Annotated in this window: 46 protein-coding genes, 1 tRNA gene and 1 pseudogene (1 of these 48 running past the window's edge); 28 read left to right on the top strand and 20 right to left on the bottom strand. The window is 68.2% G+C overall.

Features of this window, described 5'->3' with window-relative positions; all coding sequences use genetic code 11:
- From EIK80_RS05040 to EIK80_RS05020, 5 genes are all read left to right on the top strand, one after another.
- On the top strand, positions 1-2,045 hold the 3' portion of the coding sequence (locus EIK80_RS05040) for a TonB-dependent receptor (RefSeq protein ID WP_125155901.1). Its footprint begins 790 nt before the window's first position; the window shows 2,045 of its 2,835 coding nt (coding positions 791-2,835); the start codon falls outside the window, past its left edge; it ends in the stop codon at positions 2,043-2,045.
- A gap of 185 nt (positions 2,046-2,230) precedes the next feature.
- Positions 2,231-3,760 carry a response regulator gene (locus EIK80_RS05035; RefSeq protein ID WP_125155900.1) on the top strand — a complete coding sequence of 510 codons (1,530 nt, stop codon included), beginning with the start codon at positions 2,231-2,233 and terminating at the stop codon, positions 3,758-3,760.
- Positions 3,761-3,890: 130 nt separating this feature from the next.
- Complete coding sequence (locus EIK80_RS05030; RefSeq protein WP_125155899.1) at positions 3,891-4,619, top strand: LuxR family transcriptional regulator; 729 nt, start codon at positions 3,891-3,893, stop codon at positions 4,617-4,619.
- Positions 4,620-4,742: 123 nt separating this feature from the next.
- Positions 4,743-5,558 (top strand): acyl-homoserine-lactone synthase, encoded by an 816-nt coding sequence (locus tag EIK80_RS05025; RefSeq protein WP_125155898.1) that lies wholly within the window; start codon positions 4,743-4,745, stop codon positions 5,556-5,558.
- Between the two features lie 208 nt (positions 5,559-5,766).
- Positions 5,767-6,198, top strand: a complete 432-nt coding sequence (locus tag EIK80_RS05020; protein WP_125155897.1) for a helix-turn-helix domain-containing protein — start codon at positions 5,767-5,769, stop codon at positions 6,196-6,198.
- Positions 6,199-6,281: 83 nt separating this feature from the next.
- On the opposite strand, the gene EIK80_RS05015 is transcribed toward EIK80_RS05020, so the two are convergent.
- Complete coding sequence (locus EIK80_RS05015; protein ID WP_125156608.1) at positions 6,282-6,635, bottom strand: PilZ domain-containing protein; 354 nt, start codon at positions 6,633-6,635, stop codon at positions 6,282-6,284.
- A 222-nt stretch (positions 6,636-6,857) separates the two neighbouring features.
- On the opposite strand from EIK80_RS05015, the gene EIK80_RS05010 reads away from it, so the two are divergent.
- Positions 6,858-7,832, top strand: coding sequence for a glucokinase (locus tag EIK80_RS05010; protein WP_125155896.1), 975 nt, complete (start codon positions 6,858-6,860; stop codon positions 7,830-7,832).
- Positions 7,833-7,846: 14 nt separating this feature from the next.
- Here the strand turns inward: EIK80_RS05010 and EIK80_RS05005 are convergent, their stop codons facing one another.
- Complete coding sequence (locus EIK80_RS05005; RefSeq protein ID WP_125155895.1) at positions 7,847-9,088, bottom strand: methionine gamma-lyase; 1,242 nt, start codon at positions 9,086-9,088, stop codon at positions 7,847-7,849.
- A gap of 106 nt (positions 9,089-9,194) precedes the next feature.
- Between EIK80_RS05005 and EIK80_RS05000 the strand changes: the two genes are divergently transcribed.
- The 4 genes from EIK80_RS05000 (at position 9,195) to EIK80_RS04985 (ending at position 13,899) form a co-directional block, all read left to right on the top strand.
- The gene (locus EIK80_RS05000) at positions 9,195-9,653 is read left to right on the top strand and encodes an Lrp/AsnC family transcriptional regulator (protein ID WP_125155894.1); all 459 of its coding nucleotides are present in this window, start codon (positions 9,195-9,197) and stop codon (positions 9,651-9,653) included.
- Positions 9,654-9,753: 100 nt separating this feature from the next.
- A complete protein-coding gene (locus EIK80_RS04995; RefSeq protein WP_125155893.1) occupies positions 9,754-11,184 on the top strand; it encodes a sensor histidine kinase in 1,431 nt (476 codons plus the stop codon).
- Positions 11,185-11,348: 164 nt separating this feature from the next.
- A complete protein-coding gene (locus tag EIK80_RS04990) occupies positions 11,349-12,752 on the top strand; it encodes a glycoside hydrolase family 47 protein (protein ID WP_125155892.1) in 1,404 nt (467 codons plus the stop codon).
- A gap of 142 nt (positions 12,753-12,894) precedes the next feature.
- Positions 12,895-13,899 carry a glycerophosphodiester phosphodiesterase family protein gene (locus EIK80_RS04985; protein ID WP_125155891.1) on the top strand — a complete coding sequence of 335 codons (1,005 nt, stop codon included), beginning with the start codon at positions 12,895-12,897 and terminating at the stop codon, positions 13,897-13,899.
- Here the strand turns inward: EIK80_RS04985 and EIK80_RS04980 are convergent.
- Positions 13,835-14,314, bottom strand: a complete 480-nt coding sequence (locus EIK80_RS04980; protein ID WP_233586439.1) for a hypothetical protein — start codon at positions 14,312-14,314, stop codon at positions 13,835-13,837. The two genes, EIK80_RS04985 and EIK80_RS04980, sit on opposite strands and share 65 nt — an antisense overlap.
- Positions 14,315-14,496: 182 nt before the next feature.
- Here EIK80_RS04980 and EIK80_RS04975 point away from each other — a divergent pair, with 182 nt between their 5' ends.
- A complete protein-coding gene (locus EIK80_RS04975) occupies positions 14,497-14,778 on the top strand; it encodes a BrnT family toxin (RefSeq protein ID WP_125155890.1) in 282 nt (93 codons plus the stop codon).
- Positions 14,729-15,010: a BrnA antitoxin family protein gene (locus EIK80_RS04970; RefSeq protein ID WP_125155889.1), complete on the top strand. Its 282-nt coding sequence runs from the start codon at positions 14,729-14,731 to the stop codon at positions 15,008-15,010. Before EIK80_RS04975 ends, EIK80_RS04970 begins: the two co-directional genes overlap by 50 nt.
- Before the next feature lie 42 nt (positions 15,011-15,052).
- Here the strand turns inward: EIK80_RS04970 and EIK80_RS04965 are convergent.
- The 7 genes from EIK80_RS04965 to EIK80_RS04935 form a co-directional block, all read right to left on the bottom strand.
- A tRNA-Met gene (locus EIK80_RS04965) sits at positions 15,053-15,129 on the bottom strand.
- Between the two features lie 44 nt (positions 15,130-15,173).
- Complete coding sequence (locus EIK80_RS04960) at positions 15,174-16,229, bottom strand: glycosyltransferase (protein WP_125155888.1); 1,056 nt, start codon at positions 16,227-16,229, stop codon at positions 15,174-15,176.
- A gap of 69 nt (positions 16,230-16,298) precedes the next feature.
- A complete protein-coding gene (locus EIK80_RS04955; RefSeq protein ID WP_125155887.1) occupies positions 16,299-17,423 on the bottom strand; it encodes an NAD(P)/FAD-dependent oxidoreductase in 1,125 nt (374 codons plus the stop codon).
- Positions 17,424-17,431: 8 nt separating this feature from the next.
- Positions 17,432-17,722 (bottom strand): hypothetical protein, encoded by a 291-nt coding sequence (locus EIK80_RS04950; RefSeq protein ID WP_125155886.1) that lies wholly within the window; start codon positions 17,720-17,722, stop codon positions 17,432-17,434.
- Positions 17,723-17,770: 48 nt separating this feature from the next.
- Complete coding sequence (locus EIK80_RS04945; RefSeq protein ID WP_233586497.1) at positions 17,771-18,049, bottom strand: type II toxin-antitoxin system RelE/ParE family toxin; 279 nt, start codon at positions 18,047-18,049, stop codon at positions 17,771-17,773.
- Positions 18,050-18,054: 5 nt separating this feature from the next.
- Complete coding sequence (locus EIK80_RS04940; RefSeq protein WP_125155884.1) at positions 18,055-18,360, bottom strand: hypothetical protein; 306 nt, start codon at positions 18,358-18,360, stop codon at positions 18,055-18,057.
- A gap of 41 nt (positions 18,361-18,401) precedes the next feature.
- The gene (locus EIK80_RS04935; RefSeq protein ID WP_125155883.1) at positions 18,402-21,833 is read right to left on the bottom strand and encodes an indolepyruvate ferredoxin oxidoreductase family protein; all 3,432 of its coding nucleotides are present in this window, start codon (positions 21,831-21,833) and stop codon (positions 18,402-18,404) included.
- Between the two features lie 142 nt (positions 21,834-21,975).
- Between EIK80_RS04935 and EIK80_RS04930 the strand changes: the two genes are divergently transcribed.
- The 5 genes from EIK80_RS04930 (at position 21,976) to corA (ending at position 26,920) form a co-directional block, all read left to right on the top strand.
- A complete protein-coding gene (locus EIK80_RS04930) occupies positions 21,976-22,473 on the top strand; it encodes an Lrp/AsnC family transcriptional regulator (RefSeq protein WP_125155882.1) in 498 nt (165 codons plus the stop codon).
- Positions 22,474-22,543: 70 nt separating this feature from the next.
- Positions 22,544-23,821, top strand: a complete 1,278-nt coding sequence (locus EIK80_RS04925; protein ID WP_125155881.1) for an MFS transporter — start codon at positions 22,544-22,546, stop codon at positions 23,819-23,821.
- Positions 23,822-23,916: 95 nt separating this feature from the next.
- A complete protein-coding gene (locus EIK80_RS04920) occupies positions 23,917-24,810 on the top strand; it encodes a pirin family protein (protein WP_125155880.1) in 894 nt (297 codons plus the stop codon).
- A 104-nt stretch (positions 24,811-24,914) separates the two neighbouring features.
- Positions 24,915-25,934 (top strand): adenosine deaminase, encoded by a 1,020-nt coding sequence (locus EIK80_RS04915; protein WP_125155879.1) that lies wholly within the window; start codon positions 24,915-24,917, stop codon positions 25,932-25,934.
- 17 nt (positions 25,935-25,951) lie between these two features.
- Positions 25,952-26,920, top strand: coding sequence for a magnesium/cobalt transporter CorA (corA, locus tag EIK80_RS04910; protein WP_125155878.1), 969 nt, complete (start codon positions 25,952-25,954; stop codon positions 26,918-26,920).
- Here corA and EIK80_RS04905 read toward each other — a convergent pair.
- The 5 genes from EIK80_RS04905 to EIK80_RS04885 form a co-directional block, all read right to left on the bottom strand.
- The gene (locus EIK80_RS04905; protein ID WP_125155877.1) at positions 26,917-27,387 is read right to left on the bottom strand and encodes a DUF2199 domain-containing protein; all 471 of its coding nucleotides are present in this window, start codon (positions 27,385-27,387) and stop codon (positions 26,917-26,919) included. The two genes, corA and EIK80_RS04905, sit on opposite strands and share 4 nt — an antisense overlap.
- Before the next feature lie 49 nt (positions 27,388-27,436).
- Positions 27,437-28,420, bottom strand: coding sequence for a DegT/DnrJ/EryC1/StrS family aminotransferase (locus EIK80_RS04900; protein WP_370450194.1), 984 nt, complete (start codon positions 28,418-28,420; stop codon positions 27,437-27,439).
- Between the two features lie 118 nt (positions 28,421-28,538).
- Complete coding sequence (locus EIK80_RS04895) at positions 28,539-30,089, bottom strand: class I adenylate-forming enzyme family protein (RefSeq protein WP_125155875.1); 1,551 nt, start codon at positions 30,087-30,089, stop codon at positions 28,539-28,541.
- Positions 30,090-30,244: 155 nt separating this feature from the next.
- Positions 30,245-32,323 carry a 3-hydroxyacyl-CoA dehydrogenase NAD-binding domain-containing protein gene (locus EIK80_RS04890; protein ID WP_125155874.1) on the bottom strand — a complete coding sequence of 693 codons (2,079 nt, stop codon included), beginning with the start codon at positions 32,321-32,323 and terminating at the stop codon, positions 30,245-30,247.
- A 446-nt stretch (positions 32,324-32,769) separates the two neighbouring features.
- Complete coding sequence (locus EIK80_RS04885) at positions 32,770-33,996, bottom strand: serine hydrolase (RefSeq protein WP_125155873.1); 1,227 nt, start codon at positions 33,994-33,996, stop codon at positions 32,770-32,772.
- Positions 33,997-34,129: 133 nt separating this feature from the next.
- Here EIK80_RS04885 and EIK80_RS04880 point away from each other — a divergent pair, with 133 nt between their 5' ends.
- The 6 genes from EIK80_RS04880 to EIK80_RS04855 all read left to right on the top strand — a co-directional run bounded on the left by EIK80_RS04880 (position 34,130) and on the right by EIK80_RS04855 (position 41,927).
- Positions 34,130-36,076, top strand: coding sequence for a PAS domain-containing hybrid sensor histidine kinase/response regulator (locus EIK80_RS04880; RefSeq protein ID WP_125155872.1), 1,947 nt, complete (start codon positions 34,130-34,132; stop codon positions 36,074-36,076).
- 61 nt (positions 36,077-36,137) lie between these two features.
- Positions 36,138-36,650 (top strand): glycine cleavage system protein R, encoded by a 513-nt coding sequence (locus EIK80_RS04875; protein ID WP_125155871.1) that lies wholly within the window; start codon positions 36,138-36,140, stop codon positions 36,648-36,650.
- Positions 36,651-36,748: 98 nt separating this feature from the next.
- Entirely contained in the window at positions 36,749-38,152 is a 1,404-nt protein-coding gene (locus tag EIK80_RS04870; RefSeq protein WP_125155870.1) for an MBOAT family protein, read from the top strand.
- 3 nt (positions 38,153-38,155) lie between these two features.
- Positions 38,156-39,334, top strand: coding sequence for a hypothetical protein (locus EIK80_RS04865; RefSeq protein WP_125155869.1), 1,179 nt, complete (start codon positions 38,156-38,158; stop codon positions 39,332-39,334).
- A 153-nt stretch (positions 39,335-39,487) separates the two neighbouring features.
- The gene (locus EIK80_RS04860) at positions 39,488-40,714 is read left to right on the top strand and encodes a TetR/AcrR family transcriptional regulator (RefSeq protein WP_125155868.1); all 1,227 of its coding nucleotides are present in this window, start codon (positions 39,488-39,490) and stop codon (positions 40,712-40,714) included.
- Positions 40,715-40,811: 97 nt separating this feature from the next.
- Positions 40,812-41,927: a hypothetical protein gene (locus EIK80_RS04855; protein WP_125155867.1), complete on the top strand. Its 1,116-nt coding sequence runs from the start codon at positions 40,812-40,814 to the stop codon at positions 41,925-41,927.
- A gap of 125 nt (positions 41,928-42,052) precedes the next feature.
- Here the strand turns inward: EIK80_RS04855 and EIK80_RS04850 are convergent, their stop codons facing one another.
- Entirely contained in the window at positions 42,053-43,564 is a 1,512-nt protein-coding gene (locus EIK80_RS04850; protein WP_125155866.1) for a nitrilase-related carbon-nitrogen hydrolase, read from the bottom strand.
- Between the two features lie 75 nt (positions 43,565-43,639).
- Between EIK80_RS04850 and EIK80_RS04845 the strand changes: the two genes are divergently transcribed.
- Positions 43,640-43,996, top strand: coding sequence for a MerR family transcriptional regulator (locus EIK80_RS04845; RefSeq protein WP_125155865.1), 357 nt, complete (start codon positions 43,640-43,642; stop codon positions 43,994-43,996).
- Between the two features lie 138 nt (positions 43,997-44,134).
- Here EIK80_RS04845 and EIK80_RS04840 read toward each other — a convergent pair whose 3' ends face one another.
- Together EIK80_RS04840 and EIK80_RS04835 are read right to left on the bottom strand one after the other, a co-directional pair.
- Positions 44,135-45,805: a M20/M25/M40 family metallo-hydrolase gene (locus tag EIK80_RS04840; protein WP_125155864.1), complete on the bottom strand. Its 1,671-nt coding sequence runs from the start codon at positions 45,803-45,805 to the stop codon at positions 44,135-44,137.
- Between the two features lie 125 nt (positions 45,806-45,930).
- Positions 45,931-48,997, bottom strand: a pseudogene (locus EIK80_RS04835) (TonB-dependent receptor).
- A 476-nt stretch (positions 48,998-49,473) separates the two neighbouring features.
- Between EIK80_RS04835 and EIK80_RS04830 the strand changes: the two are divergent.
- From EIK80_RS04830 to EIK80_RS04815, 4 genes are read left to right on the top strand one after another with little or no spacing between them, the layout of a single operon-like run.
- Positions 49,474-50,964, top strand: coding sequence for an efflux transporter outer membrane subunit (locus EIK80_RS04830; protein ID WP_125155863.1), 1,491 nt, complete (start codon positions 49,474-49,476; stop codon positions 50,962-50,964).
- Positions 50,922-52,031, top strand: a complete 1,110-nt coding sequence (locus EIK80_RS04825; protein WP_125155862.1) for an efflux RND transporter periplasmic adaptor subunit — start codon at positions 50,922-50,924, stop codon at positions 52,029-52,031. Before EIK80_RS04830 ends, EIK80_RS04825 begins: the two co-directional genes overlap by 43 nt.
- Positions 52,031-55,171, top strand: a complete 3,141-nt coding sequence (locus tag EIK80_RS04820; RefSeq protein WP_125155861.1) for an efflux RND transporter permease subunit — start codon at positions 52,031-52,033, stop codon at positions 55,169-55,171. The genes EIK80_RS04825 and EIK80_RS04820 overlap by 1 nt, the downstream gene beginning before the upstream one ends.
- Positions 55,172-55,186: 15 nt before the next feature.
- On the top strand, positions 55,187-55,666 hold the full coding sequence (locus tag EIK80_RS04815) for a GNAT family N-acetyltransferase (RefSeq protein WP_125155860.1): 480 nt from the start codon (positions 55,187-55,189) through the stop codon (positions 55,664-55,666).
- A gap of 31 nt (positions 55,667-55,697) precedes the next feature.
- On the opposite strand, the gene EIK80_RS04810 is transcribed toward EIK80_RS04815, so the two are convergent.
- Both EIK80_RS04810 and EIK80_RS04805 read right to left on the bottom strand, forming a co-directional pair.
- Positions 55,698-56,675, bottom strand: coding sequence for a sensor histidine kinase (locus EIK80_RS04810; protein WP_370450192.1), 978 nt, complete (start codon positions 56,673-56,675; stop codon positions 55,698-55,700).
- 165 nt (positions 56,676-56,840) lie between these two features.
- A partial coding sequence (locus tag EIK80_RS04805) for an elongation factor Tu (protein ID WP_125155858.1) occupies positions 56,841-57,671 on the bottom strand: 831 nt, incomplete at its 5' end.

The raw sequence follows: 57,671 nt of genomic DNA, 5'->3' as shown, positions 1-57,671 counted from the left end.
ACCGCGCGCGGACCGGCAAGCAGCTCTGCACCAAGGACAACGGCCCGGCCACGGTGGGCGGCGTGCCGACGGGCGCGGCGCGCGGCTTCCTGACCCAGGGCTGTCTGCCGGCCTCGCTGTACGGCTCCAGCGCCTACGGCACGGTCAACACCTCGGGCACGCTGACCGGCCTTCTGGGCAACATCTTCGGCTTCACCTCGGGCGACACGAACCTGGGCGACACCACCTCGACGAACCTGCGCGAGATCGAGACGGCGCTGGATCCGCTCTACCGGTCGGGCTCGAACGTCTATCAGCTCACCCTGGCCTACGACCTGACCGACGCCCTGACGGCCACCTCGATGACCGCCTACAGCAAGGGCAGCGTCTATACGAAGCAGGACTACAACCGGAACGTCTCGCCGGTCCCCTTCAACAACACGCCCTTCACGCCGGGCGGGTTCTTCAACGACCCGCAGGTGGGCAATACGAACAAGTTCACGACCATCGACGTCTCGTCCGGCCGTTCGGAACAGTTCAGCCAGGAACTTCGCTTGCAGTCGGCCTTCGACGGCCCGCTGAACTTCACCGTCGGCGCCATTCACTTCACCTACCGGACGCTGACCGACTACTACGTGATCGGCAACTCGCTGACCCTGTCGTCGCTGGCCCTGAACTTCTCCAAGACCGGCAATCCGAACTGCAACCCGGCGACCACCGCCAACTGCATCGGGATCGACACGGCGGCCGACCCGACCGGCGACGGCCACAACTACTATGACAACCGCACGCCCTATACCCTGGTGTCGGACGCGGTGATGGGCGAGCTCTACTATCAGGCCAGCGAGGACCTGAAGTTCACCCTGGGCCTGCGCCAGACCCGCGACAAGAAGGCGGTCAAGAACTACTCGACCGTCCTGCTGGCCCCCGGCTACGGCCTGACCTTGAACCCGAGCAACCCGGACCAGCGCGCCCGCTTCAACGAGACCACGGGCCGCGTCGGCGTGGACTACAAGGCCCATCTGGGCTTCACCGACGACACCCTGCTCTATGCCTTCTATTCCAAGGGCTACAAGGGCGGCGGCATCAATCCTGGCGTTCCGGCCGGCGCCGTCGGCATCCGCCAGACCTTCGACCCCGAGTTCGTCAACGCCATCGAGATCGGCGCCAAGAACACCCTGGCCGGCGGCAGCGTGCTGATCAACGCCACGGGCTTCTCGTACGACTACAAGGGCTACCAGATCTCCAAGATCGTGAACCGCACCTCGGTGAACGAGAACGTCGACGCCAAGGTCTACGGCTTCGAACTGGAGAGCATCTGGTCGCCGGTGCGGAACCTGAAGCTGAACGCCAATATCGGCTATCTGCACACCAAGATCGGCGACGGGGTCACCTCGATCGACACGATGAACCGCACCCAGTCCAACCCGGCCTATACGGTCGTGAAGGTGGGTCCGAACTCGTCGGCCGTCGGCGCCAACTGCGTGCTGGCCACCGCCGGCGTCGCCACCATCCTGGGCGCCGGCGCCGGGGCCACCCTGCCCTGGGCCTGCTCGGGGGCGGCGGCCTATCAGGCGTTCCTGTCGGCCCCGGCCGCGGCCGGCGGCGCGGGCCTCCCCGCGCCCACCGCGGCGTTCCTGGCCAACGCCACGGGCCTCTACACCTACGGGGCCGGCTACTCGATCGAAGGCACGGCGGCCAACCTGTCGGGCAATGAGCTGCCGAACTCGCCGCACTGGACCACCTCGCTCGGCGCCCAGTACACCTTCGACCTGCCCTCCGGCTGGTCCGCCACCCTGCGCGGCGACTACTACCGCCAGAGCAAGCAGTTCGCTCGCGTGTACAACACCGAGTACGACCGCCTGAAGTCGTGGGACAACGGCAACATCACCCTGAAGGTCGAAAAGCCGGAATGGGGGGTCTCGATCGACGCCTATGTGAAGAACATCGGCAACAAGACGCCGATCGTCGACGCCTACACCACCGACGACAGCTCGGGCCTGTTCACCAATGTGATCACCGCCGAGCCGCGCCTCTATGGCGTGTCGATCACCAAGTCCTGGTAAGTCCAGCTACGCAAGAAACGGACGGGGCGGCGGGTCCTCCGCCGCCCTTTTCTGGCCGGGCGCCGGGGGCTCGACGGAAAGATGAGCGATTTCCCACGATTACCGCGTCGTGACCGCGTCCAACTTAACGACTCCGCAAGGCCGGCCGGGGCAAGTTGTCCTTCCAAGTCCCAGCGAAGCGCCGCATGGAAACGCTTTACCGTCTGATCGATCTGAGCGACCCGATCGCCCCCGGCACGTCCTGCGCCGAGGCCGCCGCGATGTTCGACGCCGATCCGGCCAAGCCGGCGCTGGCGATCGTCGACGCCGACCGCGCGCCGATCGGCCTGGTTTATCGCGACGTGCTGCAGGGCATGATGCGGGTCGCCGAGGACACCCTCGCCGGCAAACCGATCTCCGAGGTCATGGACACCGCGCCGCGCATCGTCGCGGCCCAGACCGACGCCAGCAGCTTCGTCAACGCCCTGGCCGACAGTCCCACGCCCGTCTTCCGCACCGCCTATATCGCCGTGGACGCCGCTGGCCGCTATATGGGCGTCGGCGGCCTGGGTTCGCTGCTGGCCTCTCACCGTCGCCGCCAACGCGACGCCCGCGACGCCATGGGCATGGCCGAGCGCATGGCCGTCGACATCGGCGCACACCTGGACGGCGTGCTGGCCATCACCGAACGCCTCGAGCAGCAGCGCCTGACGCCGGACGCCTCGGCGTTCGTGCGCGCCATCGGCGACACCAGCCGCGACATGGGCGCGACGGTGAACCGCGCCATCGACCTGCACCGCTCGTCCCGCGGCCAGCTGACCTTCGCCCCCACGCCCACCCGCCTGCGCGATCTGGCCGACGCGGTCGAGGCCCGCTGGGCGGAACGCGCCCATGAGGGCGGCTCCACCCTGTTGGTCTCCTACAACGGCGATCCGGAATGCGGGGTCGAGGTCGACGGCGAGCGCCTGCTGCAGGTGTTCGACATCCTGATCGAGAACGCCCTGGCCGCCGGCCGCGGCATGATCGAGACCCGCCTGACCGCCCGCGCCGAAGGCGACCACATCCGCCTCGAAGGCCTGGTGCGCGACAACACCGAGGGCCACGCCGACGAGCGCCTGGCCCGGATCAACGACCCTCTGGGCCCCTCCAGCCTGCAAGACCGTAACGAGATGGCCTTGGGCGTCGGCATGGCCCTGGCTCACCGCGTCCTGCGCGCCATGGGCGGTCCCTTGCACGCCGAGGCCAATCGCGGCGCCGGCCTGACCGTCGGCTTCGGCCTGACGCTCGCGGCGGCTGCGGCCGAGGCCGAGATCCACGAGGAGCAGGCCGTCGCCTCCCGCGCCGCCCACATCCTGATCGTCGACGACAACGCCACCAACCGCATGGTCGCCGAGGCGCTGTGCGACATGTTCGAGTGCACCTCCGAGCAGGCCGTCGACGGCGTCGAGGCCGTCGAGATGGCCAAGGGCGGCCGCTACGATCTGATCCTGATGGACATCAAGATGCCGCGCATGGACGGCATCGCCGCGACCCGCGCCATCCGCGAGATGGGCGGCCGCGCCGGCGGCGTGCCGATCGTGGCCCTGACCGCCAACGCCGACCCGGCCGACGTCCAGACCTACATCGCCGCCGGCATGCAGGACGTCGTCGAAAAGCCGATCAAGCCCGAGCGTCTGGCCACCGTGCTGAGCGCCCTGCTGGGCGAGGACGAAGACGGCGAGGAAGAGGCCGCCTAAAAAGGCCGCGCCCCGCGCATTCCGCTACAATCCGACGCCCGTTTCCGACGCTACCCTGGATAGCGCGCGCTTGTCGCCGAGGCGTATCCCGGCCTAGCTTCGCCCTCAGCGTGAGTGCGGAGCGTCTCGAGTGCTGAATACGGCGGAACAACAGGCCTGGGCGTTTCTCAGCCAGGCGCCGCACCTGGGCTCGGCCCATGAGGTGGAAACCCATTTCGCCCGAGCGATCGGGGCCTTCGGCTACGACAAGTTCTGCGCCACCCTGGTCAATGCCGAGCACTACGGCAAGGAGCCGCCGACGCTGAGCCGCCGCGACTTCGAGGCCTGGGACCAGCGCTATTGGAGCGAGCGCTACGTCGTCCACGATCCGTGCGTGAAGCTCCTCCTGAAATCGCCGCGGTCGTTCGCCTGGACGGACGCCAAGCCGCTGGGCGACGGCCGCGCCCAGTCCATGTGGGGCGAGGCTTCCGAGCTGGGCATGAACGACGGCTATGTCGTGCGCGTCTTCGGCCCGGCCGGCCAGGAAGTGCTGATCCGCATGTCGACCGAGGCCCCCGCCACCGACCCGACCGCGCGCGCGGTCATCGACAGCCTGGCCACGGTGTTCGGCACGATCATGCTCAAGCACTGGGAAATGCAGGACGGCAGCCCGGATTACGGGATCATCTCCGAACGCCAGGCCCAGTGCCTGTACTGGGCCAGCCGCGGCAAGACGGACTGGGAGATCGGCGCGATCCTGGAGCTGTCGCCGCGCACGGTCCATCACCACATCGAGGCCGCCAAGAAGCGGCTGGGCGTGGTCAAGCGCCAGGAAGCCGTGCTCAAGGCCGGCGAGTTGGGGCTGCTCTCCAAACTCTAACCCAGACCCTCGCGGCCCTGGCAAGCACCCTCCGCGCGTAGGGCTTAGGCCGTTTGGCCTATCGCGCGTTCGCCGGATCATGTCCCCTAATGCAGGCCGTCCACGCCAGTAAGGGGGCCGGCCATGATCCACATCGTCACTTCCGAGAACCGCCATCTCTATGGCCCTCAGCTCTGGGCCATGCACGAGGAACGCCGGCGCCAGTGCGTCGAGAAGAACGGCTGGGTCGATCTGGTCGTCCTCGATGGCGGCGAGGTCGACGACTATGACGACCACCGCGCCGTCTATCTGCTGGGCTTCAACGACGCCCTGGAGCTGGAAGTCGGCCTGCGCCTGCGGCCCACCGACGACCGCTGCATGCTGGCCGACAAGTTCGCTCACCTGATCGCGCCCGGCGAAACGCCCAAGAAGGGACCCGACGTCTGGGAGGCCTCGCGCCTGTTCACCACCGAGGCCTATCGCCGGCGCAAGGGCCCCGGTCGTGGCGAGCGCGTGTTCGAGTGCTGGGCCGCCGCCTTCGAGCTGGCTCTTCGCCACGGCGTGACCCGCTTCGTGGGCATGATCGACATGCGGCTCTATCCCGGCATCCTCAACTCGCCGATCGACACTCGCCTGGTCGGCATTCCGCGCCCCTACGCGTACGGCGTGGTGGCGGGCTCCGAGATCGCCGTCTCGCGGGATCTGCTGGATCGCGTGCTGGAGGCGATCGGCCGCGAGTCGCCGATCGGCTACGAAATCGACGCCCTGGACCTGATGGCGTTCGGCGATCTGGCCTCGGTGCAACGCCAGGTGACCCGGGCCATGACGCCCCAGCTGAGCGCCGGCGCCCCGCGCGACGAGACCCTGGCCGCCGAGACCCTGTTCCGCCTGCATGACAATACCGGCCAGGCGCGACGCATCTGGGACCACCGCTCCGGCGCCTCGCCCCTCAACGCCTAGGGGTTCGCGGCGTACGACCCACTCGCGCAGGACGGCAGCGGATCACCCTTCGGTTGGCGGCGAATCGTTGTCCGGACGGCTAACTTCCGCGGATCGGGGAGGCCAGCTAAACCGTCGCGACGTAACGCCGCGCTATGAACGCCCCAGCTTCCGCCGACGTCACGGTCGTGTCATTTTCCCTGAACAACCGTTGGAGGCGGAAAAACAGATGAGCGAAGAAACCGAAGGCCGACGCCCCAACCCTGTCGACCTGCACGTGGGCGGCCGCGTCCGCATGCGTCGCAAGCTGCTGGGCGTGAGCCAGGAGCAGTTGGCCGACAGCCTGGGCCTGACCTTCCAACAGGTGCAGAAGTACGAGCGCGGCGCCAATCGCGTCAGCGCCAGCAAGCTTTATGAGATCGCCAAGACCCTGCAGGTCCCCGTGTCGTTCTTCTTCGACGGCCTGGCCGATCCCATGAGCGGCGCGGAAGTCGACGACGCCGCTCAGCACGCCGAAAAGGTGGTTCAGGAGTTCCTGACCACGCCGGAAGGCCTGGAACTGGCCGAGGTGTTCCCGCGCATCGGTCGCGGCCGCGTCCGTCGTCAGGTCCTCGACCTGGTGCGCGCCATGGCTGACGAGGCGGCCCGCGAAACCGCCTGACGCCAAGCCCCGCCAGCCCTAAGCGCTGATGCGGACAAGAAGACCTCGGCGGGCGGGCCGAGGTCTTTTTCGTTTTCAGGACGTCAGCCCGTGGAGGCGTCTGATCGCGAGGCGAGCCAGATCCGTTTGGCGGCGCCGGCGACGGAAGGGGTGAGACCGCGCAGGTCGTAGGTGCGGACGATCCGCATGCCCACCTCGCGGTCGCGCTGCCAGGCCACGGTCACGTCGTGGGCCAGGCCCGCGACGAGATCAATCAGCTGCGCCTTTCCCGGCGGGGCGGCGCCCGACAGCATCTGGATCCGCGCGCCGCCGCTCGACAGATCGCGGATCACGCAATCCCACGCGAAGGCGCCGCACAGGATCTTGCCGGACCTCTGAGTTTGAATACGGACGGCTGTCCGTCGATCTTGATCGCCTTCTGACGCGTACTTCGCCATGCGGGGATAAACGCACGCCGCGGTTAATCGGCCGTCTAAATTTAGGATTTTAGTCGTAAAGGTTAACGCGCCCAAAACTCGAAGCGGGTTTTGACTGTCGGCGGTGACAGCCTTGTCATAACGTCGGTATTCGGGGATATCTTCCTCTTGCCGGTCCATGTTACCGGTACAACAGTATTCATTCGAAGCCGGACGGAAGATCCGGCCATGCGAGGAAGCGACATGGCTAAGGGATCGGTCTTGCTGGCCGACGTGAACGGGCGCGACCTGGCGTTGGCGGTCGTGCGGCCTGGCGATCCACCGCGCGCGCACCAGGAGCTGGCGTGCGGCTCCCTGCGCGAGTTGGAGCGGCACCTGGTCAACGCCTTCTCCAAGAACGGCCATGGCGAATTGGTCGGGGCGGCGATCTGCGGCGCGGGTCCGGAGATCGATGGCGCGATCGCCCTGACGGCTGGCGATTTCACGGTGACCCAGTCGTGGCTGAGAGCGGTGCTCAAGACCCCGCGCGTGGCCCTGCTCAACGATTTCGCCGCCTGCGCGCTGGGCGCGCCGCGCCTGGCGAACACCGCCATGACCCTGATCCACGACGGCAAGCCGGCCAAGAACGCGCCGATCGCGGTGATCGGCCCCAATCTGGGCCTCGGCGTCGCGGGCCTTTCGCCACATCGCAACGACGGCTGGGTCCCGGTGGTCAGCGAAGGCGGCCATATCGACTTCACGCCCGGCGAGGCGCGCGAGATCCCGGTCTTCTCGGCCCTGCAGATCAAGTACGGCCGGGTCTCGGCCGAACATTTCCTGTCGCAGCAGGGACTGGCCGACATCCATATGGCGCTGGGCGGCGATACCGAGAGCGAGGACGTGATCCTGGCCCGCGCCCGTGACGGCGACGCGCGGGCCCGCGAGGCGGTGTCGATCTTCAGCGCCCTGCTCGGCGCCTTCTCCGGCGACGCGGCCCTGATGTTCGCCGCCCGCGGCGGTGTCTATATCAACAGCCCCCTGATGGAGCGCATCGGCGACCTGCTGGACCGCGCGGCGTTCGGCAGACGGTTCTCCGACAAGGGCCGCATGGGCGCGTATGTGCGTACCATTCCGGTGTACCTGACCATCGGCCGCTGCACCCTGCTCGGCTTGTCGGGCCTCTTCAGCGCCAGCGACATGAAGTACGCGGCCGACGAGGTGAAGTTCCTGGACTGCTGAGATCACCCTCCGCGCTAGGCGGAGATGGCGCCCTCGGTCGGCTTCGCGGATGGTTCCCCCAGCGGGGGAGCCGCGGTCGCCAGCGCCGCTTCCAGATCCTCCAGAATATCCGCCACGTCCTCCAGCCCGACCGACAGCCGCACCAACCCCTCGCCGATGCCCGCCGCCGCCCGCTCCTCGGGCGAATAGGGCGAGTGGGTCATGCTGGCCGGATGCTGGATCAGGGTCTCGGCGTCGCCCAGCGACACGGCCCGACGGATCATCAACAGACGGTTCATCATCGCCACGCCCGCCGCGTGGCCGCCCTTCAGCTCGAAGGCGACCATGCCGCCGCCGGCGCTCATCTGGCGTTCGGCCAGGGCGCGCTGCGGAAAGCTTCGCAGGCCCGGATAGAACACCCGCGCGACGGCCGGGTGCGCCTCCAGCCAGCGGGCGACGGCCTCCCCGCTCTGGCTGTGGCGGGCCATGCGCAGCGCCAAGGTCTTCAGGCCCCGCATGACCAGGAAGGCCGTGAATGGCGACATCACCGCGCCGGTCATGTCCTTCACCCCGACGAGGCGCACGCGACCCATGTCCTCGACGCCGCCGACCACGACGCCGCCGATGAGGTCGCCGTGACCGCCCAGATACTTGGTCGCGGAGTGGACGACGATGTCCGCGCCCAGGCTCAGCGGCCGGGTCAGGACCGGCGTGGCGTAGGTGTTGTCGACCACAACCTTGGCGCCGGCGTCGCGGGCGATCCGGCTGATCGCGGCGATGTCCACCAGGCGCATGTTCGGATTGGCCGGGGTCTCGAAATAGACGATCCGGGTCTTGTTCGAGATCGCCTCCGCCAGGACCTCGGGCCGGGTCATGTCGACGGTCCGCACCGTCACGCCGAACCGGGTCAGGCCGTCGCGCAGAAAGGCGAAGGTGCAGCCATAGAGCGTCTGGTCGGTGATGACCTCGTCGCCGGCCCGCAGGAAGCTCCACAGCGTAGCGGTGATCGCCCCCATGCCCGAGGCCGTGGCGACGGCCGCCTCGCCGCCCTCCAGGCTGGCCAGGCGCCGCTCCAGCAGGTCGGTCGTCGGGTTGGAGATCCGCGAGTAGAAATGCCCTTCCCGCGTCCCGGCGAACATCTCGCCGCCGGCCTCGGCGCTTTCGAAGGCGAAGGTCGAGGTCAGGTGCACCGGCGGCGTCAGCGCCCCGTGCTCATCGGCGGGATCATAGCCCGCATGGATCGCCCGCGTGGAGAAACCGGCCTGGTCGTTACGCATGTCTCGCTCCCTGTCACCGAGAGAGTGGTGCGAAGCGGGGGAAGATGGATTGCGAATTCTGCTACGATGGGCTCCTGTTTTGGCAGATTCTGCTCAAGGGACGTCAATGGACACCAAGGACCGCCAGATCATACGCGAGCTGCAGAAGGACGGGCGGCTGACCAATCAGGAGCTGGCCGAGCGGGTGAACCTGTCGCCCTCGCCCTGCCTGCGCCGGGTGCGCAATCTGGAGGCCGAGGGAGTCATCACCGGCTATACCGCCCTGGTCGACCAGAAGGCCTACGGCCTGCCGATCACGGTCTTCGTCCGTGTGCGCCTGAACAGTCCCAGCCAGGATCTGATCACCGGCTTCGAGGCGCAGGTGCAGCGCATCGACCAGATCCTGGACTGCTTTCTGCTGGCCGGCAGCGACGACTATCTGCTGCGCGTGATCGTCGACAGCCTGGAGACCTATGAGGCCTTCATGCGCCGCAAGCTGCACGCCATCCCGGGCATCGCCTCGATCGACACCAGCTTCGCCTATGGCGTGGTCAAACAGACGCGGGTGTTTCCGGTGGCCAGCTGAGCACCGCTCGCTTCGCCCTGGCAGGTGCGGCAATTCGTCCAACAACCTGTCACGGGAAATTCAGCGCCGGTGGCGACCGAGACCGCTACCATAAGGCGCGATGAGCAAAGAAGCGCCGCCCCAGTCCAGGCCTCAAATGGCCGGGTCGCCCAGCGTCACCACGGCGCTGAAGCACGCGCCTTTGGGCATCGCGATCTTCGACAACCAGATGCGCTACCTGGCCGCCTCTCGGCAGTACCTGACCGACCAGCGCCTGCCGCCCGACATGCCGCTGATCGGCCGCCAGCATTACGACGTCTTCCCAGAGATCCCGCAAAAGTGGCGCGACCTGCACGCCCGCGTCCTCGCCGAAGGCGTCGAACTGCGCCACGAAGGCGATCCCTATGTCGACCGCGACGGCCGCACCGAGTGGATCCGCTGGTCGATGGCGCCCTGGCGCACGGATCCCACCGACGACGGGGCCGGCGAAATCGGGGGGCTGGTCCTCTATACCGAGGTGGTCACCGCCAATATCGAGGCCCGCCTGAAGCTGGAGGCCGCCGAGGCCCGCTACCGCGCCGTCTTCGATCAGGCCGCCATGGGCGTGGCGCGGCTGACACCCACCGGTGAGATCCTGGAAGCCAATGACAGCTTCTGCGCCCTGCTGCGGCGCGATCGTGAGGCCCTGCTGGGTGTGTCGCTGCAGAGCCTCGTGCATCCGGGCGTGCTGGATGAAACGCTCCTGTCGAGCGCGGCCCTGCTGTCGGGCGAGATCGAGACCTGCGCGGCCGAACGGCGGTTTCTGGTGGGCGATAGCGACCTCTGGATCCACCTGACCGCCTCGATGGTGCGCGTCGACGGCCAACCCGCCTACATCCTGGCGATCATCTCCGACATCAGCGTCCGCAAGGAGGCCGAGGACGCCCAGGCGCGCCACCAGAGCCAGCTTCGCCTGCTGATCAACGAACTGAACCATCGGGTGAAGAACACCCTGGCCACCGTCCAGTCGATGGCCGCCCAGACCCTGCGCAACGAGCCCGATCCGGTCGTGGCCTTCGAGAAGTTCGAGGCGCGCCTGCTGGGTCTGTCGGGCGTGCACGACATCCTGACCCGCGAGAGCTGGCACGGCGCGGAGCTGCGCGAAGTGGTCGAGCGCGCCCTGCGCCCCTTCGACCAGACCGGCGCGCGCTTCGCGATCGACGGCCCCGCCGTGCGCCTGCAGCCGGGCGGCGCGCTGACCATGGCGCTGATCCTTCATGAAATGGCCACCAACGCCCTGAAATACGGGTCGCTGTCCAATGCCGCCGGCCGCGTGAGTCTGTCTTGGACCTACGCTCCCGACGACCGTGCGCTGGAGGTCGTCTGGACCGAGACCGGCGGCCCTCCGGTGGCGGCGCCCACGCGAAAGGGCTTCGGCTCGCGCCTGATCGAACGCAGCCTGGGCGGCGAACTGAAGGGCGCGGCCACCATGGACTATCGCCCCGAAGGCCTGAGCTGCACCCTGCGCGCCCGCCTGCCGGAGACCCCGGCGAACGAGACCTCGAAACTTTAGGCCAAGCTTATGGCGGGTCGTCGCCGGCCGCGGCGTCCTAGGTTTCAAGGGGCCCCTGGCGCGCCCAACCGCCAGTCTCCTCGCCGGCCGGGAAGTCGTGATCCCGGCCGGCGTCCCACCGTCTTCCCCTCGCTCAAGCCTTCGGTCGCCGCTAGGTTGGGGCCATGACGCCCGCTCGACTCACCCGCCGCTCCGCCTTCGCCGCCCTCGCCGCCGCCGGCCTCGCGCCTGGCTTGGCCGCCGCCGCGCCCAAGAAGGGTGCGCCCAAGGAAGACTGGAAGGCGCTGGCCGCCGACGTCCGCAAGGAATTCCAATGGGCCTGGCAGGGCTATGTCGCCAAGGCCTGGGGCAAGGACGAGATCAATCCCGTCAGCGGCACGTCGCAGTCGTTCTTCGTCGAGGGTCATGATCTGGGCCTCTCCCTGGTCGAGGCGCTGGACACCCTGTGGATCATGGGCCTGGACGCCGAGTTCCAGGCCGGCGTCGACTGGGTGAAGTCGTCGCTGGACTTCGACGTCAATGGCGAGGCCCAGGTCTTCGAGACCAATATCCGTCTGGTCGGCGGCCTGATCTCGGCCCACCTGGCCTGCGGCGATCCCGTACTGCTGGCCAAGGCCAAGGACCTGGCCGACCGTCTGCTGAAGGCGTTCGACGCCTCGCCCCACGGCCTGCCCTGGCGTTATGTGAACCTGAAGACCGGCGCGGTCCGCGATCCCGAAACCAACCTGGCCGAGATCGGCACCTACATCACCGAGTTCGGCGTGCTCAGCCAGCTGACCGGCGACAAGCGCTATTTCGACGTCGCCAAGAAGGCCATGAAGCACGCGCTCGACAAGCGCTCGAAGATCGGCCTGATGGCCGCCAACATCGATGCGCGTACGGGCGAGTGGATCAGCCGCACGGCCAGCATCGATATCTACGCTGACAGCTTCTACGAATATCTGTGGGACGCCTGGGAGCTGTTCGGCGACGAGGACTGCAAGCGCTGGGCGCAGGAGGTCACGGCCGCCCAGCTGGCCCACCAGGCCAAGCGCTATGACGGCCGCCTGTGGTTCCCGATGGTCGACTACGAGACCGGCGCGGTGCTGAACACCTCCCAGAGCGAGCTGGCCGCCTACTATGCCGGCCTGCTGGCCCAGGTCGGCTTCAAGACGGAGGGCGACGACTACCTGGCCTCGTTCACCGAGATGCAGGCCCTGTACGGCGTCATTCCGGAATCGATCGACATCGCCACCCGCCAGGCGCGCCGCAAGGCCACCGGCCTGCGCCCCGAATATGCCGACGCCTGCCTGAACCTGTGGCTGCTGGACCGCGACGACCGCTATCGCCAGCTGACGGCGATCCACTATCGCGAGATGAAGGCGACCAGCCGCGCCGCCTATGGCTACACCGCTCTGAAGGACATCACGACCAAGCCGATGACCCAGGGCGACAACTGCCCAGGATACTGGTGGTCCGAGCAGATGAAGTACTATTACCTGATCTTCTCGGACACGCCGCGCATCGACTACGCCAAGCTGCAGCTCAGCACCGAGGCCAACGTCCTGCGGGGTTTCCGAAAGGTCTAGGGCCGGCCCGCGCGGGACAACTTGGCGCATCGGAAAGCCTGAGGCGCGGCCTCTCCGGTGACGTCATCCCAATGAGTCCGAACCGCCGCACGCCTGTCGCGTGAATCGGCGATCTAGCGGTAAGGGCTGGGGAACTTGGACCATGCGACTTGGCGCGCTTTCGATCGCTCTCGCCATCGGAACCATGGCCGGTTCGGCGCATGCCGCCGACCCGCGCGAACGCCTCTATGACCCGACCGACGGCGTCATGGTCGTAGCCCACCGCGCCTGCCACGCGCCCGCCCCGTCGCGCGGCCTGACCAGCGCCGTCCCGGAGAACTCCCTCGCCGCCCTGGAGCGCTGCATCGCCCTGGGCGTCGACGTGGTCGAGGTCGACGTGCGCCGCACCCAGGACGGCGCCCTGGTGCTCATGCATGACGCCAAGGTCGACCGGACCACCACGGGCAAGGGAAGGGTGGCGGATCTGACCTTGGGCGAGCTGCAGGCCCTGCGCCTGAAGGCCGGCGACCAGGCCACCGACTCCGCGCCGCCCACCTTGAGCGCCTTCCTCAAGGCGGCCCGCGGCCGCATCCTGGTCAATCTCGACCTGAAGCAAGGCTCGCCCGCACAGGTCGCCCGCCTGGTGCATGATGTCGACGCCGCCGACTGGGTGCTGTTCAAGGCCCGGGCCGGCCTGGGCGCACCGCCGATCGCGGACCTGCCGCTCTACAAGAACCTGGCCTTCATGCCGATCATTGGCGGCAAGGGCGCCCCGCGCGCCGGCCAGTTGGCGGCGATCACCACCGCCCAGGCGTCCGGCGCGCGGGCGATCCCGGCCATCGAGCTGGATGGCGTGAAAAAGAATGGCTTCGTGGCCGTGCGCGACGCCGCCCGCGCCGCCGGCGTCCGCCTCTGGACCAACGCCCTGGCCGGCAAGGGTCTGAAGGGACTAGCCAACGCGGCCGGTGATCGGCGCGCCCTGATCGATCCCGCCAAGGCCTGGGGCGGCCTGATCGCGCAGGGCGTCAGCGTCGTCCAGACTGACTATCCGGCGGCTCTGCTCGACTATCTCGACGGGCAGGGCCTGCGCGGCGGCGCAACGATCACCGTCGCTGACGCGCGATGGTCTTTTCCAGGGCAGCGCGCCGCTTCGCCCAGGAGCCGCTGATCGCGGCGGCCTCGGCGTCGAGCGCGCGCCGACGGCGCTCAAGGTCGGCCTCGGCGTCGCGTTGTTCGGCTTCGGCGGCGTCGAGCGCGGCTTCGGCCTCCGCGAGCGCCTTCTTCCGCGCGGTCTCGGCCTGACTGTCGACCTTCGGTTTCGGCCTGGCCTTCGGAAGCCTGTCGACCGCCGACTTCAAACCGCCCTCGGCCCGCCGGATCACCGCGCCCGCCGCGGCCAGGGCCGCCTTGGCGTCGGGCGCATCGGGCGCTTCCTCGGCGACGCCTTCCTTGAACAGATCCCGATCCGTCTCCCAGGCGGCCAGAGCCTTGGCGCGCGAGGTCGCCGCCACCGTGTAGCGATGGAAGCCGTCCGACCACGTAAAGACCTTGGGAGCGCGCGCCATGGGGCGAGAACGGATCATGGGCGGCGGCGTTGCGGTGCGCTCTGCACACATGAGCGCGCCTTACAATTTTTGAACTACGGAAAATCATTGACTCAATGAGTTTATGTAGCTACAAAAATCATTCCATTCTCAACGGGGGCTGCCATGCGAGCGAATGACCGAGAGGCTATTCGAAGACGTGGAAAAGGTATTTTCCGAAAATGGAAATTGAATTTGACGATGAGAAACGTCAACGGACACTAGAGTATCGAGATTTAGACTTCGCCGATGCGGCATCCCTTTTCGAAGGGATCACGTTTACAATTCTCGATGATCGCAGAGATTATGGAGAAGAACGATTTCAAACGATCGGTCTGCTTGGCGGGGGCCTAGTTATGGTTGTTTGGACGCCGCGCGGGGGAGCACGTCGCATCATCTCGATGAGGAAGTGCAATGCCCGAGAACAAAGCAAATTCGGAGAACTCTTGGATCGATCCGGATGATGCTCCTGAATGGACCGACGAACAGTTTGAGCGCGCAGAGCTCCGTATCGGCGGGAAAGTCATCAGGCCGGCCAACGGTACGCTAACACGGCCGGGGCGTCCGAAGTCCGATCGCCCTAAACAGCAGGTCACCCTGAGGCTCGACCAAGACGTGCTCGAAAAGCTTCGTGAAGGGGGCCCAGGCTGGCAGAGCCGCGCGAACGAAATCCTTAAAAAGGCGGTCGGGGCTTAGGCCTCGGTCGCCTTTGAATTCTAAGGAGAAAGTACTCCGTCCTGGTGGCGGGGGGCGGGATCGAACCGCCGACCTGTGGGTTATGAATCCACCGCTCTAACCATCTGAGCTACCCAGCCATAGCCAGGACGGACGGGGGTCATACTCCCGAGCGCGGTTGGCATCAAGCCTTAGAATTGACGAGCATTCCGTCCAGCGCGGCCTCCAGCCGCCGCGCCAGTTCGTCGGGTCCGTATTCGGTCAGCACCAGTTCGCGCGCCGCCGCGCCCAGCCGTTGGGCCGTATCGCGGTCGCTGATCAGCTCGCCCAGGGCCTCGGCCAGACGGTCGGGGTCGTCGTCCGGCACGAGCCGGCCGGTGACGCCCTCGTCGAGGATCTCGACCGGCCCGTCGATCTCGGTGGCCACCACCGGCAGGCCGACCGCCATGGCCTCCAGCAGGGTCAGCGGAAAGCCTTCCTGGTGCGAGGGAAAGGCGAACAGGTCGCCCGTGGCCAGGAAGCCGGCGATGTCGTCGGTCCAACCGACCAGCTTCACGCACGGATCGAGATCCAGCGTCTTGATCAGCGCCTCCAGGTCGGCGCGCTCGGCGCCCTCGCCCGCGATCTCGCAGGTGACGTCGACGTCCCAGGCGCGCAGCTTGCCGACCGCGCGGATCAGGACGTCGAAACCCTTCTTGGCGTGCAGCCGACCGGCGGCGACGATCTTCACCGGCCCGTCCTCGCGGGCGAAGGGCTGGGCCTGGACTGGCGGCGGCCGCACTGCGTTCTGAACGACGTGGACGTGATCGGCCGCCGCGCCGCGCTCCAGGGCCAGGTTCGCCAGGTGCTGGCCGACGCACAGATAGTGGGTCCCCGGCGTCACGTCGAAGCTGGGCTTGTGCACGCAGACGGCCTGGATGACGCCGGCCGGGGCGGCCTTGGCGAACACCCGCGCCGGACGCTGGCCGTGGCTGAGGATGATCGCCGGCCTGTTCGCCCGGACCACGGCGCGCGCCGCGCCGAGGGTGATCGGGTCCCAGTCGGTGAAGGCCGGCATCGGGATGAGGGGCGGGGTCCGTCCGGCTTGCGCGGCGGCCACCTTGCCGCCGTTGCGCACCACGCCGACGCACCGTCCGCCGCGCTTGGCGGCCCAGGCCTCGAGGATCGGCTGATAGTCGAGAAACACCTGCTCCAGACCGCCCAGACCCTTGCCCAGCATGGCGTGCAGCAGGTTGGTCAAGGCGAACTCCGGGGGCGGCGTATAAGGCGGCGGACCATCGGCGGGCGCCGATCCAGTGTCAACGCGAAGCTAGACGGCCGGCTCCCCCAGCAGCCTCGCGGCCACGGTTTCGCCGATCGCCAAAGAACTGGTCAGGCCCGGGCTCTCGATGCCGAACAACGCCATCAGGCCTTCGAAGCCGTGGTCCTCGGCGCCGCGCAGCTGGAAGTCGGGCTGCGGCTCATCGGGGCCATGCAGCTTGGGCCTCACGCCGGCGTAGTCGGGTTGCAGGGCGCCGTCGGGCAGGCCTGGCCAGAACTTGCGGATATAGGCGGCGAAGGCCTCGGCCTTGGCTGGATCGACCGAATAGTCGGGCGCGGGCACATACTCCAGGTCGGGCCCGAACACCGCCTGGCCGCCCAGGTCGTTGCGGTAGTGGGTCCCCAGCGCCCCGTGGATAGGCGGCGGATAGATCAGCCGCTGGAACGGCGCCTTGCCGGTCAGGCGGAAATAGACGCCCTTGCCGTAGTAGGGCTTGGGAATGTGGTCGGCCGGATAACCTTCGATGCGGCCGGCGACCGCTTGCGACGACAGGCCCGGCGCGGTGACCAGCAGGCGGCAGGTCAGGGCGGTCGGATCCGCGCCGCCCGCGCGCACGGTGAAGCCGCCCCCCGGCAGCGCTTCGGCCCCTTCGAACGGCGTCGACAGCACCACCGCCCCGCCGGCGGCCTCGATCTCGCCTTGCAGGGCCAGCATGTAGTCGTGGCTGGCGAAGACGCCGCTCTCCGGCGACAGCAGCGCCGCGTGGGCGTTGAGGCCGGGCTCCAGGGCGCGGGCCTGCTCGCCGGTCAGCCGCGCCATGCCCTCGACATCGTTGGCCAGGGCCTGATCCCAGATGGCGTCGAGGCGCGGGATCTCGTCGTCGGACGTCGCCACCACCAGCTTGCCGCAGCGCTTGTAGGCGACGCCGTGGGTGTCGAGGAACGCGTACAGCAGCCGCCGTCCCTGGACGCACAGCCGCGCCTTCAGCGACCCGGTCGGATAGTAGAGCCCGCCGTGGATCACCTCGGAATTGCGTGACGACACGCCCTGGCCGATGTGGCTCTCGGCCTCCAGCACGGCGACGATCAGGCCGCGCCTGGCGAGCGCGTAACCGCAGGCCAGCCCGACCGCGCCCGCGCCGACCACGACGGCGTCGAAATCGAAATCCGCCATGGGAACGCCTACGATCCGGCCTGGGCCTTCAGGTCCGCCAGCATGTCGGACAGCGAACGCTTGCCGCCGATCCAGTCGGCGGGATCCTGCGTCTCGACCACTTCCAGCTTGTCCAGCAGAGCCTCGAGCTTTTCCGGTCCGCCGACGATCTCCGCCGCCCGCCGATAGTTCAGCTCGGCCAGCTCGGCCGCGACGCCCTCCTCGAGGGAAGCGAACTCGCCCCGCTCGACCCGCGCCTGCAGATCGGCGGCGTCCTCGGCGCTGAGGGTGACAGTCACAGGTTTGGCGGTCTTGGTCATGGCGGGAAGCCTAGCACGAACCCCGGAGCGCGCCACGCAGGTCCCTGATCATTTCAGCGCCACCGGCCTGCGCGCGCCATGCCGGACACTGAGGATAAGGATGTCCGTTGCTCGTATCCGATACAGGATCACATAGGGCGAAACTGTTACACCGCGTACGGCGGAGCCGTATTGCGGATTCAGTCCGTAGCCTTCAGGCGCGTTGGCCACACTCTCGCAGCGCTTAAGCAGCTGAGCCACGAAAGCCACTGCGGCCTGGGGCTTATCGCGCTTTATGTCCTCGCCTATCCGGCGGATTTCCTTAGCGGCCAGCGCGCTGAGACGCACTGGCTTCAAGCGCGGTCGCCCTGGGCGGCAAAGCGCTCATATTCGTCTTTCAGCGCATGCAGGAACTCGAAAGCGTCGACCTCGCCGACATGCGCTTCGGAATCGGCTTCGATCCGCCCCGCCAGAGCCTGAAACGCCGCCTCGCCCCCAACCAATTCGACGGCGCGAAAGTGCTCAAGCTCCAGGAGCGCGGCCGTGACGGCCTCATCCAGGCTGCCGAACTCTCCCGAGGCGACGCGCGCGCTAAGTTCCTCCACCGCGCTGCTGGGAAGGGTCACTGAAACCGAAGCGTCGCGAACCGGCTTGTTCATGATGGAAAGTCTATCACAGACTTCCCGCCACGATACGGTGGTCAGCTACCGCCCCACTGCGCCCACAGCTTGGCCTCCGCCGCCTTGGCCGTGACCACCGAGGCGTCCTTGACGTGGCCGTAGCCGCGGATCTGCTGCGGGATCTCGGCGATCTTCACCGCCAGCGGCAGGCTCTCCTGGGAGAGGCCGGCGGCCAGGCGGTCGAGGGTCGTCTCGTAGGACGTCATCAGGCCGCGCTCCATCCTGCGCTCCTCGGTGTGGCCGAAGATGTCGAGCGGGCCGCCTCGCAGGCCCTTCATCTTCGCCATCATCGGGAAGGCGGCGTCGAGCATCCAGCCGCCGAAGGCGATCTTCTTGGGCTTGCCGTCCGGCCCCTTGGGCGCCAGCAGCGGCGGCGAGAGCCAGACCTTGGCCTTGCCGCCCTTGAAGGTCCCGGCCAACTCGGCCTTGAAACGACCGTCCGTGTACAGACGAGCGACCTCGTACTCGTCCTTGTAGGCCATCAGCTTGTAGAGGTTGACCGCCGCCGCGCGGGTCAGGGCCTCACCGCCGATGGCGGCTTCGGCGCTGCGAACCTTGGCCACCTTGTCCGCGTAGCGCTGGGCGTAGGCGGCGTTCTGGTAGGCGGTCAGTTCCTTGACGCGGTGGGCGATCAGCTCGTCCAGCGGCAGGGTCTCAGGCGTGGCGACCTTGTCTTCCTTGACGGTGATCGAGGCCGGGTCGTGGGCCACGCGGCGGCCCAGTTCGAAGGCCTGCAAATTGGCCTCGGCGTCGACGCCGTTCAGCTTGATGGCGCGATAGAGGGCGCGGCTGGAAACCGGGATCACCCCGCGCTGCCAGGCGAATCCGACCATGATCATGTTGGCGTAGATGGCGTCGCCGAACTCGGTCTCGGCCAGGCGCTGGGCCGGGCAGGCGTCGAAGGTGTTGGTCGCGCCCTTGACCCGGCGCGCCATGGCGCCGCTGTCGAACTTGACGTCGCGGCTGGTGACGAAGTCGGCCGTGGGGGCGAAGTCGCTGTTGCCGAAGGCGCGGGTGCGGTCCTTGGCGTAGAGCGACAGGCCCTCGGGCGAGGCCGCCACCAGCAGGTCGCAGGCGATCAGCACGTCGGCGCTGGCGGCAGGGACGCGGCCGCCGACGATGGTCTCCTCGGTCTCGCCGATCTTGACGTGGCTGAACACCGAGCCGCCCTTCTGGGCCAGACCCGTCATGTCCACCACGCTGCCGGCGCGGCCGTCGATATGGGCGGCCATGGCCAGGATCGAGGCCACGGTCGTCACGCCCGTGCCGCCCACGCCCGTGAACAGGATCTTGCGCACGCCCGTCAGCGGCTCGAACTCGGGCAGCGGCGTCGACTCGGCGGTCAGGGCCGCCGGCGTCTTCTTGGCCTGGGCGCTCTCGGCGCCTTCCAACGTGACGAACGAGGGGCAGAAGCCCTCGACGCAGCTGTAGTCCTGGTTACAGGACGACTGGTTGATCTTGCGCTTGCGGCCAAACTCGGTGGCCAGCGGTTCGACGGAGACGCAGTTGGACTTCACCGAGCAGTCGCCGCAGCCTTCGCAGACCAGCGGATTGATGAAGACGCGCTTCGTCGCCTTGGGCATGGAGCCGCGCTTGCGACGGCGGCGCTTTTCGGTGGCGCAGGTCTGGTCGTAGAGCAGCACCGTCACGCCAGCCGTGTCGCGCAGCATCTCCTGCACGCGCATCAGGTCCGAACGCGGGAAGACCTCGACGCCGGGCGCCAGGTCGTTGACCCCCTCGTAGCGGTTCAGCTCGTCGACGACGATGACGGTCTTGGTCACGCCCTCGGCCGCCAGCTGGCGGGTGATCTGGGCGGGGGTGAATCCGCTCTCGGCGCGCTGGCCGCCGGTCATGGCGACGGCGTCGTTATAGAGCAGCTTGTAGGTGATGTTGGCCTTGGCCGCGATCGCGCCGCGAATGGCCAGCGAGCCGGAGTGGTTGTAGGTGCCGTCGCCCAGGTTCTGGAAGACGTGCTTCTCGCTGGTGAACGGCGCGGCGCCCACCCAGGTCAGGCCTTCGCCGCCCATGTGGGTGTTGAGGTCGGTCATCGGGTCGTTGAACCCGGCCATGTAGTGGCAGCCGATGCCCGCCAGGGCGCGCGAGCCCTCCGGCAGCTTGGTCGAGCTGTTGTGCGGGCAGCCCGAGCAGAAGAACGGCTTGCGGGCCTGGTCGGCGGCCAGACTGACAGCGGCGACGCCGGCGGCCGAAACGCGGTTCAGATAGGCGCGGGCCCGCTCCATGTGCGGGCCGTCCGGCAGGCGGTCGTAGATGGCGAGCGCGATTTCGGCCACCGACAACGAGCCGAGCTCCGAGAGCAGCGGCGCGCCGCGTTCGTCGACCTTGCCGATGATGCGCGGACGCGCCTGGGCGGGGAGATCATAAAGCGCCGCGCGCGCCTGAGGCTCGATCAGGCCGCGCTTGTGCTCGATGACCATCAGGGTCTCGAGGCCGGCGGCGAAGGCGCGCAGGCCCAGCGGCTCCAGCGGCCAGGGCATGCCGACCTTGTAGATCGAGACACCCAGGTCGGCGGCTTCCTGCAGGGTCATGCCCATGGCCGTGAAGGCCTCCAACACGTCCTTGTAGGCCTGGCCCTGGCAGACGATGCCCAGGCGCGCCTTGCCGACGCGCACGTGCGAGGCGCCCAACACCACGCGGTCGATGTGGTTGGCGCGGGCGAAGGCCAGGGCGGCGGGCAGCTTGTGCAGCCGCATCCGCCGTTCCTTCTCCATCGGCTGGTCCTTCAGCCGGATGCCGAGACCGCCGGGCGGGAACGGGAAGTCTGGAATGACAGCCTGGTGGCGGCCCAGCGAAACATCGATGGTCACGCCCGAGTCCATGGTGTCGGCCAGGGCGATCATGCCCGTCCACAGACCCGAGAACCGCGACAGGGCGATGCCGAGGACGCCATAGTCCAGCACTTCCTGAACGTCGGCCGGCGACAGCACCGGCATCTCGAAGTCCTGGAAGGCGAATTCCGATTGCGACGGCAGGGTCGAGCTCTTGCAGCCGTGGTCGTCGCCGGCCACCGCCAGCACGCCGCCGGTCGGGAAGGTCCCCGCGAAATTGGCGTGCTTGAAGACGTCGCCGGTGCGGTCGACGCCGGGCGCCTTGCCGTACCACATGCCGAACACGCCATCATAAAGCGCGCCGGGGAAGAGATTGGCCTGCTGGCTGCCCCACACGGCGGTGGCGGCGAGGTCCTCGTTCAGGCCTTCCTGGAAGACCACGTCGTGCGCGGTCAGCAGCTTCTTGATGCGCGCGGCCTGCTGGTCGAGGCCGCCCAGGGGCGAGCCGCGATAGCCGGAAAGATAGCCCCCCGTGTTCAGCCCCGCGAGGCGATCGAGACGCTTGCGATCCAGCAGGACCCGCAGCAGCGCCTGCACGCCAGTGATGAAGGCTCGACCATCTTCGAGCACATATTTGTCGTCGAGAGTGACTTCAGAGTGCCGCATGGCAAAAATTTTCCTCCGGGGTCTTCTCGCCCGTAACGCAATATCTTATAGAAGCGCGGAAATTGTTTGCCCAAGGCGTGCCCGACTCAGGGCCCCTTTGCGCAAAATTGGAGCGTCAACGCCCGCTTGGGGGAGGAATTTCTTGTCCGAACAACTCGACGCCGTGGATGCCAAGATCCTGGATCTCATCCAACACGACGCCGGACTGTCCGTCGCGGAGATCGCCGAACGAGTCGGCCTCTCGTCCAGCCCGTGCTGGCGCCGGATCAAGCGCCTGGAAGACGCCGGCGTCATCCAGCGTCGCGTCACGATCCTGGACCGCGAAAAGCTGGGTCTGGGCTTCGAAGTCTATTGCACCGTCAAGCTGTCCCTTCCGACCAAGGAAAATCTGGACACGTTCGAGCAGGCCGTCGCCAAGTGGGCCGAGGTCGTGCAGTGCGCCACCGTCACCGGCGCGGCTGACTACGAGATGCGCATCGTCACCCGCGACATGCGCGCCTTCGACGAGTTCCTGCGCGAGAAGCTGCTGTCGCTGGGCCTGGTCAGCAACATCGAGAGCCGCATCGTCATCCGCGGCGTCAAGAACTCGACGGCCGTGCCGCTGGGTCTGGTGAGCCCGTACGTCAGCCCGCTGGGCTGATCCTCACGACGGCGCGTGGCGGCCCTGGAGTCGTCCGCGTCGATCTTCCGACACCTTGGGGAGAGGCCAGATGGCCCCATCGAGCGCCGCCGGCGCGTCGACGCGACGCGTGCTGGCCGCCAGCCTGATCGGCACGGCGGTCGAGTTCTACGACTTCTATATCTACGCGACCGCCGCCTCCCTGGTGTTCGGGCCGCTGTTCTTTCCCGCCAGTTCGCCGGCCATGCAGCTCCTGGCCTCCTACGCCAGCCTGAGCGTGGCCTTCATCGCCCGCCCGCTGGGCTCGATCGTGTTCGGCCATTTCGGGGACCGCATCGGGCGCAAGTCGACCCTGGTGGCCTCGCTGTTGATCATGGGCGGCTCGACCCTGCTGGTGGCCTTCCTGCCGACCTACGCCACGGCCGGCTGGGTCGCGCCGTTCCTGCTGTGCCTGCTGCGCTTCGGCCAGGGCTTTGGCCTGGGCGGCGAGTGGGGCGGCGCGGCCCTGCTGGCGGTGGAGAACGCCCCGCCCGGCTTCCGCGCGCGCTTCGGCATGTTCCCGCAGCTGGGCGCGCCGGTGGGCTTCATCGCCGCCAATGGCCTGTTCCTGGCTCTGGGCGCCGTCCTGACGCCGGAGCAGTTCCAGAGCTGGGGCTGGCGACTGCCGTTCCTGGGCAGCATCCTGCTGGTCGGGGTCGGCCTGTGGATCCGCCTCAAGCTGACCGAGACGCCCGCCTTCCAGGCCGCCGCCCACGCCGCCCCGCCGCCGCACGTGCCGGTGGCTGAGCTGCTGAAGACCCACGCCCGCGAGACGATCGGCGGCACGTTCGCCGTCGTCGCCTGCTTCGCGCTCTTCTACCTGACCACCGCCTTCTCGCTGGGCTACGGCGTCACGGCCCTCGGCTATGACCGCCAGGTGTTCCTGGGCGTGCTGCTGGTCGCCATCCTGTTCATGGCCGGCGGCATCGTCTGGGCCGGCTACTGGGCCGACAAGACCAGCCCGCGCCGCGTGCTGATGGCCGGCTCGCTGCTGACCATCGCCGCCGGCGCGGCCCTGGCGCCGATGATGGGCTCGGGCTCGCTCTGGACGATCGGCGCCTTTCTGTCCCTGGCCCTGGTGGTCATGGGCCTGGTCTATGGCCCGCTGGGGGCCTGGCTGCCCAGCCTGTTTCCGGCGCGGGTGCGCTATACCGGCTCGTCGATCGCCTTCAATGTCGGCGGGGTGATCGGCGGCGGCATGACCCCGGCCATCGCCCAGGCCCTGGCGACGCACGGCGGCCTGAAGCTGGTCGGCCTGTATCTCGCCGGCGCGGGCGCGATCAGCCTGCTGGCGCTGCTGCCGCTGAAGAAGGCCGCCGACACGCTGTAGGGTTCAAAAACGCGAACCTTGCATTGCCGGCTTTGCACAAGACGCGGCGGTCTTGTCCCAGCTAAGTTCCGCTTATTCCTTCCCGGAGCCGCCCCATGATCGACCTCGTCATCGAAGCCCGCCGTCACGACATCGGAAACTTCGAGGTTGGCCGCGTGCTGCCCTTCCACGCCAAGCGCATGGTCGGCCCGTTCACCTTCCTGGACCACATGGGGCCGGCCGACTTCGCGCCGGGCTTCTCCAAGAGCGCCGACGTCCGCCCGCATCCGCACATCGGCCTCTCCACCCTGTCCTACCTGTTCCAGGGAGAGATCACCCACCGCGACAGCGTCGGCTCCGAGACCGTGATCAAGCCGGGCGAGGTCAACTGGATGACCGCCGGCTCGGGCATCACCCACTCCGAACGCTTCGAGACCCTGCGCCGCCAGGGCGGCCGCATGGATGGCATGCAGGCCTGGATCGCCCTGCCCAAGGAATATGAAGAGATCGCCCCCAGCTTCAGCCACCACGAAGGCCAGGCCGAGCTGCCGTCCTACGAGAGCGGCGGGCTGAAGGCGCGGCTGATCGCCGGCGAGGCGTTCGGCGCCAAGGCCAATGTGCCGGTGTTCTCGCCGCTGTTCTACGTCCACTGGGAGCTCGAGCCGGGCGCGACCGCGGCCCTGCCAGCCGAATATTCCGAGCGCGCGGCCTATGTCGCCGACGGCCGGGTCGAGGTCGACGGCCGCGAGCTCTCGGCCCTGCAGATGGCCGTCTTCGCGCCGGGCGAGACCGTGGTGTTCAAGGCGCTGGAGCGCTCGACCGTCATGCTGCTGGGCGGCGAGCCGATCGGCCCGCGTTTCATGGAGTGGAACTTCGTCTCCTCGTCAAAGGACCGCATCGAGCAGGCCAAGGCCGACTGGAAGGCTGGCCGCATGAAGCTGCCCGACCTCGACCACGACGAGTTCATTCCGTTGCCGGAAGGCCCGCCGAAGACGCCGCAACCGCTCTAGGCAGGCGCCTGTCCTCTCCGCACTGGCGGCGGACGGACGGGTCCCGCGCACAAAGCATGGGATGACAGTTGAAAGGCGTCGCTAGGGAGGCTCATAACGTCCGCATGATCGACACCGCCTTTACCGACTTCGTCCGCGGCCTCCCGAAAGCCGAATTGCACATGCACATCGAGGGCAGCCTCGAGCCCGAGCTGATGTTCGAGCTGGCCCAGCGCAACGGGATCACCCTGCCCTTCAAGTCGGTGGACGAGATCCGGGCCGCCTACGCCTTCTCGAACCTGCAGGACTTCCTGGACATCTACTACCAGGGCGCGGGGGTGCTGATCACCGAGGCCGACTTCAAGGACCTGGCCCTGGCCTATTTCAAGCGCCTGGCCGCCGACGGCGGGACCCACGCCGAGATCTTCTTCGACCCCCAGACCCACACCGATCGCGGCATCGCCTTCGACACGGTGATGAAGGGCCTGCTGGCCGGCATGGACGAGGCCGAGAAGACGCTGGGCGTCACCTCCAAGCTGATCCTCTGCTTCCTGCGCCACCTGTCGGAAGAGGCCGCCTTCGAGACCCTGGAGCAGGCCAAGCCCTGGCTGGACAAGATCGCCGGCGTCGGCCTGGACAGCTCCGAGGTCGGCCACCCGCCGGCCAAGTTCGCCCGCGTCATGCAAGCCGCCCGGGACCTCGGCCTCAAGGTCGTGGCCCATGCCGGCGAGGAAGGCCCGCCGGCCTATGTCTGGGAAGCCATCGACCTGGTGAAGGTCGACCGCATCGACCACGGCAACCGCGCCCTCGAGGACGAGGCCCTGACCGCGCGCCTGGTCAAGGACGGGACGACCCTGACCGTCTGCCCGCTGTCGAACCTGAAGCTGTGCGGCGTGCCCAGCCTGGACGTCCATCCGCTGAAAAAGATGCTCTCCCTGGGCCTGAAGGCGACCGTGAACTCCGACGATCCGGCCTATTTCGGCGGCTACCTGCTGGAGAACTACATGGCCACCGCCGGCGCCGTGGGCCTGACCCGCGAAGAGATCGTCACCCTGGCCAAGAACAGCTTCACCGGCTCGTTCCTGACCGAAGCCGAGAAGGCCGAGCGGGTGGCCAAGGTCGAGGCCTACGCGGCCAGCCACTAGCCCCAAGAGCCCCACCCGTGAGCGTCGTCGCCGCCAACGCCTATGTCGCCGGCCAGGCCGTCCGCCCGATCAGCCTGGACGATCCGGACGGCCTGCGGCCGCGCGACGGCGAGTTCGTCTGGATCGGCCTGGTGGAACCCGACGAAGGCGAGCTGCGCGTGCTGCAGCAGGCCTTCGATCTGCACCCGCTGGCGATCGAGGACGCGCTGAACGCCCGCCAGACGCCGAAGGTCGACGTCTATGGCGACCAGCTGTTCGTCGTCGCCAAGACCGCGCGCCTGGACAATGACCACATCGAATATGGCGAGACCGACTTCTTCGTCGGTCGCCGCCACCTGATCACCGTCCGCCACGGCTCGGCGCGGGCTCACACCGAACTGCGGGCCCAGCTGGAGGCCGCCCCGGCCCTGCTGGCGCACGGCGTCGACTACGTGCTGCACGCGGTGCTGGACTTCATCGTCGACGGCTACATGCCCGTCGTCGACGCCATCGAGGAAGAGCTGGTCGCCTTCGAGCGGCGGGCGTTGGACGCCTTTCTCAGCCGCGCGGAGATCGCCCGCATCTTCAATCTTCGCCGGGCGCTGATGAAGTTCAAGAAGCTGCTCGGCCCCATGACCCAGGTGGTCAGCGCGCTGGAGCATCACGATCTGCCCTGCATCGACAGCGAGGTGCGGCCCTATTTCCGCGACGTCCGCGATCACATCCAGCGCACCGAGATCCTGGTCGACGGCCTGCGCGAGGTGCTGACCTTCGTGTTCGAAATCAGCAGCCTGCTGGAACAGCAGCGCCAGGGCGTGATCACCCGCCAGCTGGCCGCCTGGGCCGCCATCCTGGCCGTGCCGACGGCGGTGGCCGGGATCTACGGCATGAACTTCGAGCACATGCCCGAGCTGAAGTGGGAATACGGCTACTACGGCGTGCTGGTCGTGATCGTGGCGGTCTGCGGGCTGCTGTACCGGCGGTTCCGCAAGACGGGCTGGCTCTAGGCTTCGCTGATCTCCAGAATCTCGCGGTGCCGCGCGGCGTCGATGCCCTCGCGCTGTTCCTGGGCCAGCCGGCTCTTGTCGCCCTCCAGCAGGTTCAGGGTGGGCCGCTCGTCCGGGGTCTGGAACTGGATCATCACACGGGTGCCCAGGGTGGTGCCGGGATAGGGCGGCAGGCGGTTGGCCAGCTTGCCAGGGACCGGCGGCTCCTCGCGGCCGTCCTCTTCGTAGAGCTCAAGATAGCGCTCGAAGACCTCGGGCTCGACCTCGCTCCAGGCGCCCCAGCCGAAATAGTCGTCGGCGCCCTTCAGCGGGACCGGCAGGATGCAGCGGATGAAGACGCGGTCGCCCCACTGGCACAGGTCGTCATTGTAACGGACCTGCTCGCCCAGCTCGGCTTCGGTGAGCGCCCAGACCTCGTCGGGCAGCTCGAAACCCCAGTCGCGGGTCAGGGAGAACTCTTCGGCCATCGGAACCTTCGGCGTGTACGACGCCGAATGACTAGGCCATTGCGGGGCCTTAGGCCACCGCGTCGCGCAGGGCGTCGCACAGGCGATCCAGGCCTTCGATATCGAGGTTCGGATCCAGGGTGATGACCACGGTCGAGGCCGCCAGGTGATCGGCGGTCGGGGTGTCGTCGGTGGCGAGAGACCGATCGCGCACGGAGCAGCTGGCGGGCACGCCGGCCGCCTGCAGCTTCCAGGCCACCGCGCCGGCGTCGTCGGTCGGCAGAGACAGCGCGCAGGTCTGCGAGATCCAGCTCATGCCCCAGCCGGGCTGGAAGCCGACGCCGCTGTCCAACAGCAGGACACGCAGTTGCTGGGCCGTGCCGCACAGGCGCTGGCGCAGACCCGGCCAGGCGGCGAGGCCGTCGTCGCCGGAGAAGGGCGCGGCGTCGATGGCGTTGATCGGGGTGGCGTCCTCGCAGGCGACGAACACGCCCGACCCAGCGGGCAGGCCCACGAGAACGGGGACCGGCGCTGCGATCACCACGTCGAAGGCGCCGGCGGCGTCGACCAGGATCGGCAGTCCGGTCTCGGCGCGGAAGGCGGCCCAGGCGCGCATGTCGGGCGCGCGGCCGTGGGCGGCGGCGGGAACGATGGCCTCCAGCGGCCCCGGCGCGTCGGGCAGGCGCTCGCGCAGGTGGCCGGTGTCGAACATGGCGCTGAACGGGTCGACATCGACCAGCCAGGCCTTGAGCCCCGCGGCGGCGACGCCGGCCAGGGTCTCCGGATCGGCCAGGGCGGAGACGACACAGACGCCGCCTTCGCGCACGCCCAGGGCCTTCAGGGCCGCGGCGGTGGCCTCGACGCGGTCGGCGAAGGCGCGCACCGCGACGGGACGGGCGAAACGGGCGGCCAGGCGCTGGTGCAGGTCCGCGCCATGTCCGGCGACGCCCAGGGCGGCGGCCACGGCGTCGAAGTCGATCGGCGCTCCGGTCGCGCGGACGAAGGTCTTCCCTTGCGGGACGAGGGTCGGAACGGCGGCGGGCTTCGGGAGCATGGCTTTAGAACGCATTCCACGACGAACCGGGCGACCACCATGGCCGCACCATATGGTTAAGCAACCGTATTCATCGATTCCGCCCGGCCTAATGTGGCGCGCCGTCGCGGCAAAAAGTTCAGCGACTAGGCTGATTTTGCCAGGAGTCCCGCAGTTCGCGCTTCAGCACCTTGCCGATATGGCTGCGCGGCAGGCTGTCGACGATCTTCACGTCGGCCAGGCGCTGGGTCTTGCCGACCTGGCCGTTGACGAAGGTCTTGATCGCCTCGGCGTCGGCCTCGCCCTTCACCGCCACGAAGGCCACAGGCGTCTCGCCCCAGGCGTCCGAGGGCACGCCGACCACCGCCGCCTCGACCACGGCCGGATGCTGGACCAGCACCGCCTCCAGGTCGGACGGATAGATGTTGAAGCCGCCGCTGATGATCATGTCTTTCTTGCGATCCATCAGGGTCAGGAACCCCTCTTCGTCGAAGCGGCCGACATCGCCGGTGCGGATGAAGGTCCAGCCCTCGGGCGAGGTCCAGATGGCCTCGGCGGTCTTGTCCGGGCGGCCGTGATAGCCGCTCATGGTCGCGGCCGAACGGCCGACGATCTCGCCGACCACGCCGGGGCCGACCTGGACGCCGTCCTCGTCGATCAGCCGGATGTCGTGGCCCGGCGCGGGCTGGCCGACCGTGTGCAGCTTGTCCGGATGCTCGTGGCACATCAGGATGCAGGTTCCGCCGCCCTCGGTCATGCCGAAATACTCGACCAGGCCGCCGGGCCAGCGCTTCAGCACCTCCCCCTTCAGCTCGGCGCCGAACGGGGCGCTGGTGCAGAACTTCAGGTGCGTCGAGGACAGGTCGTAGCGGTCGAAGTCCGGCCGCTCCATCAGGCGGCGATACTGCACCGGCACCAGCATGGTGTGGGTCATGCGGTGCTTCTGGGCCAGTTCCAGATACCGGCCGGCGTCGAACTTCTTCATCAGCACGACGGTCCCGCCGCCCGCCAGGGTCGGGAAGAAGCAGACCAGGGTGGTGTTCGAATAGAGCGGCGTCGACAGGACCGTGACCGCCGCGGGGCCATAGCCGACCGCGTCGCCGCGGAAGACGTGCTTCCAGCGCATGCCGTGCGACTGGACGATGCCCTTGGGCGTGCCGGTCGTGCCGCTGGAATAGATGATGTTGAACGGCTGGTCGGGCGCGATCGCGACAGGCCGCGGCGTCGCGCCTTCGGGGGCCAGCCAGGCGTCGAAGGACTCGCCGGCGGCCGAGCCATCAAGGGCGATCTGGCGGACGGGGATCGGCGCGGGCGCTTGGGCCTCGGCCACGCCGGCGTCGAGGAAGAACAGCCTGGCCCCGCAGTCGGCGACCATGCCGGCGATGGCCTCGGGCGTAGAGGACGGCGCGATCGGCGCCACGGCGACGCCGGCCCGCAGGCCGCCCAGGAACACCGCCGCATAGGGGATCGACGACAGGGCGCAGACGGCGATCGCCTCGCCCGGCGCGATCCCGTCACGCTGCAGGGCGGCGGCGACGCGGTCGACCAGGGCGTCGAACTGCGCGTAGGTCACCGCCTCGCCGGTCTCCATGATCACGGCCGGATGGTTGGGCCCCTCCTGGGCGCGCTGGCGCAGGATGTCGCCCATCACGCCGTAGTCGGCGGACATCATGGCGGCGATGGTGGTCATGGATTTACTTCCCCAAACGCAACAACGCTTGTCATCCCGGCCGCGGCGAAGCGGAGAGCCGGGACCCAGGAGCCGGCGCAATGCGGTGCCCCCCGGGTCCCGGACAAGCGCTACGCGCTTACCGGGATGACAAGATTAGTGAGATCGATAGAGCCTCAAGCGTCCTTGAACCCCTTGCCCTCGGCCACGAGCCGCTCCAGCAGGGCCGACGGCTTGAAGTCGTCGCCGTGGGCGGCCTGGAATTCCTTCATCTTGGCCAGAATCTTGTCGAGGCCCACCAGCTCGCCCCAGAACATCGGACCGCCCCGATAGACCGGCCAGCCATAGCCGTTGATCCAGACGATATCGATGTCGGACGCCCGGATAGCCTTGCCTTCCTCGAGGATCTTCGCGCCCTCGTTGACCATCGGATACAGGCAGCGCTCCAGAATCTCTTGATCGCTGATCTCGCGGCGCTGAATCTGGCGCTTCTCGGCGAAGTCGCGGATCACCTCTTCCACGACCGGCGACGGCTTGGCGTTGCGGTTCTCGTCGTAGTCGTAGAAGCCCTTGCCGTTCTTCTGGCCGCGACGGTCCATCTCGCATAGCACCTCGCGCACGGTGGACGAGCTGGTCTTGGCCGGGTCCCAGCCGATGTCGAGGCCGGCCAGGTCGCTCATGGCGAACGGCCCCATGGGCAGGCCAAAGTCATAGAGCACGCGGTCCACGTCCCAGGGCATGGCGCCTTCCAGGATCAGTTTCTGGGCCTCGCGCTGGCGCTGGGCCAGCATGCGGTTGCCGACGAAGCCGTGACAGTTGCCGACCAGCACCGCGACCTTGCCGATCTTCTTGCCGATCTGCATCGAGGTGGCGATCACCGACTTGTCGGTCTTGGCGCCGCGCACGATCTCCAGCAGGCGCATGACATTGGCCGGCGAGAAGAAGTGCAGGCCGATCACGCTCTCGGGCCGGCTGGTGCTGGCGGCGATCACGTCGATGTCCAGGTACGAGGTGTTCGAGGCCAGGATCGCGCCGGGCTTGGCGATCTTGTCCAGCTTGCCGAAGACCTCCTTCTTGATCTCCATCAGCTCGAACACGGCCTCGATGATCAGGTCGCAGTCGCCCAGGTCCTCGAGGTTCATCGAGGGGGTCAGCAGGCCCATGCGCTTTTCGACGTCGTCCTGGGTCAGGCGGCCCTTCTTGGCGGTGTTCTCGTAGTTCTTGCGGATGACGCCGACGCCGCGCTCCAGGTTCTCCTGCTTGGCCTCGATGATCGTCACCGGAATGCCGGCGTTGAGGAAGTTCATCGAGATGCCGCCGCCCATGGTGCCGGCGCCGATGACGCCGACCTTCTTGACGGGGATCGTGGGCGTGTCGTCCGGCACGTCCGGGATCTTGGCGGCCTGACGCTCGGCGAAGAACACGTAGCGCTGGGCGGCAGACTGGCTGCCCGTCATCAGCTCCATGAACAGCCGGCGCTCTTCCTTCAGCCCCTCCTCGAACGGCAGGTTCACCGCCGCCTCGATGCACTTGATGTTGTTCTCCGGGGCCATGAAGCCGCGGAACTTCTTGGCGTTGGCCTTGCGGAAGTCGGCGAAGATCTCGGGCCTGCCGCGCGCGGCCTCGACCTTGTCGTTCAGCTCGCGAACCTTCTTCAGCGGACGGCCCTCGGCCAGAACGGTCTTGGCGAAGGCGATCGCGCCGGCGCGGAGGTTTCCTTCCTCGACCAGCTCATCGAACAGGCCCATGGCCAGGGCCGCCTTGGCCGGTACGTGCTGGCCGCTGGTGACCATCTCCAGCGCCTTCTCGACGCCGACGATGCGCGGTAGGCGCTGGGTGCCGCCGGCGCCCGGCAGCAGGCCGATGTTCACTTCCGGCAGGCCGGCCTTGGCCGAGGGGACCGCGACGCGGTAGTGGGCCACCAGGGCCACCTCCAGGCCGCCGCCCAGGGCCGTGCCGTGGATCGCCGCCACCACGGGCTTGGGCGCGTTCTCGATGACGCCTTGCACGTCCTGCAGGCTGGGGCCGGTCATGGCCTTGCCGAACTCGGTGATGTCGGCCCCGGCGATGAAGGTCTTGCCCTCGCAGATCAGCACGATCGCCCGCACGGCCGGATCGGCGATGGCCGCGTCGAACGCGCCCTTCAAGCCTTCGCGGACGGCGGCCGACAGCGCGTTGACCGGCGGGGAGTTCAGCGTGACGACGCCGATGTCGCCTTCGACGGAAAGATCGGTGACGGCGTTGATCGCGGCCATGACGTTTCGACCCCTGCTCTTAAGAATGCCGTTTTGGCGTTTGAACGGTTGTTTGAAGCCAGCGTGCACGCTCGCGCGAAGATGTCCAGACCTCCGCGACGACACGCGCTTTCGGAGCGCTTCGATACGGGGCGGCGTTGACGAATTTATTCGCATACTACAAATTCGAAATTACAGTTTCAGCCGAGATCATCCGTGGGGGTGGATGCGGCGTCGAGGGGCTGCTCGGCGCCGCATTTACCTGAAATCCAGAGAGAATGATCCGCGCTGGGGAGGGCGTTCGCGGGAAGCCATGGACTTTGGATGCGCCTTGCACGCGTCCTCACACTTCGAAGTCGGTGAATTCCGCGAGCGTGGCGCGTTGCTCGCGACGCGTCGGACTTTGGTAAAGCGCAACTCGGCGCGGGAGCAGCCTCCCGCGCCGCTTTCTTTGGCCGGGAGACTCCCTACCCCGCCGCCTCCGTGAAGCTCGAATAGACCAGCGTCCGCAGCTCGCGCCGGATCGGATAGGAGGTCGACGGCATCAGCTGGGTCATGAACACCACCGCCAGATCCTCGACCGGGTCGATCCAGAACGCCGTCGAGGCCATGCCGCCCCAGAAATATTCGCCCAGCGAGCCCAGGTTCTTGGTACGGGCCTGGTCGATGGTCATGGCGAAGCCGAGGCCGAAGCCCAGGCCTTCGAACACCGCCTCGCTGAACAGCGACTTCGAGACCTGGACCAGCTCCTTGCCGCCCGGCAGGTGGTTCATGGTCATCAGCTTGATGGTCTTGGGACTGAGCAGGCGCGCGCCGTCCAGCTCGCCACCGTTCAGCAGCATCCGGCAGAAGCGCATGTAGTCGTCGGCCGTCGAGACCAGACCGCCGCCGCCGGACTTCACCGACGGGTCCTTGAAGAACCGGCTCTTCTCCGGATCGTCCTGCAGCACCACCCGGCCCGAAGGCGTGAGGGCGTAGCAGGCGGTGAAGCGCTCGCGCTGGCTCTCGGGTACGAAGAAGCCGGTGTCGACCATCTTCAGCGGATCGAAGATGCGGGTCTTGAGGAAGACGTCGAACGGCATCCCCGAGATCGTCTCGACCAGATAGCCCAGCACGTCGGTCGAGACCGAGTAGTTCCAGGCCTCGCCCGGCGAGAACTCCAGCGGCACGGTCCCCAGCGCGTCGACGAAGCCCTGCAGGCCGCCCTCGCTGTCGATCCCGTCCAGCTTCAGCTTGCGATAGGCCGCGTCGACATTGGTCCGCTGCTGGAAGCCGTAGGTAAGACCCGAGGTATGCCGCAGCAGGTCGATCGTCCGCATCGGCTCGCCGGCGCGCTTGGTCTGGAACGCGCCCTCGACCCCGGCGGTGAACACGCCCAGGTCTCGCCAGGCCGGGATGAAGCGATGCACCGGATCGTCCAGCGACACCAGGCCGTCCTCGACCAGCATCATGAAGGCCACGCTCGTGACCGGCTTGGTCATCGAGTAGATGCGAAACAGGCTGTCGGCCTTGAGCGGCTTTCCTCGCTCGACATCGGCGCTGCCCAGCACCGATGTATAGGCCAGCTGCCCCCGCCGCCAGACTTGGGTAAGCGCGCAGGGCAGTTTTCCCGTGTCGATATACTTGGACTGGATGAAGCTATCGATGCGCTTCAATCGCTCGCTCGACAGTCCGACCGCTTCTGGCGTGCTCAAGTTTCTGGTCTCCCCTGCGACCTGCTCTGGTCGTGTTTGCGTACCGTTGGATCGAAATCGAAGACGGGGCTTTTTGCCGCAACGTAAACTTTACCCGATCCTGCGAGTATCGATTGAAAACGAGGAAATGGGGATGGGCAAGGTCTTGGACGCCGATGCGGCCTCCAGAATTGAAGCCGCGGCCGCCGACTGGTTCTTCCAGAGCAGTCTCGACATGTTCGTCGTCCTGGACGACCGGGCGATCGCGCGCGTCAACCCCGCCTGGGTGCAGCTGACGGGCTGGTCGCCCGGCGAATCGGTCGGCCGGCACATGCACGACTTCTTCCACCTGCATGACAGACCAGTCATAGAGGATATCGGGCGGGCGCTGGAGGCGCGCGGCCAGGCGTCGGGCGAGCATCGCCTGGCCCGCAAGGGCGGCGGCTGGCTCTGGGTGCGCTCGAAGTCCAAGGTGCTGGAAGGCGGCGGCCTGATGATCGTCTTCCAGGACTTCAGCGAGGACCGCGCCCGCGAGATCGCCCGCCAACAGGCCGAGCGCTCCAACGAGCTGCTGCGCACCGCCGCCGGCGTCTATGTCTGGCGCTTCAACCCCCGCAAGGGCGTCTATGCCTTCGATCAGGACATCCCCACGCCCAACTCGCCGCAGGGCGGGGTGCGGACCATGACGGTGGACGAGATGACGCTGTCGATCCACGCCGATGATCGCATGAGGGTCTGGGACGCGTTCTCGCGCACCCTGCGCGGCGGCGAACATGTCGAGATCGACTACCGCTACCTGGATCCTGCGACCAACAGCTGGACGCACATGCACTGCGCCTGGCGCGGGGTGCGCGGGTCCAGCCCCGACGCGTTCGACGTGATCGGCATCAGCCAGAACGTCACCGAGCTGGTCGAGGCCCGCGACGCGGCCCTGGGCGCGGCCGAGGCCAAGAGCCAGTTCCTGGCCAATATGAGCCACGAGATCCGCACGCCGATGAACGGCGTGCTGGGCGTGCTGCACCTTCTGAAGAACGAGGCGCTGACCGACGACGGCCGCCGCCTGCTGAACGAGGCGCTGGATTGCGGCGAGATGCTGTCGGAGCTCCTGAACGACATCATCGATTTCTCGAAGATCGAGGCCGGGAAGCTCGAACTGAGTTCCGAGCCGGTCGATCCGGCCGAGCTGCTGGCCGGCGTCGCCGACATGCTGCGGCCGCAGGCGGAGGCGAAGGGCCTCTATCTTCGTGTCGAGGCCCCCGCCAAGGGAGGCGAGAGCGACCTGGGCTGGGCGGCCACCGACCCGCTGCGCCTGCGTCAGGCCCTGTTCAACCTGCTGGGCAACGCCGTGAAGTTCACCCTGGAGGGCGGCGTCGTGGCCCGCCTCTCCGGCAAGCGTACGGATGGAAAGCTCCGCCTGCGCTTCGAGATCGCCGACACCGGCGTCGGCATCGACGAGGAGGCCGGCAAAAGCCTGTTCGAGCGCTTCCGTCAGGGCGACGGCTCGACCACCCGCCGCTTCGGCGGATCGGGCCTGGGCCTGTCGATCTGTCGGCGCCTGGCCGAGATGATGGGCGGCGAGGTCGGGTTCACCAGCGAACACGGCAAGGGTTCGATCTTCTGGCTGGAGGTCGAGGCCGACGCCTGCGCCGCGCCGCATCTCGGACATGGGGCGGCCCGCCTCAACGAACCCGACACGCCGCTGTTCGACGGCCTGCGCGTGTTGCTGGTCGAAGACAACGCCACCAACCGCCTGATCGCCGGCCGCATGCTGGAGGCGCTGGGCGCCCAGGTCAGCTCCGCCGAGGACGGCGTCCAGGGCGTCGCCGCGGCCCGCGCGGGTTTCGACCTGATCCTGATGGACATCCAGATGCCGGTCATGGACGGGATCGAGGCCACCCAGCGCATCCGCGCGCTGCCCGCTCCCGCGGGCTCCGCGCCGATCCTGGCCATGACCGCCAACGCCCTGGCTCACCAGCAGGCCAGCTATCTGGCGGCTGGCATGGACGGGGCGATCGCCAAGCCGCTGTCGCCGCGCGCCTTGACCCAGGCCATCGTCCAGGCCCTGACCGTCCAGCCGTCGACCGCGCGGAAGGCCTCCTGATCGGGATTGCCGTCGCGGGCGCGATGCGCTTGGTTGCGGGCCAACTTTCCCGGAGGCGCCGATGGCCCTTTTGATCCTGAGCGTCGTCGGCAGCGACCGGCCCGGCCTGACGCAAGCCATCGCCAGCGCGGTGCTGTCGGCCGGCGGCAACTGGCTGGAAAGCCACCTCAGCCAGTTGGGCGGCCTCTATGTCGGCTCCGTGCTGGTGGAGGCCGACGACGCCGACGCCTTGCGCGCCGCCGTCAGCGCGGTCGACGCCCAGGGGCTGGACGTGCGGATCGCGCCGGCGGTCGAGACATCCGGTCCGGAAGGCCTGGCCGTCGCCTTCAGCCTGGTCGGCCAGGACCAACCCGGCATCGTCCATCAGGTGACGGCCGCGCTCGCTGACCTCAACGCCAATATCGAGGCCTTCGACACCCATATGAGCGTCGAGCCCCACTCGGGCGCGCCGCTGTTCCATCTGGACGCCCGCCTGCGCCTGCCGCCCGCCCTGAACGCCGAAGCGGTGAAGACGGCGCTGGAGAACATCTCGGCCGAGATCATGGTCGACATCTCGCTGACCCCGGCCGAGTGAACGCCCGACGGGCCAGCCCTACCGGGCCTCTGTTCAAAGCGCCGCCGCGCCGCTAACCCTCGGCCGGAGGTCGAGCAAGCGCGACACCCTGGGGGACCATGCTCTTTTCGTCGCCGCTGTTCCTGTTCTTCGCCCTGCCACCGGCGCTGCTGCTGTATTTCATCGCGCCCAAGGCCCTGAAGAACGCCGTCCTGCTGATCGCCAGCCTGCTGTTCTACGCCTGGGGCGAGCCGGTCGCGGTGTTCGTGGTGCTGGCCTCGGCGCTGCTGGACTATGGCCTCGGCCCCCTCCTCACCCGGCCCGGGCCGGAAGGGAGCCGCTGGCTGGCGCTGGGCGTGTCGGCCAACATCCTGCTGCTGTTCGTCTACAAGTACGCCGACTTCCTGATCGACACGCTGCAGCCGCCGCTCTCGTCCCTCGGCGCGCCGCCTCTCCCCCATCTGAACCTGGCCCTGCCGCTGGGCGTGTCCTTCATCGTCTTCGAGAAGATCACCTACCTCGTGGACCTGCGCCGGGGCGAGAGCCAGCGGGCGAAGACCCTGCGCGACTACCTGCTGTTCGTGTTCTTCTTCCCCAAGGTCCTGGCCGGGCCGATCATCAAGTATCACGAGATCGACGGCCCCTTACGCGATCGCAAGGCCGACTGGGACGACCGGATCTGGGGCTTTCTGCGCTTTCTGTGGGGTCTGGCGCGGAAGGTGCTGATCGCCGATGTCTGCGGCCAGGTCGCCGACCGCGCCTTCGATCCGGCCAACGGCCCCATCGGCTTCGCCGGGGCCTGGATCGGCGTGCTGGCCTTCACCGTCCAGATCTATTTCGACTTCGCCGGCTATTCGGACATGGCGCTGGGCCTGGCGCGGATGTTCGGCTTCCGCCTGCGCGAGAACTTCGCCCACCCCTATGGCGCGACCAGCGTCACCGAGTTCTGGAAGCGCTGGCACATCTCGCTGACCACCTGGATCCGCAGCTATCTCTACATCCCGCTGGGCGGCAACCGGCTGGGTCCGGCGCGGACCTATCTGAACCTGTGGCTCTGCTTCCTGCTGTCGGGCCTGTGGCACGGCGCGGCCTGGACCTTCGTGCTGTGGGGCGCCTGGCACGGGGCGTTCATGGTGCTGGACCGCCAGACCTGGTGGAAGTGGACCGAGCGCCTGCCCTCGCCGCTGCGCGTCGCCGGCGCCCTGGTGCTGGTCATGATCGGCTGGGCGATCTTCCGCAGCCACGGCCTTCCCCAGCTCTCGGAAGTGCTGGGCGCGATGGTCCGGCCGGGTCTCGACGGCCAGTTCCTGGCGGTGCGCAGCCACGAGGCGACGGCCATGGCGATTGGCCTGCTCGGCGCCCTGGTCGCCGCGGCGCCCCAAGTCCGGATCCTGACCGAGCGCGCCGCCGCGCTTCCCGCCGCCCGCGCCGCCGCCTCGCTGGCCATCGTCGCGCTGGGCCTGCTGGCCATCGCCAAGGCGGTGACGACGACCTTCAACCCGTTCCTCTATTTCCGGTTCTAGGCCATGCGCGCGCTGCTCACCTGGACGCCCCGGATTCTGGCCCTGGCCGTGCTGCTGGGCCTGGGCGCGATCGGCGCCTCGGCGCTGAAAGAGCATCCCGCAGACACCACGCTGCTGGGTATGCGGATTCCGCCGGAAAAGGTCGCCCTGTCGCCCGCCGCCCTGTGGCGTGGCGAGTACCAGAAGGCCGCCGAGGCGCGCGCCGCCGCGGCGCTGCCGGCCCGCCCGGCCATCGTTCGCGCCTACAACCAGGCGCAATGGGACGCCTTCGGGACCTCGTCCATGGCCTCGGGCTCGATCATCCGGGGCCGCAAGGGCGCTCTGTTCGAGGAGAGCTATATCGAGGCCCATTGCGGCCTCAAGCTGAAGGTCGACATCGCGGCCATGCCCGATTACGCCCGCCGCCTGCGGCGCGCGCAGGACTGGTTCGAGGCGCGCGGCCAGAAGTTCGTCTACGTCCTGGCCCCGATCAAGACGACCTGGTTCCCGGACCTCGTGCCGTCCAGCTACCCCTGCGCGGCCAGGCGCGACAGCGTCTATCCCGCCGCCCGCGGCGCCCTGACCGCCGCCGGGATCCACTGGGTCGACGGCCGTGCGACGCTGGAGGCCCAACGCGGCAAGCTCGGCTACGAGATGTTCCCCCGCAACGGCATTCACTGGAACCAGCTGGGCGTCGCCCTGGCCGCCCGCGCCTTCGTCAGCGAGTTGAACCGCCAGGGGCTCGAAACGCCGGCGCTGGACTGGGACCTTGCCCAGGCGCCGGACGAGACCGGCCTGGACCGCGACCTTTCCAGCCTGCTGAACCTTCGAAAGCCGCCCACGGGCTGGAAGGCTCCGGCCGTCACCGCCCACCCCGTCGGACCGCCCGGCTCGGGCGTGTTCACCCTCGCCGCCGTCAACGACAGCTTCTTCGATCCGTTGGCCCTGTTCCTGACCCAGGCGCGCCTGGCCGGCCGCGCCCGCAACTACGGCTATCTGACGCTCGCCCCCATCGAGTACCGCGACGGCGGCGCCTATCCCCTGACCGCCACGCCGAAAAGCGCGCTCAAGGACCTGATGGCCGCCGACGTGGTGGTGCTGGAGCAGGTCGAGAGCCAGACCGGCGGCGCGGTCGGCCGCCAATTCCTCGACCTGGTCGAAACCCAGATGGCGGCGGAGGCGCGTCAAAAGCGGGCGTCCTGAAACATTCCTGACAAACCCTGACGCTAGGTGAGCGCCAAATTGTCCCTCGACGGACGGAGCGCCCTTTAAGCCGGCCCTCCACACGCCTAGATTGGACCGGATAGTCCAGCGCCAGGCGCGGCCGCCGAAGGTAGCGGACTTGGGGATTTTGTTATGGACGACGGTCGGGTCGCTGGGGCGGCCACAGCGCGCTACGCCCGCAAGAAGGAGACCATCCTGGCGGCGGCCACGGCGATCCTGAACCGCCAGGGCGTGCGCGGCATGACCCTGGCCGATGTCGCCAACCAGGTCGGCCTCAACACCACCAGCGTCACCTACTACTACCGCAAGAAGGACGACCTGGCCGCCGCCTGCTTCATGCGCGGCCTGGAGCGGTTCGAGGCCATGGTCGAGGAGGCCGCCGCCGAGGCCACGCCCGCCGCCCGCATCCTGAAGTTCCTCGACCTCTATCTCGACCTCAACCGCCGGGTTCGCCTGGGCGAGGCCACGCCCCTGACCAGCTTCGCCGAGATCAAGGCGCTGAAGGAGCCCCTGCGCGGCTCGGTGGTCGGCGCGTTCAACGATCTGTTCCGCCGGGTGCGGAACTTCTTCGACGACCCATCCCTGGCCCATCTGGACAAGCGCCAGCGCACGGCCCGCACGCACCTCTTGATGGAGCAGGTGTTCTGGTCGGGCCGCTGGCTGCGCCGCTACGACGTCGACGACTATGGCCGCGTGCGCGACCGCATGGGCGACATCCTGCTGAACGGCCTGCCCGCCGCCGGCCACCACTGGGCCCCGCGCGCCCTGCCCGACCCCACGCCGGTGTCGCCCGAAGGCCTGGAGTGGCGCGAGACCTTCCTGGTGGCCGCCACCCGCCTGATCAACCAGCGCGGCTATCGCGGCGCCTCGGTCGAGGACATCTCCGCGGCGCTGAACGTGACCAAGGGCTCGTTTTACCACCACCACGACGACAAGGACGCCCTGGTCGCCGAGTGCTTCGAGCGCACCTTCACTGTCACCCGCCGCTCGCAGCTCGACGCCCGCGACCTGCCGACGGACAACTGGACGCGGCTGGTCTCGACCGCCGCCGGCCTGACCAGCTACCAGCTGTCGGAGCACGGGCCGCTGCTGCGCGCCTCGTCGCTGGGCGCCCTGCCCGACACCCTGCGCCACGACATGGCCGACGGCTATATGCGCGGCTGGCAGCGCTTCGCCTCGATCATCTCCGACGGCATCGCCGACGGCTCGATCCGCCCGATCGACCCCAGCATCGCCGCCCACATGATCAACTCGATGCTGAACGCCGCCGCCAGTCTGGGCGCCTGGACGCCAGGCCTGGAGAAGGAAGAGGCGGCCGACCTGTTCGCCAAACCGCTGCTGACCGGGGTGTTGAACTAGCCGCCACCCAAAGGTTGCGACCTATTAACCATAGTCTCGCCTCCCCCCGCTGACGGCTGTACCCTGACGCGACTGAGTCGCTTCGAGTCCCGCCGCCATGACGACGATCAATCCGTATTCGTCGACCTACGCGCCCGGCCTGACCGCCGGCCAGACCGCCGCGCAACGCGCGAGCCAGGCCGCCGCCAACGGCGCGACCCGCGACCAGAGCCCGACGATCAACACGCCGGCGGTGAACGTCACGCTCTCGGCCGCCGCCCAGGCCGCGCTGAAGGCCCAGACCGACTCCCGCGCCATCGAGACGGTGGTCTCCGACGCCCGAAGCCAGATCGCGGGCTTGCTGAAGGCGGCCGGAACCAAGAACGCCCTGAACAACGGCGACGCGACCATCGACCTCTCCGGCATGGACCGCCGAAGCCTTTACGCCGTGGCCAGCAACCAGGGCGGCCAGTTCCCGATGGACCAGCAGGTGGTCGCAGCCCTGGCCCTGAAGGACCAGCACGACATCGCCCTGGCAAGCCCCGCCGCCCAGGCGCGACTGACCGGCGACTATGCCAGTCTCTACCAGGCCGCCCTCGACCAGATGGACGCCGCCGGGCCCGAGGAAAAGGCCTCCACCGCCTGGACCACCGAACGCGCCGCCCTGGTCGAAGGCCGCAAGCAGGCCATCGCCCGTCCCGGCCTGGCCCCCGCCGGCATCCAGAACGACAGCGTCGCCGCCTACATGAAGGAAACCGGCAGCGTCGTCGCCGGCGCCAAGACCCGCGACTTCGGCAAGGTGGCCGGCGATGTCCGCACCGCGCTGGACAAGCAGTACGAACTGGCCGTCGCTCCTGACGCCGCCAAGGACGGCGGCAGCGGCGCGATCGACTTCCGCCGCTTCGACGACCGCTCGCTGTCGGCCGTGGCCCTGAACAAGGACGACCAGTTCTCGACCCACGAGGTCGCCCAGGCCAAGGCCGAGATCCGCCAGCGTGACAGCGACGCCATCAAGGCCAGCTACCAGTCGACCTCGGACGCGGACGGCGGCTTCGGCAAGGCGATGATCACCCGCTACGCCGGCATGAGCGCCGAGGAACGCGACGCCGCCGGCTGGACCCCGGCGGTCTACAGCAAGATGGTTGAGTTGCAGGCCGCCAGCGACAAGCTGGCGGAGATGTTCAACGCCGACGGCGAGACAGCTGGGGCGCCGAGCATGCTGGATTATCTGTAGGCGCGGCGAGAGGGGACCGCGCTTCTGGCTGCACACGCCCCATCCCCGCCGAGAAAGCCGCCGTCGCCGACTGCTGAAGAGGACGGTTAGGGGACGCACATTGGTCGAGAAGAGTGCTCCCAAACCTACGCGCGCCTGCGATGTAGAACCCCCAGGACGGTCAGCGCGAGAAGGCCGGCGACGCACATCCAGGCGAACAGGTCGCCAGCTCGACCGTAAACCGTTGGGACACTGCGGGCCGGAAGGTCGACGATCATGACGTGCCGACCACCGGACAGGGTCTCCTTCATCGCGAGCGTCCTGCCGAACGGGTCGAACGCCGCCGCTGTGCCGTTGAACACGGGGCGAATGAGCGAATAGCCGTTCTCGATTCCGCGCAGCCGCACCATCCGCATGGTGTGGGCGTAACTCACCTCGGGCCAGTCCCAGCTGGGCGTCAGCAGGATGTCGGCCTCGACGCGGGCGAGATCGGGAAAATCGCCATCGAAGCAGATCAGGCTCGCGAGCCGCCCATATGGGGTCGAGACCACGGGCACGGGGTTGTTGAACGGCGCCACCGGCTCCATGCCTGGCACGGGATGGTTCTTGCGATAGCGCCAGAGCTGGCGCCCGTCGGGGCCGAACAGGAAAACCTCGTTGCGCTCGAAGGGCACGCCGATGGCGGCATTGACGTACACGCCCTCTGATCGGGCGACCTGAGCGACGCGCGCCAGCAGCGCCCCCTTGTCGGCCTGGGTGCTGGGCGCGGCGGTTTCGGACCACGCGACAATCTTGGCGCCCGCCCGCGCCGCGCGGCGCGTATCGTCGAGCAGTTGGTCAGCGATCAGAACGTAACGGGCGCGCATCTCCGGCGTGCTCACGCGTGCGACGGCCTCAGCTGACGCAGGCAGGCTCTCGCCCGAGAGCAGGTCGCTGGCCGCGATGCGCAGGTCCCGGTCCGGGGTGATGGCCGCGATCTTCACGGTCGATGTATTTGTCGAGGGAGGGTTGAAGGCCAGACGGGCTTGGCCGGCGGCCACGATGACGGCCAGCGTCGTCAGGAACGCCACGCCCCAACGTCGCGCCGACCTCGAGTCCGGCTCCTCGAGCAAGCGGTTGGCGATGGTCGCCGCGCAGCCGATCAGGAACGCCACGGCATAGGGACCGGCGACCGAGATGACTTGCAAAAGCGCCAGCTCTTCGCCCTGGGTGATCGCGCGCATGCCGACCGCTGTACCCAGCGGGAGGACGGCGCCAATCGCGAACTCTCCGGCGACGGCGGCGACCGGGAAAAGAAGGATGCGGGCGGCTCCCGACAGTCGCACCCCAAGCGTGCGGTCGAGCGCGAAAGGCGCCGCATAGACGGTTCCCACCGTCAGGCCCAGGGCGATCGTCATGGCGTTGAAGGGCACTGCGCTGGCGACCAAATAGATGCCGATCTGCACAAGACAGACCGCGAGAACACCCAGCAACGCTAGAGCCGGCGAACTGGCGCGGCTGAAACGCAGCAAGCAGATCGGCAGGAGCCAGGCCGCTAACGGAATGTCCCAGCGGCTGCCCGCGGCGAAAACCGCGGCGGCGCATCCCGCCAGGAGCCACGCCCAGGGGGAAGTGCGAGACGACCTCAGTCGCGTGGGCTCGGCCGTGGTCCTGTTCATGGGCTTTGTTCCTGCGTTGGCGCTGCCGGAACACAGTGATAAACCTTCGACCTAGGTTTAAGGTCAAGGCCGCGAATGCGCATCGGTGAACTGGCGAAGGCGACGGGCCTTTCTGCCTCGAGAGTCCGCTTCTACGAGAAGCACGGCATCCTGCCGCCGCCGGAGCGTCGCGCTAACGGCTACCGGGACTATCCGGCCTCGGCGATCGCGATCCTGCAGTTCATCGACCAAGGGCAGGCGCTGGGCTTCACCCTGGCCGAACTCCGGGCCGCCCTCTCGACGGGCGACGAGCAGATGCCCGCGCGCGCCGACATGATCGACGGCCTAAGACGAAAACAAGCCGAACTTGAGAGCCACATCGAGACGGCGATCGCCCGACGCGCCCAGATCATCGAACTGATCGCCGAGTTGACGAGCTGCGAGCCCTCTTAAAGGGCGGTGTCCGACCCCGTATAGACGATGGGAGGGTCCGCTTTAGGGCACCCGCGACCGGGTTTGCCTGCATCGGTTTATTCCCCAAGGTCAGGGCGGGAATGACGAAAAGTCGGGTTGCCGCAAGAAGGCCGCCCCCTATCTCCGCTCCGCCGCCGTCTCGGCGCGGATGGCCTTGAACTCCGAGCCCGCCTTCCAGTCCGGCCAGTCGCGGGAATTGGCCAGGGCCTTGCCGGCTTCATAGGTCAGGGCGACGTCCTGGGCCGCGCCGCGCAGGTCCCAGTCGGGGCTCCAGGCGTCGCAGGGCTGGTGGTAGCAGCGGCTGGTGTAGTCGGCGACCCAGGCGTCGCCGGCGGCGCGGCCGCCCTTGATCAGGTCCGCCCCGCCGCCCAGCCCCATCAGCAGCAGCACCGGCACGCCCCGGCGGGCCAGAGAGAAGTGATCGGCGCGATAGAACAGCGCCCGCTCGGGCTTGGCGTCCGGGGTGATGGTCCGACCCTGCCGGGCGGCCTGGGCGGCGAGGCCGTCCTCCAGCGCGTTCTGGCCGGCCCCGACCAGCACCACGTCGCGCGCCGGCCCCACGGTCTGCAGCACGTCGAAGGTGTAGTTGGCCACCGTCTTGCCCAGCGGCGCGGTCGGGTGGTTGGCGTAGTATTCCGAGCCCAGCAGGCCGCGCTCCTCGGCGGTCCAGGCAGCGAACAGGATCGAGCGCTCAGGGCGCGGGCCCTGGGTGAAGGCGCGGGCCGCCTCGATCACCGCGGCCACGCCGATGGCGTCGTCGGCCGCGCCTCGGCGGATCGTATTTCCCTGCGCATCCGGCGCACCGACGCCATAGGCGTCCCAGTGGGCGGCGTAGACCACGGTCTCGTCCGGATGCCTGGCGCCCGGCAGACGGGCCAGGACGTTGGCGCTGTCCATCGCCTGGTGGCTGACGGCGTAGTCGGCCGAGAGGCTGGCGCCGGTCAGGGCCACCGGCTTGAAGGCGGCGGTGCGGGCCGAACGTTTCAGGGTTTCGAAATCCAGGCCCGAGCGCCTGAACAGATCGACCGCCACGTCGCGCTGGATCCAGCCCTGCATCAGCAGCTTATCCTTGGCGGGATCGGGGCGGACGATGTCGTAGCCTTCGCCGTTCGAGGCCTTGACGGTCGTCCAGCCATAGCCGGCCCCGAGGCTCTCGTGGACGATCAGCGCGCCGATCGCCCCGCGCCGCACGGCCTCCTCGTACTTGTAGGTCCAGCGGGCGTAGTAGGTGGCCGCCGAGCCGCCGAACTTCCCCGCGACGGGTTCGCCCGGCGCGGCCTCCAGGTCCGGATCGCCGATCAGGAAGACGGCGATCTTGCCCTTCAGGTCGACACCCTTGAAGTCGTCCCACGCCCGCTCGGGCGCGGCGACGCCATAGCCGACGAAGACCAGCGGGGCCTTGTCGATCTTGACCTTGTCGACCGGGCGCAGGGTCATGACCTGCGACTGCTCGCCCTGGTTCAGGGTCAGGGGTCCGGCCTTGGTCGCCACCGTCAGGGTCGCCGGACCATCGATCCGCGTACGGACCAGCGCCACCTTCTGCGTCCAGCCGCCATTGTCGCCGGCGGGCTCCAGCCCCAGCGCCTTGAACTGGCGGGAGATGTACTCGATCGTCGGCGTCTCGCCCTCACCGCCGGGCGCGCGGCCCGCGAAGCGGTCGGAGGCCAGCTCCCGCGTGATGTCCGACAGCCGCGCCGGATCGATCGGCCCACTATCCTGGGCGGCCGCCGCGCTGGCGGACGCGAGGATCAGGCCCGAGGCCAGGGCGAGGAGAGCGGCTTTGGACATGGACGGACCTTCGATCGACGGGAGACGATTGGTAGCCCGATCGCGGCCCCTCCCACAAGAAATCGGCGCGCCTCCTCCTCCGGAAGCGCGCCGCAGTCACCCACATGCTCGAGGGCGTTCGGGACCTAGAACTTCTTGCGGACGCCCACCTTGTAGGTGCGGCCCAGCGGGTCGCCGGTGAACGGGTCGTAGCCCAGGTCGAGACGGGCGTAGGACGGGTCCTTGTCGAACAGGTTGGTGATCGCCAGGGTCGCCGTCGTGTCCCAGGGCAGGAAGACTCGGTAGGCCAGATCCGTCAGGACCTGCTTCTTGATCGTCTTGCCGGCGCTGACCGTGACGCCCGCGCCCGTGGTGTCCTTGTAGGCGTTGGTCGCGAACGGCGCGGTGCGCTGGTCGGTGTAGGAACCGATGTAGTGCACCGACAGGCGCAGGTTATGCGGGCCCCGGTTCCATTCGGCGAACACATCGCCCTTCCACTTCGGGATGGGCACGACCGTGGTCTGGTAGTTCAGCAGGCCCACCGCGTCGAAGGCCTTTTCGACCGTGATGCCCTCCACCACCGTCGCGCCGACCTTGTACTTCTGGATGTAGGTGGCGTTGCCGCCGAGGGTGACGTCACCGCCGACGACTTCCCTGAACCGGTACTCGGCCGAGAAGTCGAAGCCGGCGTTCTTCACCGGCGCGCCGTTGATATAAGCGGTGCGCAGACGGGCGATGCTGGTGGTCGGGGTCCCGCAGGCGCCGTTGAAGGTGAAGCGCGAGACCAGGCCCGCATAGGCCGGGTTGGCGCAGTTGTTCGCGCCGGCCGCGCCGTTCGGATAGAGCGAGGCGACCATGCCCGCCACCGGCTCGGCGACGATCGGGTTTTTGAAGTCGAAGTAGAAGTAGTCGATGCTGGCCTTGAAATCGCCGGCGTTGAACAGCGTGCCGAAGTTGTAGGTCTTGGCCTTCTCCGGCTTCAGGTTCGGGTTGCCGAAGATGTCGACGGCGCGGAACACGCCCAGGATGCCCTGCAGCGAGGTCACCGAGGTGGTGGTGGTCAGGGGATCCGGCGGACCGCGGAAAGTCGAGCCGGCCGAGGCGCGGAACGCCAGCCAAGACATGGCCTGCCAGCGCAGCGAGGCCTTGGGGTTGAAGGTCGAGCCGATGCCGTTGCCGTACTTCTCGTAGCGGGCCGCGAACTGGGCCTGGAAGTCGTCGGTGATCGGCACGGAAAGCTCGCCGAACCCGGCCATCACGTCGCTCTGGTTATCGGCCTCGTTGCCAACGCCCAGGAACATGAAGGGGCCGTTGCGGGCCGAGCCGGTGCAGGTGGTCACCCCGAAATCGGGGGTGTTCACGCACGGATTGATCGCGGCGTTGCTGATGTCGTTGTAGTCGGCCTTGAAGTAGCTGCGGCGGTACTGGACGCCGGCGGCCCAGGCGACGTCGCCGCCCGCCAGGGTGATGCTGGTCTTTCCGTTCAGCACCGCCTCGCCGACGAACAGGCGCGAGGACTGCTTGGTCGACAGCTTCTTGAAGAACCAGTCGACCAGATCCTTGTTGTTCTGAAGCGTCGCATTGTAGCCGGGATTGGCTGCGCCGGTGATCACGTTGGACGGGATCGCGCTGGCGAAGGGGTTGTAATACATGCAGCCGCCGACGCCCGGCGTGCCCTGGATGCCCGGGGTGGTGGGGTTGCTGTCGCAGAGCGGGCCGCCCAGCCCCTGCAAGGCCAGCGCGAAGCGGTTGACCAGGGTGTCATAGCCGGTGCGGATGCCGACTTCCTGCGAGTAGGTCAGGGCGATGTCCCAGCCGATGCCGTTCTCGAACTCGCCCGACAGATCGCCCGAGACTCGGAAGGCGTCGAAGGAGCGCGAGCCGATCGAGGGGCCGTAGCCGAACTTCGGATTGCCGCCGATGCCGAACGGCCGGTTGGCCACGTTCAACGCTCCGCCGGCGAAGATCGCCCCCGGCGCTGTGGTGACCGCGCCCGTCGCCAGGCTGGTCAGTTGCACCGTCGGATTGGCGGCGATGAAGGCCGCGAGCCCCGGATTGCTCGCCGGCACGAAGTAGCGGCCGGTCAGGGCCGCGATCGGCGCCACTTCCGCCGTCGGCACGGCGAGCGCCGCATAGGACGGCGAGGTGTTCCATTCGGGCACGTCGGTGTGGGCGTACAGCACCTCGGCGTGGAACTTGGTCTTGGCCGACAGGTCGGTATTGACCTCGGCATAGGCCTGAACCGCGTTGGACTTTTCCACGACGTTGTCGAACGGCGTGTAGTGCCAGTAGCAGACCGGCGTCAGGCCGCTGAAGCCGGCGAAGCCGCCCAGGCTCGAGCAGCCCGGATCGCGCATGCCGCTGGAGGTGCTGGCCAGGGGAATGAAGGTCGAGGGATTGCCCGCCGCCGACCAGCCCGCCTCGGGATTGCTGAGGTAGGACCTGTTGGCCCAGTCGCGGTCGGCGACCGACAGCTTCGAGCGGTGCTGCCAGCCCACGCTGGCCAGGACGTTGCCATTGTCCCAGGTCTTGCCCCAGGTCAGGCTGCCGCCGTAGTCGCCCTTCGAGCCGCTGATGTGGCGGTAGTCGGCGGCCGCTTCCAGGCCGTTGAAGTTCTTCTTGGTGATGAAGTTGACCACGCCGGCGATGGCGTCGGAACCGTAGGTCGCAGCCGCGCCGTCCTTCAGCACTTCCAGGCGGCCGATCGCGGCGGCGGGAATGATGTTGGTGTCGACGATACCCGCCCCGGCCTGGCCGAACGGGTTGATCGCCAGGCGGCGGCCGTTCAGCAGCACCAGGGTGCGCTGCGAGCCCAGGCCGCGCAGGTTGACCGAGCCCGAGCCCTCCGAGCCCTGGGCTCGGCTATCGAACTGGTTGGTGTCGCCCAGCACCCCGTTGGAGATCGACAGGGCCTTCAGCAGCTCGACCGTCGAGGGCGAGCCGCGCTTCTGAAGTTCTTCGGCGCTAACCACGTCGACCGGCAGGGCGGCGTCCTCGGGCGTCCCGCGGATGAACGAGCCGGTGACGACGACCTCCTCGACCTCGGTAGGCGCGTCGTTGGGTTTCTGCTGGGCCGCCGCCGCGCCCGCCATGCCGCCGGATACGGCGATGGCCAGGGCGAGGCAGGAACCTCCGCGCAGGAAGCTGGTTCGTCTCATGGTTTCCCTCCCTCGATTGTTCTTTGACGGGCCGATCGTCTGCGCGAGGCCCTATTGGGGTAGTTGGGGGTCGTTCAGCTTGGCGGCGGCCTCCCGCATTCGGCGTAGGCGCCCACACGCGCGCCGAAACCGGCGCACCGTGAAGAGCGTTCCTTTTCGAAACTTGGCGATGCGCCTTCTGGAGTCGACAAGCCTTGGTTCCCCCGGGGCCGGACGCTTGAAAAGCCACGCGTACTGCGACGATTCAGTAACCGTCGCGGATGCCGAAAATGAGATCGAACATCTGTTTCGATGATGCGGTATGTTTTCTCCCCGCGTCAACCGCCCGCGACACGGGACCGCCCCGGCGCGTCGACACGCCGCACCAGCCCTGGGTATGGGCGCGTGAGGGGCGAGGGATGCGTGCGCCGCAACATAAGCTTCGCTAAAGCGTTGGGCTGGGGCTTTCCCATTGGCGTTGGGGCGCCTAAGTGGAAAACCATTGGTCGCCAAGTCCCGCCCGCCAGGCGAGAACAACCGGATTCGAACTCTATGCGTTTCGCCAAGACCGGCGCTTCCAGGCGTCCAGGCCGGCCTTTCATCCTGTTCGTCTCGACAGCCGTGCTCGTCGGCGCGGGTCTGTCGGCCTGCACCACGCCCGCGCGCCAAGTCGACGTGAAACTGCCGACCGTCTTCGAAGCGCCTGCGGGCTCGCCGCTGGCGTCTCAAACGCTGGATCAATGGTGGACCGCCTTCAACGATCCGGTCTTGAACGATCTGATCACGACGGCCCTGGCTCAGGCCCCCGACGCGCGTCTGGCCGCCGCCCGGCTGGAAGAGGCTCGCGCCGTGCGCGAAGGCCAGATCCGCCAGATCTACATCCCGCAGACGCCGCTGACCGGCTCGGCCAAGCGCACCGACACCCACATCATCGACCAGAGCGGCGCCGGCGGCTTCACCCAGGGCGGGGTCAGCAAGACCTATTCGGCCAATTTCGACGTCTCCTGGGAGCTGGACCTGATCGGCCGTCGCAGCGCCGCGCGCCGCGTGGTCGACAACGATCTGGCCGCCGCCCGCTTCGCCTACGAAGGCGCCCGCGCCGCCTTGGCGGCCAATGTCGCCCAATCCTATTTCGAGGCGCGCGGCTACGCCGTGCAACTGGAGGACGCCCGCGCCAACGCCGCCATCGCCGAGAACCTATTCAAGGTCGCCGACGAGAAGGGCCGCCGGGGCCTTTCAGCCACCTCCGAAGGCGACCGCACGGCCGCCGACCTCGCCCAGGCCCAGGCCCAGGTCGCCCAACTGGAAGCCCAGCTGCAGGCCTCGCGCCGCAGCCTGCTGATCCTGGTCGGCAAGGGCGTCGACCCGCTGGCCAGCCTGCCGGTAGAGCCGATCCTGGCCAAGGCGCCGCCGGTCCCCGCCGCCGCGCCGGCCGAGCTGCTGGCCCGCCGCCCCGACATCCGCGAGGCCGCCGCTCGCCTGGCCTCGGCCTCGGGCAATCTGAACATCAGCGAGCTGGCCCTGTTCCCGACCCTGACCCTGACGCCGGGCGTCGGGATCTCCAAGGCGATCAACCCCAGCTTCCTGCAGGCCGGCTCGTCGGTCTCGACCACCAGCTCGGCCTGGACCCTGGGCGCCAACCTCTCGATCCCGGTGCTGAACATCCCCAAGCTGATGTCCGACATCAAGGTCAGCGGCGCCCAGGTGGAGCAGGCCGCCGTGACCTACGAACAGACCGTCCAGAAGGCCTTCGGCGAGACCGAGAGCGCCCTGGTGCAACAGGACGCCGACGAGCGTCGCGTCACTCTGCTGGCCGCCGGCGAACGCCGCGCCGCCGTGGCCTACGAGGCCAGCCGCAAGGGCTACGCCATGGGCCTGATCGACCTGACCACGGCGCTGCAGGCCGAGCAGTCCTGGCGCGGCGCCCGCACGGCCCTGACCGGGGCCCAGACCCAGGCGCTGCAACGCGCCGTCCAGACCTACAAGGCGCTCGGCGGCGGTTGGTCGCCCTCGAACGTCCCCAGCAAGCCTTCCGCGCAATGAGACCCGCCCCGATGACGACCCGTTACCTGATCGCCACCGCCCTGGTCTGCAGCGCCGTGGCCCTCACCGCCTGTGGCGGGAAGAAGGACAAGGAAGCCCCCGCCAAGACCGCCGCCGCCCAGGCGCGCACGGTCAGCATCGGCAGCGTCGAGACCCGGCCGCTGGGCGGCGGGGTCGAGGCCTCGGGCCTGCTGGTCTCGCGCGAGGAGGCCGCCGTCGGCTCGGAATTGACCGGCTACCGCGTCGCGCGCCTCTATGCCGACGAGGGCGACTGGGTCCGCGCCGCCCAGCCTCTGGTCCAGCTGGACGACACCCTCTTGCGGGCCCAGGTCGAGCAGCAGGCCGCCGTCACCGCCCAGGCCCAGGCCGAAGCGGCTCGGGTGTCCGGCCTAGACGGCCAGGGGGTCCTGTCCCAGGAGCAGATCGAGACCCGCCGCTACCAGGCCAAGGCCCAGGAAGCGGCGCTGAAGGAGCTGCGCACCCGCGCCGCGCGCATGACCATCACCTCGCCGGTCAGCGGCCGGGTGCTGTCGCGCGGCGTGCAGCCCGGCCAGATCGCCGGTGGCGGTACGACGCCCTGGTTCACCATCGCCCGCGACGGCCTGGTCGAGCTGGACGCCGAGGTCAACGAGGCCGACCTGGCCGGCATCCGCGAAGGCCTGGCCGCCCAGGTGTCCCTGCCCGGCGGCCAGTCGATCCCGGGCGTCGTGCGCCTGATCAGCCCGCGCGTCGATAGCGGGAGCCGCTTGGGCAAGGTGCGCGTGCGCCTGCCCGTGCGCCCCGACCTGCGCCCCGGCGGCTTCGGCCGCGCCACGTTCGGCGCCTCGGGCGCGGTGGTGACCGCCATTCCGGAATCGGCCATCCGCTATGAGGCCGACGGCCTGTTCGTGATGACCGTCGACAGCGACAACCGCGCCCACCAGACCGCCGTGAAGATCGGTCGGAAGGGCGGCGGCTGGGCTCAGCTGGTCCAGGGGCCGTCCGCCGGGACGCGCATCGTCCTGGGCGGCGCGTCCTTCGTCAGCGACGGCGACGTGGTGCGCCCGAACCCGCAGGCGGCCCGCTGATGGCTAGCGAACAGAAGCCTCCCGAACACAAGACCGGCGAACTTCGGGTCTCCGCCTGGGCGATCAAGAACCCGATCCCTGTGGCGGTGGTTTTCATCGCCCTGATGATCGCCGGCATCGGCTGCTATCTGGGCCTGCCCATCAAGCAGTTCCCGAACGTCGAGTTTCCCGCCGTGACCGTGACGGTCACCCAGAGCGGGGCCGCGCCCGGCGAGATGGAGACCCAGGTCACCCGCCCGATCGAGGACGCGGTGGCCAGCATCTCCAACGTCAAGACCATCCGCTCGTCGGTGGTCCAGGGCGCCTCGACCACGACGATCGAGTTCAATCTCGGCGAGGACCTGCAGAAGGTCACCGACGAGGTCCGCTCCAAGGTCGACCAGACCCGCGCCGTCCTGCCCAGGGAGGTCGACGAGCCGATCGTCCAGCGGCTCGAGATCACCAGCGCCCCGATCATCACCTACGCCGTCTCCGCGCCGAACATGAGCGCGACCGAGCTGTCGTGGTTCATCGACGACACCGTCACCCGCGCCCTGCAGGGCGAGAAGGGCGTGGCCCAGGTGGCCCGCGTCGGCGGCGTCGATCGCGAGATCAACGTCATCCTCGACCCGGACCGCATGGCCAGCTTCGGCGTGACGGCGCCGCAGCTGAACCAGGCCCTGGCCAGCTTCAGCGTCGACGCCCCCGGCGGTCGCGCCACCGTCGGCGGTCGCGAGCAGACCCTGCGCGTGCTGGGCGCGGCCACCACGGTCGAGCAACTGCGCCAGATCACCATCCCGATCGGCGGCGGTCGCTACGTCAAGCTCACCGACGTGGCCCAGGTGGGCCAGGGCGCGGAAGAGCAGCGCGGCTTCGCCCGCCTGGACGGCCGCCCCGTCGTCGCCTTCCAGGTGATGAAGACCCGCGATTCCAGCGATGTCGCCGTCGAAGACAACGTCAAGAAGGCCATCGACGGCCTTCAAGCCAAGCAGGCCGGCGTGTCGTTCGTGAAGATCTTCTCGACGGTCGACGAGACCCGGGCCAGCTTCGCGGCCACCGAACACACCCTGCTGGAAGGCATGCTGCTGGCCTCGCTGGTGGTGTTCCTGTTCCTGCGCGAGTGGCGGGCCACCCTGATCACCGCCATCGCCATGCCGGTGTCGCTGGTGCCCACCTTCGCCTTCATGGCGATCATGGGCTTCTCGCTGAACGTCGTGACCCTGCTGGCCCTGACCCTGGTCATCGGCATCCTGGTCGACGACGCCGTGGTCGAGATCGAGAACATCGAAAAGCGCGTCGCCCGGGGGCAGAGGCCCTACCAGGCCGCCATCGAGGGGGCCGACGCCATCGGCCTGGCGGTCGTGGCCACCACCTTCACCATCGTGGCGGTGTTCGTGCCGGTGTCCTACATGCCGGGCACGCCCGGCCAGTTCTTCAAGGAATTCGGCCTGACGGTCGCCGTGGCCGTGCTGTTCTCGCTGGTCGTGGCGCGTCTGCTGACCCCACTGCTGGCCGCCTATTTCCTGAAGCCCGCCAAGCACCCGCACCCGCGCAAAGAGTTCAAGGGCTTCTATCGCGGCGTGCTGGACTGGTCGCTGGACCACCGGATCCTGGCCTGCGCCATCGGCGGGGTGATCTTCATCGGCTCGATCATGCTGGCGGGCCTGCTGCCCACGGCGTTCCAGCCGGCGGCCAACAACAACTACTATTACCTGAAGGTCCAGGGGCCACCCGGCGCGACCGTGGCCGACATGGAGCGCACGGTGCAGTCGGTGACGACCCTTTTCCGCAAGCGCCCGGAAGTGGCCCACGTCTTCGCCCAGGTCGGCTCGAATATCGGCAGCGGCTGGGGCGGCCAGAGCGGCGCCGACATCCGCGACGCCACCATCACCATCGTGTTGAACGGCGATCGCAAACAGACCGTCACCGAGATCAAGCAGGAGGTCCGCAGGAGCCTGCACGACATTCCCGACGCCCGGGTGAACCTGCTGGGCGACTGGGGGACGTCGGAGGTCCAGACCATCCTGATCTCCGAGGACGGCCCGCTGCTGGAACGCACGGCCGCCCAGATCGAACGCGAGATGCAGAAGCTCTCGACCGTCGCCGATCCGCGTCCGTCGTCGCCGCCGAGCGGTCCGGAAATCCTGATCCGGCCCAAGGCCGACGAAGCCGCGCGCCTCGGCGTCAGCTCGGCCGACATCGCCGCCATCGCCCGCGTGGCCACGGTCGGCGACATCGACGCCAACGTCGCCAAGATGACCCAGGGCGAGCGGCGGATCCCGATCCGCGTGCGCCTGCCGGCCGACAGCCGCCGCGACCTGGACGCCCTGGGCGCGCTGCGCGTCCCGACCGCCAGCGGCGGCACCACCCGGCTCGACACCGTGGCCGACCTGTCGTTCCAGGCCGGTCCGGCCAAGATCGACCGCTTCGCCCGCAAGCGACAGGTGACCATCGAGGCCGACCTCAACAACGGCGCTCAGCTAGGCCAGGCGATGACCGACGTCGCCAAGCTGCCGACCATGAAGAGCCTGCCCGCCGGCGTCGGCCCGGCCTCGGCCGGCGACCAGGAGGCCTTCGTCGAGCTGTTCACCGGCTTCGCGGTGGCGCTACTGTCGGCCGTCGGCCTGGTGTTCGGCGTGCTGGTGCTGCTGTTCCGCAGCTTCTTCAAGCCGATCACCATCCTGTCGGCCCTGCCCCTGGCGATCGGCGGCGCGTTCTTCGCCCTGCTGATCACCGGCCAGTCTCTGTCGATGCCGTCGCTGATCGGCTTTCTGATGCTGATGGGCCTGGCGGCCAAGAACTCGATCCTGCTGGTCGAGTACGCCATCGAACAAGAGCGCGATGGCATGACCCAGCGCGAGGCCATTCTCGACGCCTGCCACGAGCGGGCTCGCCCGATCGTCATGACCACCCTGGCCATGATGGCCGGCATGCTGCCGACCGCGCTGGGCATCGGCACCGGCTCGGAGTTCCGCCAGCCCATGGCCGTGGCCGTGATCGGCGGCCTGATCACCTCGACCGTGCTGTCGCTGGTGCTGGTGCCGGTGGTCTACGAGATCGTCGACGACATCGAGATGTGGCTGAGGCCGAAGCTGGCCCGCGTAGTCACGCCGCGCGAGGCGCAAGGCGGCGGCCGGGCGGCCAGGACGGATCACCCGTAGGTCGGGCGCTCTGGAATGCTGGTGATCCGCCCCTTCCGCCCCGGCGACGAGGACGCCGTCATCGGGGTGATCCTGCCGATCCAGCGCGAGGAGTTCGGCGTCGCCATAACGGCCGCCGATCAGCCGGACCTGGCCGACATCGAGACCTGGTACCAGACGGGTGCGGGCCAGTTCTGGCTCGCTGAACTGGACGGCCAGACGGTCGGCACCATCGCGCTGAAGGATATTGGCGAGGGCGCGCTCGCCCTGCGCAAGATGTTCGTCAAGCCGGCCGCCAGAGGTTCCGTCGGCGCGGCCCAGGCCCTGCTGGACACCGCCCTGAGCCACGCCCGAGATCAAGGCGTCCGCGCGCTCTGGCTGGGCACGACGGACGCCTTCAAGGCCGCGCATCGGTTCTACGAGAAAAACGGGTTCGAGGTGATCGGCGCGGCGACTCTGCCGACGGCCTTCCCGCGCATGGCGGTGGATACGCGGTTCTATCGACTGGCCCTGTAGAGGTCGCCTCGCGACGCGAGCTACGCCAAGACTAGTCCCTCTTGGGCGCGTAACTCAGCCGGCACACGGTCCACGCCCCCTCGCGCGCCATCTCGAACTTGCCGTTCAGTTGCTGGGCCATGGCGCGGACGATGCGCAGGCCGAGGCTCCTGGAGTTGGCCGGATCGAAGCCGTCGGGCAGGCCGGCGCCGTCGTCGCGGACCGTCAGAACATGGGTCTCGCCGGACTGGTCGAGATCGACGCGCACCTGGCCCGCGCGGGCTTCGCCGAAGCCGTGCTCCAGCGCGTTGTTGAAGCTCTCCAGCATGACCAGGGTGACGGGCGTGGCCTGGTCGGGGTGCAGGGGCTGGTCGCCGCCCTCGATGGTCAGGACGACCTTCGCGCCGGCCGCCTGCGAGGCGTCGTTCAGGACAGCCTCGGCGAAGGTCCGGAAGGGCGCGGGGTCGCCCACGGCGTTGTGCAGCTCCCGCTGGATGCTGGCGATCAGGGCGATCCGGCCGCCAGCCTCGTTGAGGGCGTGGCGAGCGTCCTCGTCGGCGACGCCGGCGGACTGCAGCCGCAGCAGCGAGCCCACGACCTGGATGTTGTTGCTGACCCGGTGGTGCAGCTCGCGATACAGCAGATCCCGGCTGTCGGCCAAGGCGGCGTAGCGCGCCCGCTCCTCCTCCAGCTGACGCAACGCCCGACGCATGCCGTCGATGAAGAAGATGTCGATCACCACCACGAAGGCGTAGAACGCCAGGGCCACGCTGGTCGGAAAGGTGACGTCGAACGTGCGGTAGGGCGGGATGAAATAGTACCAGGCCGCCGCGCCCGACAGGACCGCGCACAGGATCGCCGGCCGCAGGCCCGCGAAATAGGCGGTGATGACCACGGCCGGGAAGAAGGTCAGATAGGGAAAGCCGGGCGGGAACCAGTCGTTCAGCATCAGGCGCAGCGCCCAGGCCGCCAGGGTCGCGAGGACCGCGAACCCATAGCCGGCGAGCTTGCCGCGAATGAACGCTCCCATCGCCAGGCCCCCTCTGCTGATGAACCCGGATGCGGCAAAGCTCGCGGCGCGTCAAGCGACGACCCGACATAGGGGCGCATCGCCCTGGCGCACAGCAAAAGGCCCCGGAGATCGCTCTCCGGGGCCTTCGCTTAGATCAGTTCAGCTGACGCTGAGATCGATCGACTACTCGATGATCTTGGCGACGACGCCGGCGCCGACCGTGCGGCCGCCTTCGCGGATGGCGAAGCGCAGGCCTTGGTCCATGGCGATCGGGGTGATCAGCTCGACGTCCAGCTCGGCGTTGTCGCCCGGCATGATCATTTCCACGCCTTCCTTCAGCTTGATGATGCCGGTGACATCGGTCGTGCGGAAGTAGAATTGCGGACGGTAGTTGGTGAAGAACGGGGTGTGACGGCCGCCTTCTTCCTTGTTCAGGATGTAGGCCTCGGCCACGAACTTGGTGTGCGGGGTGATCGAGCCCGGCTTGCAGAGCACTTGGCCGCGCTCGACGTCTTCACGCTTGGTGCCGCGCAGCAGCACGCCCACGTTGTCGCCGGCTTGACCTTGGTCCAGCAGCTTGCGGAACATTTCGACGCCCGTGCAGGTCGTCTTCTGGACCGGACGGATGCCGACGATCTCGACTTCCTCGCCGACCTTCACGACGCCCTTTTCGATACGGCCCGTGACCACGGTGCCGCGGCCCGAGATCGAGAACACGTCTTCGACCGGCATCAGGAACGGCAGGTCAACCGGACGTTCCGGTTGCGGGATGTAGGCGTCGACCTGGGTCATCAGTTCGTTGATGCGGTCTTCGCCGATGGCCGGATCACGGCCTTCGACGGCGGCCAGGGCCGAACCCTTGACGATCGGGATGTCGTCGCCCGGGAACTGGTAGCTGCTGAGCAGCTCGCGCACTTCCATTTCGACGAGCTCCAGCAGCTCTTCGTCGTCGACCATGTCGACCTTGTTCATGAACACGACCAGGGCCGGCACGCCGACCTGACGGGCCAGCAG

The organism is Caulobacter sp. 602-1, assembly GCF_003931565.1.
Lineage (GTDB): Bacteria > Pseudomonadota > Alphaproteobacteria > Caulobacterales > Caulobacteraceae > Caulobacter.
The sequence above is the reverse complement of the archived record's forward strand: the minus strand, read 5'-3'. Positions and strand labels throughout refer to the sequence as shown.

Bases quoted from the DNA above. Each gene is read 5' to 3' on its own strand.
- EIK80_RS04890 (WP_125155874.1), bottom strand. From the start codon at position 32,323: ATGGCCGCGATCAACGCCGTCACCGATCTTTCCGTCGAAGGCGACATC.
- EIK80_RS04900 (WP_370450194.1), bottom strand. From the start codon at position 28,420: ATGCTCCCGAAGCCCGCCGCCGTTCCGACCCTCGTCCCGCAAGGGAAG.
- EIK80_RS04860 (WP_125155868.1), top strand. From the start codon at position 39,488: ATGGACGACGGTCGGGTCGCTGGGGCGGCCACAGCGCGCTACGCCCGC.
- EIK80_RS04980 (WP_233586439.1), bottom strand. From the start codon at position 14,314: ATGATCCGTTCTCGCCCCATGGCGCGCGCTCCCAAGGTCTTTACGTGG.
- EIK80_RS04855 (WP_125155867.1), top strand. From the start codon at position 40,812: ATGACGACGATCAATCCGTATTCGTCGACCTACGCGCCCGGCCTGACC.
- EIK80_RS04985 (WP_125155891.1), top strand. From the start codon at position 12,895: ATGCGACTTGGCGCGCTTTCGATCGCTCTCGCCATCGGAACCATGGCC.
- EIK80_RS05010 (WP_125155896.1), top strand. From the start codon at position 6,858: ATGGCTAAGGGATCGGTCTTGCTGGCCGACGTGAACGGGCGCGACCTG.
- EIK80_RS05025 (WP_125155898.1), top strand. From the start codon at position 4,743: ATGATCCACATCGTCACTTCCGAGAACCGCCATCTCTATGGCCCTCAG.
- EIK80_RS04870 (WP_125155870.1), top strand. From the start codon at position 36,749: ATGCTCTTTTCGTCGCCGCTGTTCCTGTTCTTCGCCCTGCCACCGGCG.
- EIK80_RS04935 (WP_125155883.1), bottom strand. From the start codon at position 21,833: ATGCGGCACTCTGAAGTCACTCTCGACGACAAATATGTGCTCGAAGAT.
- EIK80_RS04955 (WP_125155887.1), bottom strand. From the start codon at position 17,423: ATGGCGGATTTCGATTTCGACGCCGTCGTGGTCGGCGCGGGCGCGGTC.
- EIK80_RS05005 (WP_125155895.1), bottom strand. From the start codon at position 9,088: ATGCGTAACGACCAGGCCGGTTTCTCCACGCGGGCGATCCATGCGGGC.
- EIK80_RS05020 (WP_125155897.1), top strand. From the start codon at position 5,767: ATGAGCGAAGAAACCGAAGGCCGACGCCCCAACCCTGTCGACCTGCAC.
- EIK80_RS04940 (WP_125155884.1), bottom strand. From the start codon at position 18,360: ATGAACAAGCCGGTTCGCGACGCTTCGGTTTCAGTGACCCTTCCCAGC.
- EIK80_RS04925 (WP_125155881.1), top strand. From the start codon at position 22,544: ATGGCCCCATCGAGCGCCGCCGGCGCGTCGACGCGACGCGTGCTGGCC.
- EIK80_RS04970 (WP_125155889.1), top strand. From the start codon at position 14,729: ATGCCCGAGAACAAAGCAAATTCGGAGAACTCTTGGATCGATCCGGAT.
- EIK80_RS04995 (WP_125155893.1), top strand. From the start codon at position 9,754: ATGAGCAAAGAAGCGCCGCCCCAGTCCAGGCCTCAAATGGCCGGGTCG.
- EIK80_RS04810 (WP_370450192.1), bottom strand. From the start codon at position 56,675: ATGGGAGCGTTCATTCGCGGCAAGCTCGCCGGCTATGGGTTCGCGGTC.
- EIK80_RS04840 (WP_125155864.1), bottom strand. From the start codon at position 45,805: ATGTCCAAAGCCGCTCTCCTCGCCCTGGCCTCGGGCCTGATCCTCGCG.
- EIK80_RS04865 (WP_125155869.1), top strand. From the start codon at position 38,156: ATGCGCGCGCTGCTCACCTGGACGCCCCGGATTCTGGCCCTGGCCGTG.
- EIK80_RS04990 (WP_125155892.1), top strand. From the start codon at position 11,349: ATGACGCCCGCTCGACTCACCCGCCGCTCCGCCTTCGCCGCCCTCGCC.
- EIK80_RS04950 (WP_125155886.1), bottom strand. From the start codon at position 17,722: ATGACCAAGACCGCCAAACCTGTGACTGTCACCCTCAGCGCCGAGGAC.
- EIK80_RS05000 (WP_125155894.1), top strand. From the start codon at position 9,195: ATGGACACCAAGGACCGCCAGATCATACGCGAGCTGCAGAAGGACGGG.
- EIK80_RS04920 (WP_125155880.1), top strand. From the start codon at position 23,917: ATGATCGACCTCGTCATCGAAGCCCGCCGTCACGACATCGGAAACTTC.
- EIK80_RS04880 (WP_125155872.1), top strand. From the start codon at position 34,130: ATGGGCAAGGTCTTGGACGCCGATGCGGCCTCCAGAATTGAAGCCGCG.
- EIK80_RS04875 (WP_125155871.1), top strand. From the start codon at position 36,138: ATGGCCCTTTTGATCCTGAGCGTCGTCGGCAGCGACCGGCCCGGCCTG.
- EIK80_RS04905 (WP_125155877.1), bottom strand. From the start codon at position 27,387: ATGGCCGAAGAGTTCTCCCTGACCCGCGACTGGGGTTTCGAGCTGCCC.
- EIK80_RS04830 (WP_125155863.1), top strand. From the start codon at position 49,474: ATGCGTTTCGCCAAGACCGGCGCTTCCAGGCGTCCAGGCCGGCCTTTC.
- EIK80_RS04850 (WP_125155866.1), bottom strand. From the start codon at position 43,564: ATGAACAGGACCACGGCCGAGCCCACGCGACTGAGGTCGTCTCGCACT.
- EIK80_RS04975 (WP_125155890.1), top strand. From the start codon at position 14,497: ATGGAAATTGAATTTGACGATGAGAAACGTCAACGGACACTAGAGTAT.
- EIK80_RS05015 (WP_125156608.1), bottom strand. From the start codon at position 6,635: ATGGCGAAGTACGCGTCAGAAGGCGATCAAGATCGACGGACAGCCGTC.
- EIK80_RS04815 (WP_125155860.1), top strand. From the start codon at position 55,187: ATGCTGGTGATCCGCCCCTTCCGCCCCGGCGACGAGGACGCCGTCATC.
- EIK80_RS04820 (WP_125155861.1), top strand. From the start codon at position 52,031: ATGGCTAGCGAACAGAAGCCTCCCGAACACAAGACCGGCGAACTTCGG.
- EIK80_RS04845 (WP_125155865.1), top strand. From the start codon at position 43,640: ATGCGCATCGGTGAACTGGCGAAGGCGACGGGCCTTTCTGCCTCGAGA.
- EIK80_RS04915 (WP_125155879.1), top strand. From the start codon at position 24,915: ATGATCGACACCGCCTTTACCGACTTCGTCCGCGGCCTCCCGAAAGCC.
- EIK80_RS04895 (WP_125155875.1), bottom strand. From the start codon at position 30,089: ATGACCACCATCGCCGCCATGATGTCCGCCGACTACGGCGTGATGGGC.
- EIK80_RS05035 (WP_125155900.1), top strand. From the start codon at position 2,231: ATGGAAACGCTTTACCGTCTGATCGATCTGAGCGACCCGATCGCCCCC.